The 41139-nt window shown below is 71.1% G+C and carries 43 protein-coding genes and 1 pseudogene; 17 read left to right on the forward strand and 27 right to left on the reverse strand.

Annotated features, from left to right (window positions below):
• Nucleotides 1–919: serine hydrolase domain-containing protein (locus VO99_RS31025; protein ID WP_198157068.1), on the forward strand; the 919-nt coding region annotated here is incomplete at its 5' end.
• Between the two features lie 6 nt (nucleotides 920–925).
• Here the strand turns inward: VO99_RS31025 and fliR are convergent.
• The 13 genes from fliR to fliF all read right to left on the reverse strand — a co-directional run bounded on the left by fliR (nucleotide 926) and on the right by fliF (nucleotide 12213).
• A complete protein-coding gene (gene fliR / locus VO99_RS25535; RefSeq protein WP_046115784.1) occupies nucleotides 926–1687 on the reverse strand; it encodes a flagellar biosynthetic protein FliR in 762 nt (253 codons plus the stop codon).
• Nucleotides 1687–1956, reverse strand: coding sequence for a flagellar biosynthesis protein FliQ (gene fliQ / locus VO99_RS25540; RefSeq protein ID WP_046115785.1), 270 nt, complete (start codon nucleotides 1954–1956; stop codon nucleotides 1687–1689). Before fliQ ends, fliR begins: the two co-directional genes overlap by 1 nt.
• A gap of 20 nt (nucleotides 1957–1976) precedes the next feature.
• Nucleotides 1977–2756, reverse strand: a complete 780-nt coding sequence (gene fliP / locus VO99_RS25545; RefSeq protein WP_083440929.1) for a flagellar type III secretion system pore protein FliP — start codon at nucleotides 2754–2756, stop codon at nucleotides 1977–1979.
• Nucleotides 2746–3135, reverse strand: coding sequence for a FliO/MopB family protein (locus tag VO99_RS25550; protein WP_046115786.1), 390 nt, complete (start codon nucleotides 3133–3135; stop codon nucleotides 2746–2748). Before VO99_RS25550 ends, fliP begins: the two co-directional genes overlap by 11 nt.
• An 18-nt stretch (nucleotides 3136–3153) precedes the next feature.
• The gene (gene fliN, locus VO99_RS25555) at nucleotides 3154–3606 is read right to left on the reverse strand and encodes a flagellar motor switch protein FliN (RefSeq protein ID WP_046115787.1); all 453 of its coding nucleotides are present in this window, start codon (nucleotides 3604–3606) and stop codon (nucleotides 3154–3156) included.
• Nucleotides 3596–4600: a flagellar motor switch protein FliM gene (gene fliM / locus VO99_RS25560; protein WP_046115788.1), complete on the reverse strand. Its 1005-nt coding sequence runs from the start codon at nucleotides 4598–4600 to the stop codon at nucleotides 3596–3598. The genes fliN and fliM overlap by 11 nt, the downstream gene beginning before the upstream one ends.
• 212 nt (nucleotides 4601–4812) lie before the next feature.
• A complete protein-coding gene (locus VO99_RS25565) occupies nucleotides 4813–5415 on the reverse strand; it encodes a flagellar basal body-associated FliL family protein (RefSeq protein ID WP_046115789.1) in 603 nt (200 codons plus the stop codon).
• A gap of 171 nt (nucleotides 5416–5586) precedes the next feature.
• Nucleotides 5587–6804, reverse strand: a complete 1218-nt coding sequence (locus VO99_RS25570; RefSeq protein ID WP_046115790.1) for a flagellar hook-length control protein FliK — start codon at nucleotides 6802–6804, stop codon at nucleotides 5587–5589.
• Between the two features lie 31 nt (nucleotides 6805–6835).
• A complete protein-coding gene (gene fliJ / locus VO99_RS25575) occupies nucleotides 6836–7288 on the reverse strand; it encodes a flagellar export protein FliJ (protein ID WP_052736626.1) in 453 nt (150 codons plus the stop codon).
• 5 nt (nucleotides 7289–7293) lie between these two features.
• Nucleotides 7294–8694, reverse strand: a complete 1401-nt coding sequence (fliI, locus tag VO99_RS25580; RefSeq protein WP_046115791.1) for a flagellar protein export ATPase FliI — start codon at nucleotides 8692–8694, stop codon at nucleotides 7294–7296.
• A gap of 2 nt (nucleotides 8695–8696) precedes the next feature.
• Complete coding sequence (locus tag VO99_RS25585) at nucleotides 8697–9476, reverse strand: FliH/SctL family protein (protein WP_046115792.1); 780 nt, start codon at nucleotides 9474–9476, stop codon at nucleotides 8697–8699.
• The gene (fliG, locus tag VO99_RS25590) at nucleotides 9460–10464 is read right to left on the reverse strand and encodes a flagellar motor switch protein FliG (protein WP_046115793.1); all 1005 of its coding nucleotides are present in this window, start codon (nucleotides 10462–10464) and stop codon (nucleotides 9460–9462) included. The genes VO99_RS25585 and fliG overlap by 17 nt, the downstream gene beginning before the upstream one ends.
• A gap of 30 nt (nucleotides 10465–10494) precedes the next feature.
• Nucleotides 10495–12213: a flagellar basal-body MS-ring/collar protein FliF gene (gene fliF / locus VO99_RS25595; RefSeq protein ID WP_052736627.1), complete on the reverse strand. Its 1719-nt coding sequence runs from the start codon at nucleotides 12211–12213 to the stop codon at nucleotides 10495–10497.
• Nucleotides 12214–12389: 176 nt separating this feature from the next.
• On the opposite strand from fliF, the gene fliE reads away from it, so the two are divergent.
• Nucleotides 12390–12713, forward strand: coding sequence for a flagellar hook-basal body complex protein FliE (gene fliE / locus VO99_RS25600; RefSeq protein WP_046115817.1), 324 nt, complete (start codon nucleotides 12390–12392; stop codon nucleotides 12711–12713).
• On the opposite strand, the gene VO99_RS25605 is transcribed toward fliE, so the two are convergent.
• The 5 genes from VO99_RS25605 to VO99_RS25625 are packed head-to-tail and all read right to left on the reverse strand — an operon-like array spanning nucleotide 12694 to nucleotide 14615.
• Complete coding sequence (locus VO99_RS25605) at nucleotides 12694–13104, reverse strand: cupin domain-containing protein (RefSeq protein WP_046115794.1); 411 nt, start codon at nucleotides 13102–13104, stop codon at nucleotides 12694–12696. The genes fliE and VO99_RS25605 overlap by 20 nt on opposite strands.
• 14 nt (nucleotides 13105–13118) lie before the next feature.
• Nucleotides 13119–13520 carry a DUF488 domain-containing protein gene (locus tag VO99_RS25610; RefSeq protein WP_046115795.1) on the reverse strand — a complete coding sequence of 134 codons (402 nt, stop codon included), beginning with the start codon at nucleotides 13518–13520 and terminating at the stop codon, nucleotides 13119–13121.
• A gap of 20 nt (nucleotides 13521–13540) precedes the next feature.
• The gene (gene gloA2 / locus VO99_RS25615) at nucleotides 13541–13957 is read right to left on the reverse strand and encodes an SMU1112c/YaeR family gloxylase I-like metalloprotein (RefSeq protein ID WP_046115796.1); all 417 of its coding nucleotides are present in this window, start codon (nucleotides 13955–13957) and stop codon (nucleotides 13541–13543) included.
• Between the two features lie 6 nt (nucleotides 13958–13963).
• Nucleotides 13964–14284, reverse strand: a complete 321-nt coding sequence (locus VO99_RS25620) for a hypothetical protein (protein ID WP_046115797.1) — start codon at nucleotides 14282–14284, stop codon at nucleotides 13964–13966.
• Nucleotides 14285–14339: 55 nt separating this feature from the next.
• Nucleotides 14340–14615 (reverse strand): DUF2164 domain-containing protein, encoded by a 276-nt coding sequence (locus VO99_RS25625; RefSeq protein ID WP_046115798.1) that lies wholly within the window; start codon nucleotides 14613–14615, stop codon nucleotides 14340–14342.
• Nucleotides 14616–15008: 393 nt separating this feature from the next.
• Here VO99_RS25625 and VO99_RS32030 point away from each other — a divergent pair, with 393 nt between their 5' ends.
• From VO99_RS32030 to VO99_RS25675, 11 genes are all read left to right on the forward strand, one after another.
• Entirely contained in the window at nucleotides 15009–15275 is a 267-nt protein-coding gene (locus VO99_RS32030; RefSeq protein ID WP_375136420.1) for a DUF2917 domain-containing protein, read from the forward strand.
• Between the two features lie 14 nt (nucleotides 15276–15289).
• Nucleotides 15290–16219 carry a LysR substrate-binding domain-containing protein gene (locus VO99_RS25630; protein ID WP_046115818.1) on the forward strand — a complete coding sequence of 310 codons (930 nt, stop codon included), beginning with the start codon at nucleotides 15290–15292 and terminating at the stop codon, nucleotides 16217–16219.
• Nucleotides 16220–16347: 128 nt separating this feature from the next.
• Complete coding sequence (gene flgG, locus VO99_RS25635; protein WP_046115799.1) at nucleotides 16348–17130, forward strand: flagellar basal-body rod protein FlgG; 783 nt, start codon at nucleotides 16348–16350, stop codon at nucleotides 17128–17130.
• The gene (locus VO99_RS25640) at nucleotides 17130–17831 is read left to right on the forward strand and encodes a flagellar basal body L-ring protein FlgH (protein WP_046115800.1); all 702 of its coding nucleotides are present in this window, start codon (nucleotides 17130–17132) and stop codon (nucleotides 17829–17831) included. The genes flgG and VO99_RS25640 overlap by 1 nt, the downstream gene beginning before the upstream one ends.
• A 47-nt stretch (nucleotides 17832–17878) precedes the next feature.
• Complete coding sequence (locus VO99_RS25645) at nucleotides 17879–19012, forward strand: flagellar basal body P-ring protein FlgI (protein WP_046115801.1); 1134 nt, start codon at nucleotides 17879–17881, stop codon at nucleotides 19010–19012.
• Nucleotides 19013–19027: 15 nt separating this feature from the next.
• The gene (gene flgJ / locus VO99_RS25650; protein WP_046115802.1) at nucleotides 19028–19930 is read left to right on the forward strand and encodes a flagellar assembly peptidoglycan hydrolase FlgJ; all 903 of its coding nucleotides are present in this window, start codon (nucleotides 19028–19030) and stop codon (nucleotides 19928–19930) included.
• 13 nt (nucleotides 19931–19943) lie between these two features.
• Complete coding sequence (flgK, locus tag VO99_RS25655) at nucleotides 19944–21917, forward strand: flagellar hook-associated protein FlgK (protein WP_232315550.1); 1974 nt, start codon at nucleotides 19944–19946, stop codon at nucleotides 21915–21917.
• 12 nt (nucleotides 21918–21929) lie between these two features.
• Nucleotides 21930–23117 carry a flagellar hook-associated protein FlgL gene (gene flgL, locus VO99_RS25660; protein ID WP_046115803.1) on the forward strand — a complete coding sequence of 396 codons (1188 nt, stop codon included), beginning with the start codon at nucleotides 21930–21932 and terminating at the stop codon, nucleotides 23115–23117.
• 21 nt (nucleotides 23118–23138) lie between these two features.
• Nucleotides 23139–24311, forward strand: coding sequence for an EAL and HDOD domain-containing protein (locus tag VO99_RS25665; RefSeq protein WP_046115820.1), 1173 nt, complete (start codon nucleotides 23139–23141; stop codon nucleotides 24309–24311).
• 25 nt (nucleotides 24312–24336) lie between these two features.
• A complete protein-coding gene (locus VO99_RS25670; RefSeq protein ID WP_046115804.1) occupies nucleotides 24337–27672 on the forward strand; it encodes a PAS domain-containing sensor histidine kinase in 3336 nt (1111 codons plus the stop codon).
• Nucleotides 27673–27708: 36 nt separating this feature from the next.
• Entirely contained in the window at nucleotides 27709–28314 is a 606-nt protein-coding gene (locus tag VO99_RS25675; RefSeq protein ID WP_157039786.1) for an ANTAR domain-containing response regulator, read from the forward strand.
• Between the two features lie 12 nt (nucleotides 28315–28326).
• Here VO99_RS25675 and VO99_RS29220 read toward each other — a convergent pair whose 3' ends face one another.
• Complete coding sequence (locus VO99_RS29220) at nucleotides 28327–29826, reverse strand: sensor histidine kinase (RefSeq protein WP_052736628.1); 1500 nt, start codon at nucleotides 29824–29826, stop codon at nucleotides 28327–28329.
• A gap of 240 nt (nucleotides 29827–30066) precedes the next feature.
• Between VO99_RS29220 and VO99_RS25685 the strand changes: the two genes are divergently transcribed.
• From VO99_RS25685 to VO99_RS25695, 3 genes are all read left to right on the forward strand, one after another.
• The gene (locus VO99_RS25685; RefSeq protein ID WP_232315551.1) at nucleotides 30067–30513 is read left to right on the forward strand and encodes an Hpt domain-containing protein; all 447 of its coding nucleotides are present in this window, start codon (nucleotides 30067–30069) and stop codon (nucleotides 30511–30513) included.
• A 76-nt stretch (nucleotides 30514–30589) separates the two neighbouring features.
• Nucleotides 30590–32836, forward strand: coding sequence for a putative bifunctional diguanylate cyclase/phosphodiesterase (locus tag VO99_RS25690; RefSeq protein WP_046115823.1), 2247 nt, complete (start codon nucleotides 30590–30592; stop codon nucleotides 32834–32836).
• Between the two features lie 34 nt (nucleotides 32837–32870).
• A complete protein-coding gene (locus tag VO99_RS25695; protein ID WP_046115806.1) occupies nucleotides 32871–34808 on the forward strand; it encodes a GGDEF domain-containing protein in 1938 nt (645 codons plus the stop codon).
• A gap of 25 nt (nucleotides 34809–34833) precedes the next feature.
• Here the strand turns inward: VO99_RS25695 and VO99_RS25700 are convergent, their stop codons facing one another.
• The 8 genes and pseudogenes from VO99_RS25700 to VO99_RS31030 all read right to left on the reverse strand — a co-directional run bounded on the left by VO99_RS25700 (nucleotide 34834) and on the right by VO99_RS31030 (nucleotide 40579).
• Nucleotides 34834–35388, reverse strand: coding sequence for a DUF3299 domain-containing protein (locus VO99_RS25700; protein ID WP_046115807.1), 555 nt, complete (start codon nucleotides 35386–35388; stop codon nucleotides 34834–34836).
• 1 nt (nucleotide 35389) lies between these two features.
• A complete protein-coding gene (locus VO99_RS25705) occupies nucleotides 35390–36649 on the reverse strand; it encodes an ABC transporter permease (protein WP_046115808.1) in 1260 nt (419 codons plus the stop codon).
• Nucleotides 36646–37356: an ABC transporter ATP-binding protein gene (locus tag VO99_RS25710; protein ID WP_046115809.1), complete on the reverse strand. Its 711-nt coding sequence runs from the start codon at nucleotides 37354–37356 to the stop codon at nucleotides 36646–36648. Before VO99_RS25710 ends, VO99_RS25705 begins: the two co-directional genes overlap by 4 nt.
• The gene (locus VO99_RS25715) at nucleotides 37353–37904 is read right to left on the reverse strand and encodes a ZrgA family zinc uptake protein (RefSeq protein WP_046115810.1); all 552 of its coding nucleotides are present in this window, start codon (nucleotides 37902–37904) and stop codon (nucleotides 37353–37355) included. The genes VO99_RS25710 and VO99_RS25715 overlap by 4 nt, the downstream gene beginning before the upstream one ends.
• The gene (locus VO99_RS32035; RefSeq protein WP_441294008.1) at nucleotides 37901–38713 is read right to left on the reverse strand and encodes a metal ABC transporter solute-binding protein, Zn/Mn family; all 813 of its coding nucleotides are present in this window, start codon (nucleotides 38711–38713) and stop codon (nucleotides 37901–37903) included. Before VO99_RS32035 ends, VO99_RS25715 begins: the two co-directional genes overlap by 4 nt.
• A 114-nt stretch (nucleotides 38714–38827) precedes the next feature.
• Nucleotides 38828–39685: pseudogene (locus VO99_RS32040) on the reverse strand (metal ABC transporter permease); the annotation flags it as partial.
• A gap of 11 nt (nucleotides 39686–39696) precedes the next feature.
• Nucleotides 39697–40455: a metal ABC transporter ATP-binding protein gene (locus tag VO99_RS25725; protein ID WP_046115811.1), complete on the reverse strand. Its 759-nt coding sequence runs from the start codon at nucleotides 40453–40455 to the stop codon at nucleotides 39697–39699.
• The gene (locus VO99_RS31030; protein ID WP_198157071.1) at nucleotides 40442–40579 is read right to left on the reverse strand and encodes a hypothetical protein; all 138 of its coding nucleotides are present in this window, start codon (nucleotides 40577–40579) and stop codon (nucleotides 40442–40444) included. Before VO99_RS31030 ends, VO99_RS25725 begins: the two co-directional genes overlap by 14 nt.
• A gap of 130 nt (nucleotides 40580–40709) precedes the next feature.
• Here VO99_RS31030 and VO99_RS25730 point away from each other — a divergent pair, with 130 nt between their 5' ends.
• Complete coding sequence (locus VO99_RS25730) at nucleotides 40710–41093, forward strand: Fur family transcriptional regulator (RefSeq protein ID WP_046115812.1); 384 nt, start codon at nucleotides 40710–40712, stop codon at nucleotides 41091–41093.
• The last annotated feature ends 46 nt before the right edge of the window (nucleotides 41094–41139 follow it).

Consider the following 41139-nt stretch of genomic DNA (forward strand, 5'->3'; position numbering starts at 1 on the left):
GATACAACCTATTGAAGCTTCACAGCTAGGCGGCGTCTCAGCCCATGCGGACCGTGCAGGCGATCTGCGGCCGAGCCTTCAGCAACTGGCCAGCCGTCACGGCATTTGTGCTGCCACGTTCGCCCTGATCCGGCACCGCGAACTGGTGTCGGTCGACACGGGGCAGGGCTGTGGTGCAGAGCGGGCGCTGAGTGCCGACGCGGTCTTCCAGGCCGCTTCCTTGAGCAAGCCGGTTTTTGCATATGCGGTGCTGACGCTGGTCCGGCAGGGCCGGCTGAGGCTGGATGACCCGATCTCCATGCATCTGCCTGACGGTGCGGTGCACCGGGCGGCACCCCATCGGCCCACCGGTTGGACGGACCATGTTCCTGCATGGCGCCTGAGCGGAATCACCGTGCGCATGGCGTTGAACCACACCTCCGGATTGCCGAACTGGGCCACGCCGGCGCTGAACGGCCTGCGCGTCGATGGCGCGTTGGCGGATGGCACCGCCTTGGCGCCGCTGCAGTTTGAACAGGCGCTCTCGGCATTCAGCCTGCAGACCACGGCCCGGGACTACGGCGCCTTCGTGGCCGCGCTGCTGAAGGATGACAGCATGCTGCAGCAGATCGTCGAGCGGCCCGTGCCCATGGCGCCCGGGCTCGGTGTTCGCTGGGGCCTGGGCTGGGGATTGGCGCAGGGGCCGGCTGGCGACCTGCTCTGGCATTGGGGCAACAACCCCGGCTATCGAAGCTTCGTGATGGCCTCGCCCGCCAGCGGCGACGCCCTGGTGCTGTTCGCCGCTCAGGACGGCGGATTGGTGCTGGCGAGGCCATTGGCGGAAGCCGTGTTCCCAGGCCTGCATCCGCTGTTCCGCCTGCCGCTGCTGCGCGACGGCTTGGACAGCCTGCTGTGCGAGATCGTCGATCTCTGTGGCTGAATCGACTTACTGAAACCGCTCCAGCATCCTCTCCAGCGCCATCGTGAACGGCGCCTCCATCATCGGCAGCGTGAGCACGATGCCGATCAGGCCCACGCCCAGCGTGATGGGGAACCCGATCGCGAAGATGTTGAGCTGGGCCGCCACGCGCGAGATGAGGCCCAGCACCAGGTTGACGAACAGCATCATGCCGACGATGGGCATGGCGATCCACAGGCCGATGGAGAAGACCTCGGTGCCCCACGCTTCGGGCCGCATCGCGCGGATGAAGGCAAACGGCTCCGGCCCGGCGGGGAACACCCGGAAGCTTTGCACCACCGCGTCGATGATGAGCAGGTGGCCGCCGATGACGATGAACATCCACGACACCATGATGCCGAAGAAGCGGCTCACCGCCGTGGCCTGGCCGCCGGTGGCGGGGTCGAAGAAGCCGGCCAGGTTCAGGCCCATCTGCAGGCCGATCAGCTCGCCCGCGAATTCCACCGCCGCAAAGACGATGCGCACCGCAAAGCCCAGCGTCAGGCCGATGACGACCTGCTGCGCCACCAGCATGAAGCCCACGCCCGAATCCAGCGGCACCTGCGGCATCTCGGGCAATGCGGCCTGTGCACAGAACGCGATCAGGAAGGCCAGCGCCACCCGCACCCGCGCCGGCACCGTGCGCTGGCCGATCACCGGCAGTGCCGAGAACAGCGCCAGCACGCGCAGGAAAGGCCACAGCAGCGGCGTGACCCACGCCAGCAGCTGCGCCTCGGTGAACTGGACCATCAGCCCACCGCGGTAGGAATCGACAGCAGCGTGCGCTGGAGAAATTCAACCAGCGTTGTCATCATCCACGGGCCGGCCACGGCCAGCACCGCCACCGCGGCCACGATCTTGGGCACGAAGGTGAGCGTGGCCTCGTTGATCTGCGTGGCCGCCTGGAACACGCTGACCAGCAGGCCCACCACCAGCACGGCCAGCAGCATCGGCGCCGAAACGATCAGCAGCATGTGCAAGGCCTGCTGGCCCACGGTGAAGACTTGTTGGGAATTCATGGTCGGTCTCGGTGGTCGGGTCAGGTGGCGAAGGAAGCCGCCAGCGAACCCAGCAGCAGGTTCCAGCCGTCGGCCAGCACGAACAGCATCAGCTTGAAGGGCAGGGCCACCAGCACCGGGCTCAGCATCATCATGCCCAGCGACATCAGCACGCTGGCCACCACCATGTCGATGATGAGGAAGGGCACGAAGATCAGGAAGCCGATCTGGAAGGCGCTCTTCAGCTCGCTGGTGACGAAGGCCGGCACCAGCACCTTCAGCGGCACGTCCTCGCCCTTCACGCCTTCGGGCAGTTTGGCCAGCTTGGAGAACAGCTGCACGTCGGACTGGCGCGTCTGCTTGAGCATGAACTCGCGCATCGGCACCTCGGCCCGCTGCAGCGCCTGCTCGAACGGGATCTGCCCGGCCGAGTAGGGCTGGTAGGCCTGCTCGTACACCTTGTCGAAGGTGGGGCCCATCACGAAGAAGGTGAGGAACAGCGACAGCCCGATGACCACCTGGTTGGGCGGCGCGGCCTGCGTGCCCAGCGCCTGGCGCAGCAGGCCCAGCACGATGACGATGCGGGTGAAGCCCGTCATCATCAGCAGCACCGCCGGCAGGAACGAAAGCGCGGTGAAGAACAGCAGCGTCTGGATGGGCACCGAATAGCTGGCGCCGCCCGCGCCCTGGCCCACCAGCAGCGGCAGGCTGCCCGGGGCCACCGGCGTGCCCGCCTGCTGGGCTAAAGCCAGTGCAGGCAGCGCCGAAAACACCGACAAGCCCAGGATGCGCAGCCCGCGCATCACGCGGTCAGAAGACATCGCCATGGCCTGGGCCATCCTTCGGTGCGCCCTTGGACAGGCCATGGGGCGACAGCCGTGCCATCAGCTGCGCGAAGGGCGCGGCCACCTGGCCGGCGGCCGGCGAGGCGGGCGCATCGGCCTGCGGCGCCATGGTGTACAGCGTGGTGATGCTCTGCGGCGTGGCGCCCAGCACCAGCCAGCGGCGTTCCTCGCCCTGGCCCACTTCCACGGTGACGATGCGCTGGTTCTGTGCGATGGAAATCGAAGCGATCGTGCGCATCGGCGCGGGGCCGAGGGCCGCCTGGCCCATCGGGCTGCGCTTGAGCAGCCACAAGGCCACCGGGATCAGCGCCAGCACGGCGATGAACCACAGCAGCGCGGAGAGGGACGTGTTCATTCGGTGTCTTGCAGGGGGTCAGTTGGCGCGGCTCAGCCGGCGCATGCGCTCGCTGGGCGTGACGATGTCGGTCAGGCGGATGCCGAACTTGTCGTTCACCACCACCACCTCGCCCTGGGCGATCAGGTAGCCGTTGACCAGCACGTCCATCGGCTCGCCGGCCAGCGCGTCCAGCTCCACCACCGAGCCCTGGGCCAGCTGCAGGATGTGCTTGATGGGAATGCGCGTGCGGCCCAGCTCCACGGTGAGCTGCACCGGGATGTCCAGGATCATGTTGATGTCGTTGCCGACACCGGTGAGCTGCGGCGTGGCCGACGAGAAGTTGGTGAACTGCGGCGCGGCCACCTGCTCGGCCGCGCCCGTCACCTCGGTGGCGGCGGGGCTGGGCGCGCTGGTGGATTCGGCCAGGGCGGCAGCCCACTCGGCGGCCATCGCGTCTTCTTCTGAGGTGTTGGGCGTGTCATTGGGCATTCTGATCTCCCAGCCAGCTCAGGTTGGAGCTGGAAATGAGTCGGTCGACCTTGATGGCGTACTTGCCGTTCGAGATGCCGTAGTGGCAATCGAGCACGGGCACGCCGTCCACCTTGGCCTGGATCTGTTGCTTGATGTCGAGCTCGATGAAGTCGCCGGGCTTGAAGCTCAGCAGCTGCTCGACGGTGGCGCCGGCATGGGCCAGCTCGGCCACCAGTTCCACCTCGGCGCTCTGGATCTGCTGCTTCAGCAGGTTGATCCAGCGCTTGTCGGGTTCGTTGGAGTCGCCCTGGATGGTGCTGTAGAGCACGTCGCGGATGGGCTCCAGCGTGGAGTAGGGGATGCAGAAGTGCACCGAGCCGGTGGTGTCGCCGATCTCCAGCGTGAAGCTGGTGGCCACCACGATCTCGCTGGGCGTGGCGATGTTGGCGAACTGCGGCTGCATCTCCGAGCGCTGGTAGTCCAGCTCCAGCGGATAGATGCCGACCCAGGCCTTGCGGTATTCCTCGATGATCACCTCGACCATGCGCAGGATCACGCGCTGCTCGGTCGGCGAGAAGTCGCGGCCTTCGATGCGGGTGTGGTACTTGCCGCCGCCGCCGAACAGGGCGTCGATCACGGCGAACACCAGGTTCGGGTCGCACACGATCAGGCCCGAGCCGCGCAGCGGCCGCACGCTGACGATGTTGAAGTTCGTCGGCACCACGATCTCGCGCAGGAAGGCGCTGTACTTCTGCACCTTGATGCCGCCGATGGACACTTCGGGGCTGCGGCGGATCAGGTTGAACAGGCCCACCCGCACGTTGCGTGCGAATCGCTCGTTGATGATCTCCATCGTGGGCATGCGCCCACGCACGATGCGCTCTTGACTAGACAAGTCATAGTCGCGCACGCCGCCCTGCGGCACATCTTCCTGCTCGAGCTTCTGGCTCTCGCCGGTGATGCCTTGCAGCAGTGCATCGACTTCGTCTTGCGAAAGGATCTGCTGGTTCATGCCAAGCGATCAGAGGAGGTAGGCGGTGTGCAGCGCCACGCGGTTGACCGGTGCCCACCCTCGCTGCCGCGCCGACAGCGTGGAGAAACGGGGTGCCGAAGCCACCACAAGCCCGCGGTGGCGGAAAGAACGCGAAACCCGCCGCCGGGCCGCCCCAAGGCGGGTTTCGGCCCCCGCGGGGGGCTGGCGCCGAAGGCGACTGGGGGCTGACATCACTGGATGATGAAGTTGGAGAAATGCACGGCCGAGATGGGCAGCACCTGCTGCGCCCGCTTCTTCTTTTTCTTCTTCGGCTTGTCCTCGTCAGCCGCCTCGTCGTCCTCTTCGTCGATCTCGTAGCCCAGCGCGCGCGAGGCTTCGCGGCGGATCTGCTCCGCGAGCTTTTCCTTGCCCTCGCGGTCCAGCAGCTGGGCCGCAGTCTTCTGCGCCAGCAGCAACAGGATGTTGTTGCGGATGGCCGGCATGTAGGCCTTCAGCGCATCGGGCAGCTTGGGGTCGTCCACTTCCAGCGTGATGCCAATCTGTGCATAACGCTCGGCGTCGCGGTCGGCCAGGTTCACGGTGAACGGGTCCAGCGGCACGAAGGTGGGGGCGTTCTTCGGGTCCAGGCTGTGCTGCACCTTCTTCTCGGCCTTGGGCGCGGGGGCGGCGGCCTCCTCGCCTTCCTCGGCCTCGGCATGCGGCTTCTTCAGCAGGAAGAACGCGGCGGCGCCGCCGCCCAGCACCAGCAGCAGCACGGACGCGATGATGATGATCAGCTTCTTGTTGCCCTTCTTGGGCGCGGGTGCGGCGTCGGTGGCGGCAGCGGCTGACATGCAGGCTCCTTGCAAACTCGGGCTGCGAAGGACGACGCCCTTCGCACAACTTGAGTGCAATTATTCGAGCCGGGGGGTAGGGCCGATGCCGTGAAAAGCGCCCGGTTTGGCGTGCAGACCGGACCGGGGCGAGCCCCGCGCCGAGCCCGCCGAAGCCGTGCCTGGCGCCGCTCAGGCCACCAGGTCGACCACGCCGCGGGCCGCGCGCAGCGGCTGGGCGGGCGGCAGCAGGGCCGCGTCGTCGGTGCCCGGCGTGCCATCGGCGCCGCGGCCGCCGCCGCCCTGGCGCGGGTGGCCGCCCTGGCCGTCACCGGCCTGGGCGAACACGCCGCCGCCGGCCAGCGTGAAGCCGCCGGCGCTCAGCGCGGCGGCCAGGTCGGGCAGGCTGGTTTCCAGCGCGGCACGGGTGGCAGCCAGGTCGGCGCCGAAGTTCACATGGGCCTGCGTGCCGTTCAGCTCGATCTGTACCGAGATCGGGCCCATCTCGGCCGGGTTGAGCTCCAGCCGCGCTTCCTGGATGCCGTCGCGCACCAGCAGGCTGAGCTGTGCGCCCAGCGCGGGTGCGAAGGCCGGTGAATCGAGCGCCGCGGCCAGGTGGGCGGTGAACGGCGAGGCCGGGCCGGCGGCTTCGGCCGGCGCGCTGGTTGCGGTGGGCGTGGTGCCCTCGGCGGCCGCCAGTGCACGGGCGGCATCGGCGGCCGGGGCGGTGGCCTCGCTGCGCTGTGCCGCGGGGGCGGCAGCGGCTTCGGCCTTGCCGGCGGCCTCGGCCAGCGCGCTGGCGAAGCGTCCTGCAGCCTCGGCCGCGCCGGCGGCGCCATGGCCTGCATCGGCCGTGCCGGCGGCGGCGCCGGCATCGGCCACGGTGTCCTTGCCTTCGGCCCGGGCGTCGGTCAGGCCTGGGCGGGCGGCGGCGGCAGCCGCCACGCCGGGTGCGGCGCCGCGGCGGCCGCCGGGGCCGCCGTTCTCGGCCTGGCCGTCGGTGCCGCGGCCCCGGGCCAGGCGCTCGGCACCGCCGGGCAGCAGGCTGGCCAGCCAGCCTGCGGGATCGTCGGTGGCGGCATCGGCCTGGGCGGCGCCGTCCTGCGACTCGCCCTCGGGTGCGGCGGCTTCGGTGTTGGCGGGTCCTGCCGGCGTGGCGGCCGGCCGTGCCTCGGCCGCACGCGGCGTGGCGGCCTCGCGGGCCAGCCGGTCCTGGGCTTCACGGGCGCTGGCTGCGCGCTGGGCCGCCATCGCCTTGGCCGACTGCGCCTGCTGCAGCTGCCGCGCGAAGCCGTCGGGCGCCTCGTCGGCCGCGGTGGGCGCACCGGCCTGGCCGTTGCCGGCCTGGGGCGCGCGCGGTGCGGGCTGCACGGTGGGCAGGGCGGTGGGCAGCGCGGCGGTGTTCAGCATGGCGGTGGGGCGGTGCAGGGGTGGAGGAATGTCAGACGGCCTCGGCCGGGCGCCAGGCGGCGCGGGCAGCGGCTTCGTCGGTCTGTTTCTGGTCGCGGCGCTCGGCGGCGCGCAGGGCTTCGGCCTGGCGGCGCTCGATCAGCTTGCGCACCGAGGCCACGCGGATCTCCTGCGCGGTGAGGGCCTCTCGGGCACGCTGCACCTGGGTCTCGGCATGCGTGGCCACGCGCGCCTGCTGGGCGATGGCTTCTTCCAGCCGCTGCGCGAAGTCCTGGTAGCAGCGCACGATGTCCATGGTGCCGGCGGTGCGGAACTGGCTGGCCCAGCGGCGGTGGTAGTCGTCGCGGTAGGCATGCAGCTGCTCGGCCTGCTGGCGCGCGGCCTGGGCACGGGCCTGGGCCTGCTGCAGCGCGCTGATGAGGTTGTCGCGCTCGGTGGTCTCGCGCTCCAGCAGCACGGCCAGGGCCTGGATGTTGTCGCTCATCTAGCTCAGCCTCCCAACTGCGCCAGCTGGCGGCGGCTGGCCTCCAGGCTGGCCTGCTCGTGCATGCCCTGCTGCAGCAGCGAGACCATGGCCGGATGGCAGCGCACCGCCAGGTCCAGCTCCTGGTCGTGGCCGGGGGCATAGGCGCCCAGCTGGATCAGGTCGCGTGCCTTGTTGTACTTGGCCAGCAGCTGGCGGCCGCGGCGGGCGGCGTCGATGTGGTCCTTGGAGGCCACGGCCGTCATCACGCGGGAGATGGACTTTTCCACGTCGATGGCCGGGTAGTGGCCGGCCTCGGCCAGCTCGCGCGACAGCACGATGTGGCCGTCCAGGATGCCGCGTGCCGCATCGGCAATCGGGTCCTGCTGGTCGTCGCCCTCGCTCAGCACGGTGTAGAAGGCGGTGATCGAGCCCACGCCGTTCAGGCCGTTGCCCGAGCGTTCCACCAGCTGCGGCAGCTTGGCGAAGCAGCTGGGCGGGTAACCCTTGGTGGCCGGCGGCTCGCCGATGGCCAGGGCGATCTCGCGCTGCGCCATCGCATAGCGGGTCAGGCTGTCCATCAGCAGCAGCACATGCTGGCCGCGGTCGCGGAAGTGCTCGGCAATGGCGGTGGCATAGGTGGCGCCCTGCATGCGCACCAGCGGCGGCGCATCGGCCGGCGCGGCCACCACCACCGAGCGGCGGATGCCTTCCTCGCCCAGGATGTCCTCGATGAATTCCTTGACTTCGCGGCCGCGCTCGCCGATCAGCCCCACCACGATCACGTCGGCCTGGGTGTAGCGGGCCATCATGCCCAGCAGCACCGACTTGCCCACGCCGGTGCCGGCAAACAGGCCGATGCGCTGGCCGCGGCCCACGGTCAGCATCGCGTTGATGGCGCGCACGCCGGTGTCCAGCGGCTGGCGCACCGGGTCGCGGTCCATTGCATTGATCGGGCGGCGCACCATCGGCTCGGTGTGCACCTCGCCCAGCGGGCCCTTGCGGTCCATGGGGTGGCCGTGCGAATCGACCACGCGGCCCAGCAGGCCGTCGCCCATCGGCAAATGCAGGCCGCGGTCCTCGCTGCGGCGCCAGGGGCGGTTTTCCACGCCCAGCTTGGGCGGCACGCGCGGCGCGGCACGCGGCACCACGCGGGCGCCGCTGGCCAGGCCGTGCAGCTCGCCGGTGGGCATGAGGAAGGCGCGGTCGCCGTTGAAGCCCACCACCTCGGCCAGCACCGGCGGCTGGCCTTCCATGCGCACCTCGCACACCGAGCCCACCGGCGCGCGCACGCCCGCGGCTTCCAGCACCAGGCCGGTGACACGCACCAGCGCGCCTTCGGAATCCAGCGGCAACGGTGCCGCGGCAAAGGCCTGCAGGTCGGCCTGGAAGCGCGACCACTTCTCGGCCCGGCTCATGGCGGGCATGTTCACGCCTTGTCCTCGTAGGGCATGTCCTGGCCCAGCACCGCCGCGGCCTGGGTCCAGCGGGTGTCGATGCGCGCATCGATGCGGCCGACGTCGGATTCGATCAGGCAACCGCCGCGCTGCATCTGGGCCGACGGCATCAGCCGCGCGCCGCGGGCTTCCAGCGCCTCGGCCGCACCGGCAGCCACCAGCGGCAGGTCGTCGGGGTGCACGAACACGCGGATGTGGCGGGCCGACAGCAGCACCGCATTCACCGCCTCCTCGGCCACGCGGGCCACCAGCTCGGGCCGTGCGGCCACCTCGGCACGCACCACCTGGCGGGCCAGCTGGGTGGCGGTGGCGGCCACGGTGACGGCCAGCTCGGCTTCCAGCGTGTCGATCTGCGCATTGAAGGCGGAAACCAGCTGGCCGATCTGCGCGGCCATCTGCTGGGCGAAGCTCTGCTTGAAGCCTTCCAGCGCCACCAGGCCGTCGCGGTAGCCGTCCTGGTAGCCGCCCTGGCGGGCCTCGGCCACCGCGGCCTGCACCTCCTCCAGCGTGGGGCCGGCGGGCGCGGCCGGCTCGGCCTCGGGCATCGGCTCCGGCTCGGGCGGCGGCGGTGCCGGCTCGGGCGCGCGGCGCAGGCTGGCGGGGATCTCGTTGAAATCGTCGCCGAAGCTGTCGGGCCGCCAGGCCGCGAAGCCCTGCAGCTCCTCGCGCGGGATGAAGCGTGCGTAGGCCGAGGCCGAGCGGTTGCCGCCGGCCGGCGGACGCGGCAGGTCGTCCTTAGACGAAATCGTCATCGCCCGCGCCTCCCAGCACGATCTGGCCTTCGTCCGCCAGGCGGCGCACGATCTTCAGCAGTTCCTTCTGCTCGGCTTCCACTTCCGACAGCCGCACCGGGCCGCGGCCTTCCAGGTCTTCGCGCAGCGTCTCGGCGGCGCGGCTGGACATGTTGCGGAAGATCTTCTCGCGCAGCTCGGCCGAGGCGCCCTTGAGCGCGATCACCAGCGATTCGCTCTGCACTTCCTTCAGCAGCGTCTGGATGCCCTTGTCGTCCACCTTGTCCAGGTCGTCGAAGGTGAACATGTTGTCCATGATCTTCTGCGCCAGGTCGCCGTCGGATTCGCGGATGTAGTCCAGCGCCGAGGTCTCCACCGCCGAGCCCAGCATGTTGATGATCTCGGCCGCGGCCTTGATGCCGCCCAGGTTGGCCTTGCGGGTGCGCTCACCGCCGGCCAGCACCTTGCTCAGCACCTCGTTTAGGTCCTTCATGGCCGAAGGCTGGATGCCGTCCAGCGTGGCGATGCGGATCAGCACCTCGTTGCGCTGGCGCTCGGTGAAGCACTTGAGCACCGAGCTGGCCTGGTCGAAGTCCAGGTGCACCAGGATGGCGGCCACGATCTGCGGATGCTCGTTGCGCAGCAGCTCGGCCACGCTCAGCGCGTCCATCCACTTCAGGCTCTCGATGCCGCTGGTGTCGCCGCCCTGCAGGATGCGGTCGATCAGCAGGTTGGCGCGGTCCTCGCCCAGCGCCTTGCGCAGCACCGCCTTCACGTACTCGTCGTTGTCGGGCACCAGCATCTGGTGGTCGCCGGCGGTCGCGGTGAACTTGCTCAGCACCGCCTCCAGGCGCTCGCGCGGCACTGTCTTCATCTTGGCGATGGTCTCGCCCAGCTTCTGCACTTCCTTCGGGGCCAGGTGCTTGAACACCTCGGCCGCCTCCTCCTCGCCCAGCGACATCAGGAGGATGGCCGCGTCTTCCGCGCCCTCGTCTTCTTCCTTGGCCATGACTGCTTTGTCCTAAGGTTGTCGTCTTCTTCAGGCCGGCTCGCCGGTCATCCAGCCGCGCACGATGTTGGCCACCACCAGCGGGTTGTCGCGCGCCAGCTGGCGGGCCAGTTCCAGCTTCTCCAGCGACTTGGGCGCCTCCAGGGCCACCACCGCGTCGCTGCCCGGCAGCGCCAGCGGATCGTCGGCCACCGCTTCCAGCTGCTGGCCGGCTTCCTCGGGCTGCGGCTCGGGCGGGCGGGCCGCCTTGAGCGCCGGGCGCACCAGGCCGAACACGATGATCAGCGCCACCAGGGCCAGCGACAGCGGCACCGCGCCGGTCTTCAGCAGCTCGCGCACCTCCTGCTGCTTCCACAGCGGGATGTCTTCCTCTTCCTTGGGCGGCTCCACGCGGAAGGGCGCGTTGATGAGCTTGACCGAGTCGCCGCGCTCCTTGTTGAAGCCGATGCTCTCCTGCACCAGCTGGGTGAGCTTGTCGAGTTCTTCCTGCGTCAGCGGCACCGTCTGGGTCTTGCCCTTGGCGTCGGTGCTGCTGCGATGGTTGACCACCACGGCGGCCGTCAGCCGCTTGACGGTGCCGCTGGCGCCGCGGGTCACGCGCACCGTCTTGTCCACCTCGTAGTTGGTGACGTTCTCGCGGCGCAGCTGGTTGTTGCCGCCGGCGCCGGTCTGCGCGCCCTGCATGGCCTGCGAGGCCCCGTTGATCGGCGCATTGGCCGCCACCGGCGGCTGGTTGGTGGCCGCGCCCGGCACGCCGCTGGGCAGGGCCGGCGTGCCGGCGGTGGATTCCAAGCTCTGCTGGCTGCGCACCGCGGCGGCGGCGTCGGGGCCCTGGTTGGGGCGGAACTGCTCGGAGGTGGATTCGCTCTGCGAGAAGTCCAGTTCGGCGGTGACGTTGGCGCGCAGGTTGTCGCGGCCCACCACCGGCTCCAGGATGTCGGTCACGCGCTTGAGGTAGATCGCCTCGATCTGCTGGATGCGCTTGAGCTGCTGCTCGTCCAGGCTCTGGCCGCTGCCGTCGGGGGCGTCGGACAGCAGCGCGCCGGTCTGGTCCAGCACGCTCACCGCCTTGGGATTGAGCTCGGGCACCGACGACGACACCAGGTGCACGATGCCGGCGATCTGCGAACGGTCCAGCGTGCGGCCGGGGTGCAGCGTCAGCAGGATGGAGGCCGAGGGCTTCTGCTGCTCGCGGAAGAAGCCGTTCTGGTTGGGCAGCGCCAGGTGCACGCGGGCGTTTTCCACCGAGCCCAGGGCCAGGATGGAGCGGGTGAGCTCGCCTTCCAGGCCGCGCTGGAAGGTCAGGCGTTCCTGGAACTGCGTCTGGCCGAAGCGGGCGTTGTCCATCAGCTCGAAGCCGACGACCGAGCCTTTGGGCAGGCCGGCGGTGGCCAGCTTCAGGCGGATGTCGTGCACCTTGTCGGCCGGCACCAGGATGGCGTTGCCGCCCTCGGTGAAGCGGTAGGGCACGTTCATGGTGGACAGCTGGGCCACCACGGCGCCGCCGTCCTTCTCGCTCAGGTTGGCGAACAGCACCTTGTAGTCGTCGGGCTTGTTCCACAGCAGCAGGGCCACCAGCACCGCCACCAGGCCGGCCGCTGCGGCGCCCAGCATCACCTTGGACTTCATCGGCATGGCCACCAGCCGGGCCAGCGGCGTGGCGGGCGCGGCCGCCACGGCCACGGCGGCGCCGTCGGGGGTGGTGGGGGCCAGGGCCTGGTTGGGGAGGGGGGCGAGGGCGGTGTCCATGCAAGGGCGGTTCGAGCGTGGCGCCATTGTTCGGCGCCACCCCGCCCGGCTATAGGGGGAACAGTGCAGCAAACCGGCGCCAAATCGCACCACCGTGAGGCAGCGTGACAACCTACATTGGCTGCCATGGCAAGGTTCCCCCACCTGTGCCCGCCCTGCCGCCCGAGACCCACACCATGGAACTCAAGCTCAAGCCCTTCGACTTCGCGCAAGCCGCCGCCCGTGCCGGGCTGCAGACGGACGGCCAGCCCCTGCGCGCGCCCAAGGTGGCCGAGGGCGGTGGCTTCCAGGCCGAGATGACCCGTGCACTGAAGGCGGTGAGCGCCCAGCAGGGCGAGGCCCGGCGCCTGCAGCAGGAAGTGCAGCTGGACAACCCCACGGTGAGCCTGGAGCAGACCATGGTGGCCATGCAGAAGGCGCAGATCGGCTTCCAGGCCGCGCTGACGGTGCGCGGCCGCCTGGTGCAGGCCTACTCCGAGATCATGAACATGTCGGTGTGACGTCGGACGGCGGCGGCACGTAGGGCGCCACCTTGTCCTGCTCGGCCGCGTCGTTGCGGGCCACCACGGCCCGCGCGGGTTCCGTCTCGCTCAGGTTCACCGCCTCATGCGGCACGCCGGGCGGAATGAACAGGAAGTCGCCGGCCCGGCTCACCACCTCGTGCTCCAGCGCCGGCCCCCAGCGGGTGAGCACGCTGCCCTCCAGCACGAAGATGCCCGTCTCGTAGCCCACGTGCACATGCGGCTGCGCCCGCGCGCCGGGCGGGATCACCACCAGGTGCATCGACAGCCCGGTGGCCCCCACCGTCTGGCCGGAGATGCCGATGAAGTAGGGCAGGCGCTGGGTGGTGAGCACCGGGTGGTCGGGGGTGATGGGGCGGACGGTGGCCATGCGGTACTCCTTGCTCAGGGCGTGCCCGGCGGCGCCACGTCGGCGCCCGCCTCCTGCAGCAGCAGCCGCAGCAGCGAGCGATGGCAGCGGGCTTCGTTCTCGCAATAACAGCCTACCGAAAAGCTGGCGCCGTGCGACATCGTGGCCAGCAGGCCGAGGGCGTGGCGGGCTTCGGGCCGGGCCATCTCGGCGCGATAGCGGCGGGCGAAGGCGGCCCACTCGGCCTCGGTGGTGGCGGCCAGGGCGGCCTTCACCGCTTCCGCGCTGGGGGCCAGCGTCGGGAACCACACGTCGTACCAGTCCTGCGCCGCGAACTGCGCCTTGGGCACGCCGCGCGGCGGCCGGCGCACCGTGCCGATGCGCGTGCCCTCGCCGGGTTGGCGCGCGCTGCCGAGGCGGACGATGTGCACGGGCATGGCGGCTGCTGCTTGCTTGTTCAGGCCTGCGGCGCTGCCTCGTACAGCTCCAGCGGCAGGCCGTCGGGGTCGGCGAAGAAGACGAAGCGGCGCTGGGTGTATTCGTCCACCCGCACCGGCTCCACCGCCACGCCCTGGGCTTCCAGCGCGGCCTTGCAGGCGGCCACGTCGTCCACCTCGAAGGCCAGGTGGCGCAGGCCTTGCGCCTCCGGGTACGAAGGCCGCGGTGGCGCGCCGGGGAAGGAGAACAGCTCCACCTGCGAGCCATCGGGCAGCGCCAGGTCCAGCTTGTACGACTGGCGGGCGGCGCGGTAGTGCTCGGCCACCACGGCCAGGCCCAGCACCTGGGTATAGAAGTGCCTGGAGCGTGCGTAGTCGGCGCAGATGATGGCTGCGTGGTGGATGCGGCGCAGCGACAGCGGGGTGGCGGTCGTCATGGCGGGTCAGGCCGGGTCGGGCCGGTTGGCCGGCGGCACCACGCCGGCCTTGCTGGCGGCGCCCACGTTGTCCTCGATGGCCATGTGCAGCCGGGCCACGGCCTCGGCCTCACCCTTGAGGGCATAGGTGTCGTGGCCGCAGGCGGGGCAGTGGGCGGTGAAGGCGGCCTCGATGCCATCGAGCCCGGCAATGTCCATCGGCGACATCTCGGTCAGCCGCGCCTGGCAGTTGTTGCAGGTGATGAACTTGGGCCGCAGGGCCATCTGCCGGTCGATGGCGGCGGCCTTGCGTTGCTCGGGGGTGCCGCGGAGGCGGGCTTGGCCCATGGGGGGTCCTGGTGGGTGGGAGGGTAGAGATGGTACGCATCGTGCGCGCCTGCGCTCACCGCCGCTTGCGCGCCGCCTGGTCGTACTTCCGCCAGTACCCGAACGCCTGCTCGTGCACCTCGATGTCCAGCTCGGCCACGCGCAGCTGCATGCGCTCCTGCACGTCGGCCACTGCCTGGTTGTAGATCGCGGGGCCGATCTCCTCCAGGAAGTAGCCCAGCAGCCCGCCGGCGGCGATGTTGCCGATGGGCTCGTCCATGTTCTCGCGGAAGTAGCGCTCGATGGAAGCGATGGCTTGCTGGCGCGCTTCCTTGTTCAGCTCGATGGGCATGGGGCGGGTCCGGCGGTGGGGGCAGGGGCGATGTTGCTCGGGTGGCGGCGGGTTGTCTAGACAGGTCACCGCGTATCGCGGTCGAGCGCGCCTGTAGGCGGTCCACACGCGGCGGCTATGGTCGACGGCTTGCCGCATGCTTGTGTCAGCCGACCGACATCTGCGCTCAGGGTCCGTGCACCGCAGACCGTATCCCTGGCCCCGCCAATGCCGTCCGGCCAGTGCGGTGCTCGCATTCCCCGCACGCATGCCCGCATTCCCAATCGTTGCTTGATCGCACCTCAAGGGTCGCGTGGAATGGCTTGCATGTTGCAGCTCCATGTTCCGCTTCGCGCATGCTTCGCCACCTTGGGGCGCTGGGCCTTCGGCTCTGCCAGGTGGTCTCACCCGGCAATGCCTTCATCGCTTGTGGTTGTCGAGCCGGGTAGGCCGGTGCGGCTGGTGTGCCCGGCCGACGTCACCGTCACGTGCGTCGCCGGCATCGCCTGGATCACCACGGCGCGTGACACACGCGACGTCGTTCTCGCGCAAGGTGACCGGCATCTGGCAGCGCACCGTGCACGCCTTTTCATCAACGGCATGCCGGGCTGTGTGCTGCGTGTGGAACGGCAGCGCCCGGCACCAGGAATGGTCCGCTGTGCTACAAGAAGTGCCCGTTGATCCGCCACCCCGGCATGTCGATCCCGCTGGCCCAGCTGTCGTACCTCGACCTTCTTCGCGGCTTCGTGGCAGTCGGCCGCCGCATGAGCATCACGGCGGCAGCGCAGGATCTGCACTTGACGCAGTCTGCCGTCAGTCGGCAGGTCATTGCACTGGAAGAACGGCTGGGCGTGCCGTTGCTGATCCGCGGCTATCGGTCGATCGGCCTGACGCCGGCCGGCGAGCAGTTGTTTCGTGAGGCCGACGCAGCCTTGCAGCAGTTGCAGGACGTGGTGGGCGACCTGCAGCCTGGGCAGGCGCACCGTCCGGTCCGCGTGACGGCCAGCGTGGGGGTGACCGGCCTGTGGTTGCTGCCGCGGCTCAAGGCCTTCCAGCAGCGGCATCCCGGTGTGGATCTGCGCATCTCTGCGGACAACCGGGTGCTTGATCTGCGCCACCAGGGCATCGACCTGGCCATTCGCTACAGCGCCCCGGCGGCGGCGGTGCCAGGCAGCACCCGCCTGTTCGGCCACCGCATCGCGCCCGTGGCGTCTCCGTCGCTTGGCTTGGGTCGGCTGCCGCCGGCGGAATGGATGGCGCGCTGCACGCTGCTGGACTTCGACGATGCCACCTATCCCTGGCTGCGATGGTCGCATTGGCTCTCCACTCATGGCGGCGAGCGGGTGCTCCGGCGGAGCACCCAATCGTTCAACCAGTACGACCAGGTCGTGCAAGCTGCGCTCGACGGGCAGGGCGTTGCGCTGGGGCGGCTGGAGTTGATGCAGGGCTTGCTGGACGACGGCCTGCTTGAGGCGTTGGCGCCTGCGGAGGCGGGAGGCGACGCGGCGCATGGCTACTGGCTGATACGGGTCGACGACCGGCCCCGTGCGGACGTGCGGAAGGTCGCTGGCTGGATCGAGGACGAGGCGCGGGCCACACAGGCCATGCAGCACACCGCGGACTGAACCGCGGCGCGGCGCGGGGTGGCCGGGGCCACACCCGCCCGAAACAACCCCCTTCTCCCCCTCTTTTCCCGCCGCCGCCGCCCTCAAGTCCGGCGGAAGATGGCCACCGAGACTCCCGGGAGCCCTGCATGATTCGATCCCTCTGGATCGCCAAGACCGGCATGGAAGCCCAGCAGATGCAGCTGGACAACGTGTCGCACAACCTGGCCAACGCCTCGACCAACGGCTACAAGCGCCAGCACGCCGTGTTCGAGGACCTGATGTACCAGAACCTGCGCCAGGTGGGCGCGGCCAATGGGGAAGGGGCCCAGCTGCCCACCGGCCTGCAGGTGGGCCTGGGGGTGCGCACCGTGGCCACCTCGCGCAACTTCGGCCAGGGCAACCTGCAGCAGACGCAGAACAACCTCGACCTGGCGGTCAAGGGCAACGGCTTCTTCCAGATCCAGCTGCCCGACGGCACCACCGGCTACACCCGCGACGGCGCCTTCAAGGTCGACGCCAACGGCACCGTGGTCACCAACAACGGCTTCGTGCTGCAGCCCGGCATCACCGTGCCGGCCAACGCCACCGCGCTCACCATCTCGCAGGACGGCACCGTCAGTGCCACCGTGCCGGGCCAGGTGGCGCCGCAGAACCTGGGCCAGCTGCAGCTGGCAAACTTCATCAACCCGCCGGGGCTGGAGCCGCTGGGCGGCAACCTCTATGCCGAGACCGCCGCGTCGGGTGCGCCCAATGCCGGCGCGCCGGGCACCGATGGCCTGGGCACGGTGCAGCAGGGCTTCGTGGAGACCAGCAACGTGAACGTGGTGGAAGAGCTGGTGGCCATGATCGCCACCCAGCGCGCCTACGAGCTCAATTCCAAGGCCATCAGCACCTCCGATCAGATGCTGGCCAAGTTGGGGCAGCTGTGATGTCGAACCGCCTTCGCGCCCTCGCCCTGCGCCTGCTGCTGCTGCCGGCCGCGGCCGTGCTGTTCACCGGCTGCGCCGCGATCAACGACTACCGCGTGCCGCCCGTGGACATCAACGCGCCGCCGCCGGTGCTGCCCGCATCGCCGCCGCAGCCCATGGCCACCAACGGCGCGATCTTCCAGCAGGCCGGTTACCGGCCGCTGTTCGAGGACCACCGCGCCCGCCTGGCCGGCGACGTGCTCACGGTGCAGATCGTGGAGAAGGTGAGCGCCAGCCAGAGCTCCAACAGCAGCCTGGACAAGAGCGGCTCGGTGGAAGCCGGCGTCACCGCCATTCCGCTGCTGTCGAACAAGGCGCTGGCGCGTGCCAGCGCGGCGGGCAGCGGCTCCAACACCTTCGCCGGCAAGGGCTCCACCGACGCCAGCAACGACTTCTCCGGCACCATCACCGCCATCGTCAGCGGCGTGCTGCCCAACGGCCACCTGCTGATCACCGGCGAGAAGCAGATCGGCGTCAATGCCAACGTGGACGTGCTGCGCTTCTCGGGCCAGGTGGACCCGCGCGCCATCCGCGCGGGCAACACCGTGCAGAGCACCCAGATCGCCAACGTGCGCGTGGAGCACCGTGGCAAGGGCCAGCAGGCCGATGCCCAGGTGATGGGCTGGCTGGGCCGTGTCTTCCTCAGCGTGCTGCCCATCTGATGCCTGCCATGAACCTGAGCTTCCCCCGCAGCCACCGGAGCCGCCCGATGGACCCCAACCACCGTGCAGTACGAGTGATCATCGCCGTGGCCGTGGTGGCCGCCAGCGCCGCGCTGTGGTGGCCAGCCTCGGCCCATGCCGCGCGCATCAAGGAAGTGGCCGCGGTGCAGGGCGTGCGGGCCAACCAGCTGGTGGGCTACGGCCTGGTGGTGGGCCTGGACGGCACCGGCGACCAGACAACTCAGACGCCCTTCACCACGCAAAGCCTGAACGCCATGCTGCAGCAGATGGGCGTGACGGTGCCGCCCGGCACCGCCATGCAGCTGAAGAACGTGGCCGCGGTGATGGTCACGGCCAGCCTGCCGCCGTTCGCGCAGCCGGGCCAGGCCATCGACGTCAACGTGTCGTCGATGGGCAATGCCAAGAGCCTGCGCGGCGGCACGCTGATCGCCACGCCGCTCAAGGGTGCGGACGGCCAGATCTACGCGCTGGCGCAGGGCAACCTGATCGTGGGTGGCGCCGGTGCCTCGGCCGGCGGCTCCAAGGTGCAGATCAACCACCTGTCGGCCGGCCGCGTGCCCGAAGGCGCGACGGTGGAACGTGCCGTGGCCACGCCGCTGTCGCAGACCGGCGACTTCATCCAGCTCGACCTCAACAGCGCCGACTTCGCCACCGCGCGCGAGGTGGCCAAGGCCATCAACAAGGCCAAGGGCGAGGGCATCGCCCAGGCACTCGACGGCCGCGTGGTGCGCGTGCGCACGCCGCAGGACGCCAATGCCCGCGTGGGCTTCCTGGCCGACATCGAGAACCTCTCGCTCGACCTGGCCAAGCCGGCCGCCAAGGTGGTGCTCAATGCCCGCACCGGCTCCATCGTGATGAACGAGGCGGTGACGCTGTCGGCCTGCGCGGTGGCGCACGGCAGCCTCTCGGTCACGATCAACACCACCCCGGTGGTGAGCCAGCCCAATGCCTTTGCCGGCGGCGAGACCGTGGCCGCGCAGAAGAGCGACATCGCCATCACCCAGCAGGGCGGCGCGCTGGTGCAGATGCCCGCCGGCACCAAGCTGGCCGACGTGGTGAAGGCGCTGAATGCGCTGGGCGCCACGCCGCAAGACCTGCTGGCCATCCTGCAGGCGATGAAGTCGGCCGGCGCGCTGAATGCCGAACTCGAAGTGATCTGACGAAAGCCGCGCCCGATGATCCCGACCACCTCCGGTCTCAGCACCGATCCTGCATCGCTGGCCACGCTGCGCAGCCAGGCCGCCAGCGACCCCAAGGCGGCCACGCGCGAGGTGGCCAAGCAGTTCGAGTCGCTGTTCATGCAGGAGCTGCTGAAGAACATGCGCAGCTCCACCATGGCCACCGGCATGCTGGACAACAGCGGCACGCAGATGGGCACCGAGATGCTCGACTCGCAGTACGCCAAGCAGCTCAGCGGCCTGAAGGGCGGCCTGGCCGACGTGATCGCGCGGCAGATCGAGCGCCAGATGGGCGTGCAGTCCAGCGACAGCACCGTCAACGCCGGCCTGGGCCCCACGCGGGCCGCGGCCGTGGCCGCCTATGGCACCGCGCCGGTGGTGGCCGCCGGGTCGCCCACGGTGCAGCGCACACCGCTGCGCCCGCCGGCCAGCGCGCAGGAATTCGTCGACCGCGTGAGCGCCGATGCCAGGAAGGCCGAGGCCACCACCGGCATCCCCTCGGCCTTCATGATCTCGCAGGCCGCGCTGGAAACCGGCTGGGGCAAGAAGGAGATCAAGATGGCCGACGGCTCCAACTCCTTCAACCTGTTCGGCATCAAGGCCGGCGGCAGCTGGAAGGGCCCCACCACCGAGATCACCACCACCGAGTTCATCAACGGCAAGATGACCAAGGTGAAGGCCAGCTTCCGTGCCTATTCCAGCTATGAGGAAGCCTTCAACGACTATGCCCGCCTGATGAAGGACAGCCCGCGCTACCAGAACGTGGTGGCCGCCGGCAGCTCGGCACACGGCTTCGCCAACGGCCTGCAGAAGGCCGGCTACGCCACCGACCCGCAGTACGCCGAGAAGCTCGGCCGGGTGATCAACACCACGCTGCGCCTGCAGCGGGTGAACACCTGAAGGAGGCCGCGCCATGGGCAGTGCGCTGATGTCGATCGGCACGCGGGCGATGACCGCGAATTACGCCAAGCTTCAAACCATCAGCAACAACATCTCCAACGCCAACGTCGCCGGTTATTCCCGGCAGGACGTGCTGCTGGAGACGAGCAAGGGCCAGTTCAGCGGCGCCGGTTTCTTCGGCAAGGGCGTGAACGTGGTGACGGTCACGCGCTCGGCCGACAAGTTCCTGACGGCCGAATCCGCCACCACCAAGGCCACCGCCTCGATGGATGCCGCGCGCCTTGGCGCGCTGCAGGCGCTGGAGAACGTGTTCCCCACCGGGGAGGACGGCGTGGGCTATGCGGCCAGCCAGTTCCTCAACGGCATGGTGGACATGGCCAGCAATCCGCAGGACCTGTCGGCCCGGCAGGTGGTGCTGTCGCGTGCCAGCGAGCTGGCGGCGCGCTTCGCCAATGCCGGCGTGCAGCTGGACACGCTGCAGGCCGGTGTCAATGCCGACCTGAAGACCTCGGTTGACTCGGTCAACCAGATCGCGGCCAACATCGCCGGCATCAACCAGGAGATCGCCAAGGTCAACGGCGTGGGCCATTCGGCCAACGACCTGCTGGACCAGCGCGACCAGCTCATCTCGCAGCTCAGCCAGTTCGTGCAGGTGACCACGCTGCCGGCAGAGGACGGCACGCTCGGCGTGTTCATGGCCGGCGGCCAGCGCCTGGTGCTGGGCAACCAGGCCACGCCGCTGGCGGTGGCGCCCGATCCGATGGATTCGTCGCGCTCGGCGGTGGGCATCATGGAAGCCGGCGGCGGCCTGCGGCTGCTGTCGCAGGACACGTTCACCGGTGGCGAGATCGCCGGCCTGCTCAAGTTCCAGAACCAGGACCTGGTGGACGCACGCACCGGCCTGGGCCAGATGGCCGCGGCCATCTCGGCGCGGGTGAACCAGCAGCAGAGCCTGGGCCTGGACCTGCGCAATCCGCCGGGCAGCGGCGCACCGCTGTTCTCGGTGGGCCCGCCCACCGCGGGCAATGCCAGCACCAATGCGAAGGATGCTTCCGGCAACTTCCTGGCCGGCGTGTCGCTCACCGTGGCCGATGCCACGCAGCTGGAGGCCAGCGAATACGACCTGGCCGCCGACCCCGCCAATGCCGGGCAATACCTGCTCACCCGCCGCTCCGACGGCCTGGTGCGCAGCATCGCCAACGGCGCCACGGTGGACGGCATGACCGTCAACGTCACCGGCACGCCGGGCGGCAACGACCGCTTCCTGCTGCAGCCGGTCACCCGCACCGTCAACGGCATGAAGACGGTGCTGAGCGACCCCAAGGGCCTGGCCGCCGCCTCGCCGGTGGCCGCCACGGCCAACGTCAACAACACCGGCACCGCCAAGGTGGACTCGCTGACGGTGGTCAGCGCCGGCATCGACCCCGCGCGCACCGCCACCTTCACCTTCGGCGCGGCCAACGGCAGCGGGCGCGACTACTCGTGGTCGTTGTTCGATCCCGCCACCAACACCACCACCACCGGCACCGGCACCTGGCAGGCCGGCCAGCCCATCGCGCTCAACGGCTTCGAGCTGCAGCTCAAGGGCGTGCCGGCCAGCGGCGACAGCATCGTGGTGGCGCCCACCGAGTTCCCGGCCACCAACAACGGCAATGCGCTGGCCCTGGCCGCGCTGCGCGACGAGAAGATGGTGGGCCGGCGTACCGATGCCTATGGCAACGTGGGTGGCGGCGTCACCGCCACCGATGCCTATGCCGGCGTGATGTCGGGCGTGGGCGTGGCAGTGCAGGGCGCCAAGTCGGCCGCGCAGATCTCGGCCGGCGTGGCCGACACCATGGCCCAGCAGCTGGCGTCGAAGACCGGCGTCAACCTCGACGAGGAAGCCGCCCAGCTGATGCAGTTCCAGCAAAGCTACCAGGCCGCCGCCAAGGTGCTGCAGGTGGCGCAACAGGTGTTCGACACGCTGCTGCGTGCTGCGGGTGCCTGAAGGAGATAGCCCATGAGAGTCACCACCGCCTATTCGTATTCGGCCAGCATGGCCAACCTGCAGAAGCGCCAGACCGAGCTGAACGAGGCCAACGGCCGCATGACCTCGGGCAAACGCGTGGAGAAGGCCAGCGACGATCCCACCAATGCCGCGCGCGCCGAACGTGCGCTGGCCGTGGTGGCCCGCTCCGATGCCAACCAGCGTGCGCTGGAGGCCAGCCGCAATGCGATGACGCTCACCGAAAACGCGCTGGGCGATGCCACCGAGCTGCTGCAGCAGGCCCGCGAGGCCATGGTGGCCGCCGGCAACGGCAGCTACAGCGATGCCGAGCGCGCCGCCCAGGCCAAGAAGCTCACCGAGCTGCGGCAGCAGCTGTTCACCGTGGCCAACCGCAGCGACGGCGCGGGCGGCTTCCTGTTCTCGGGGCAGGGCGCCAGCCAGCCGCCGTTCGTCGACACGGCCACCGGCGTGCAGTTCCGCGGCGCGGCCGGCCAGGTGGACGTGGCCAGCGACGAGGCCCTGCCGCTGACCATCGACGGCGCCGACGCCTGGCTGCATGCGCCCACCGGCAACGGCGTGTTCGAGACCCGCGCCACCAGCAGCACCACCGCCTGGATCGATGCCGGCCGCGTCAGCGATCCCTCGCAGCTCACCGGCGGCAGCTACAACGTGCAGTTCACACAGGCCGGCGGCGTCACCAGCTACGAGGTGCGCAACGCCGGCGGCACGCTGCTGGCCAGCGCGCCGTACAAGGAGGGCAAGGCCATCGAGGTGGAAGGCATGTCCTTCAACATCGGCGGCGCGCCTGCGGTGGGCGACCGATTCGACATCGTGCCCTCCACCCGCACGCAGGACGTGTTCGGCGTGCTTGACCGCACCATCGCCGAGCTCACCACGCCGCACCGCACCGGCGCGCAGATCACGCAGAGCGCGCAGACCGCGCTGCGCGACCTGGACGCCGTGGGCGGCGCGCTGCAGGACCTGCGCGCCGCGGTGGGTGAATCGCTGAACCGCGCCGATGCGGTGGAAGGCCGGGTGAGCGCGCTGCGGCTGTATGGCGAGACCGCACGCTCCAATGCGGAAGACCTCGACCTGGCGCAGGCGATCTCGGACTTCAAGAACAAGGAGACCGGCTACAGTGCCTCGCTCCAGACGTACTCGTCGGTGCAGCGGCTGTCGCTGTTCCAGTACATCTCCTAACCAAGTCGCGCCAAGCAGATGATGGACCACGCTGTCCTGGGCCAGGTGGCCCTGGGTTACTCGCCACTGATCGACGCGCAACGCGCCGTGGCCGCCACGCGCCTGACCGTGTTTCCGCAGCGCCCCGATGCGCGGGTGGACGCCGCCGACCTGCTGCAGGCCGTGGCTGAGGTCTGGCCGGCCGGCGGCGGTCGCGTGCTGCTCAACATCGCCAGCGAACCGCTGCTGGCCGCCGTGCTGGCCGCCCGCCCGGCCGCCAACGTGGTGGTGGAAGTGCCCGCCTTCATGGCCGCCGACGATGCCCATGCGGAGCTGCTGCAGGCCGCGCAGCGCGCCGGCACCGCCATGCTCATCAAGGGCCGGCCGGTGCGCGAGCTGGCACCGGCGGTGCTGGCCTGCTTCCAGCAGGCCATCGTGGAAGGCGAGGAACAGCATGAGCCCGGCCTGCGCATGGCGCAGCGGCCGCTGGTGGCTGGCGTGCGCACCCAGGCCATGGTCAACGCGGCGCTGAAGGCCGGCGCCGCCGGCACGCTGGGCTGGCCGTTCGACGATGCGCCCGAGACCGCCGATGCCAAGGCCGGCACCCAGCCCGACCTGGCCACCATCGTGGAGCTGATCCGCCGCGTGGACCAGCAGGAACCGGTGGAGCGGCTGGAGGCCTCGCTCAAGCTCGACCCGGCGCTGGCCTTCAAGCTGATGCGCTACATCAACTCGCCGGCCTTCGGCCTGCGGGTGGAGATCGGCTCCTTCCGCCACGCCATCATGATGCTGGGCTACCAGCGGCTCAAGCGTTGGCTGGCGCTGCTGCTGGTGTCGGCCAGCAAGGACCACGACATGCGGCCGGTGATGTTCGCCGCCGTGCGCCGCGGCCTGCTGATGGAAGAGCTGGCCCGCCGCCAGGGCGACGACGAGATGCGCAGCGAGATCTTCATCTGCGGCGTGTTCTCGCTGCTCGACCGCATGATGAAGCAGCCCTTCGATGCGCTGATGCGCACCATCCCCGTGCCGGAGGGCGTGTCGCAGGCCCTGGCCCACGGCACCGGCCCCTACCAGCCCTACCTGGAAGTGGCGCTGGCGGTGGAGCAGGAATCGCTGTTCGACCTGCGCGATGCGGCCGAGCGGCTGATGGTCAGCGTGGAGGTGGCCAACCGCGCCACGCTGGTGGCGCTGGCCGCCGCCCAGCAGCTGGACTGACGCCCGCCGACAGCCGGCGCGCCGCATGGCCTCCGCAGTGCCCGACCACGCCGGCCAGCGCCCCGCGGAGGGCGGGCTGCCGGACAGCCTGGCCCAGGGCCCGAGCGGCCCGCTGCTGGGCAGCCTCTGGCACTCCCCGTTCCCCGTCACGCTGCAGGATGTGGATGGCCGCCTGGTGGCCGTCAACGATGCCTACGTGGCCTTCGCCGGCCGCGCCCGCGCCGAGCTGATCGGCCGCGACCCGGCGGAACTGATGCCACCCGAGGACCGCCTGCCCCACCTGGCGGAGCGGCGCATCGTCGATGGCGCCGGCCATGAGCGCTGGTACCGCGCCGCCGACAGCACCGTGGCCGATGCGCAGGGCCGCAAGCTGCACCTCAGCGTGCTGCAGGACGCCACCGCCGAGCACCATGCGCGGGAGCAGGTGGACCGCTCGCTGCGCGAGCTGGAGCAGTGGTTCGCGCTCAGCCCGGTGGGCATGCTCATGTTCGATGGCCATGGCCTCCTGGTGCGCAGCAATCCGGCCTTCGAGGCCCTGGTGGGCCGGGTGCCGGTGGCGCTGCCCGATGCCGATGCGGCACTGTGCGCCCTGCTCGGCTGGGTGGACGGCCGGCCCGATGCCGCGTTGCAGCCGCAGGCCAGCGCCATCGAGCGCTGGGCCAGCCTGGTGGACGGCCAGGGGCGGCGCCGGCAGTTGCGCTCCCGGGTGCGGGCCATCGAACCTTCGCCCGGCCACCGGCGCTACCTGGCGGTGATCGAGGACCGCAGCGCGGAAGACGAGCGCGACCTGGCGCAGCTCGAGATCGGCGCGCTGATGAACACCGCCGGCGTCGGCGTGGCCACCTTCGAGCCTTCGCGCGGCTGGCTGCCCAGCGCCGCCGCCCGCGGCAGCGCGCGCGGCCGACCGGTGCAGGCCGGGGCCGAGGCCAGCCGCGCACGCGGCCAGGCGGCGCTGCAGGGCATCTCGCGCGAGCTGGTGGAGCCGGCCTCGCTGCCCGACTACGAACGCCTGCAGCATGCCCTGAAGCGCGGCGAGTCGGCCGAGGTGCGTTATGCGGTGCGCCATCCTGAGCTGGGCCTGCGCTGGCTGCTCACGCGGGTGCAGCCCGGCCAGCTGGGCTCCGGCCGCACCACCACCTCGGTGGTGACGCTGGACGTGACCGAGCAGGAACAGGCCCAGCGCCGCAACGAGCAGCTGCTGCGCGAGCTGACCACCATCCTCGACGGCACCAGCGCCGGCATCGCCTACCTGCGCGGGCGCGTGCTGGTGCGCTGCAACCAGCGCTTCGAGCGCATGCTGGGCCTGGCCGGCGGCCGGGCCGCGGGCCTCACGCTGGCCGAGCTGTTCGGCGGGCCGGAGCGGCAGCCGCCGCTGCTGCAGGGGCTGGAGGAGGCCTTGGCCGAAGGCCAGGCCTTCGAGACCGAGATGCAGCTGCTGCACCCGCTCAGCCGCGTGCCCACCTGGTATGCCCTGTCGGTGCGGCGCGCCGACGCAGCGCGCGGCGCCGAGGCCGATGCCGCCGATCCCGGCGAGCTGGTGGCGGTGCTCAACGACGTCTCGCGCCTGAAGCAGCAGCAGGCCGAACTGCAGACGCTGCTCAACGAGCGCGAGCTGATGTTCAGCCTGTCCGAGGTGGGCATCATCTGGCTGCGCGGCGACCGCATCGAGCGCGCCAACGAGGCCTTCTCCATGCTCAGCGGCTACGCCCCGCACGAGCTGGCCGCGCTCGAGCATGCCGCACTGTTCGAGGACCTGAGCGCCTGGCAGCAGTACCGCCTGCAGGACGAGCCGCTGCTGCAGGCCCAGGGCCGCCATGTGCTGGAGCGCCGGCTGCGCCGCAAGGACGGCACGCTGCTGTGGGTGCAGGCCAGCCTGCGGCAGGTGGATGCGCTCGATCCTGCGGCCGGCCTGGTGTGCAGCTTCGTCAACGTGGATGAACGACACCGCGTGCGCAAGCTGCTGGTGCGGCAGGCCGACCGCACCCGCGCCATCCTGGATTCGGTGCTGGTGGGCATCGTCACCGTGGGGGCGTCGGGCATCGAATGGATGAACCGGTCGGCCCGCCGCATGTTCGGCGGCGAGCTGGCGGATTTCCAGGGCCAGCCCATCGCCGTGGTGGCCACCGAGGACGAGGCCCATCCCTTCCGCCGCACCCACTACCTGCATGCGCTGCAGGACGGCCAGGCCGAGAGCTTCGAATGCCTGCTGTGCGCACGTGACGGCCGCGAATTCCTGGTGGTGGGCAACGTGGTGGCCACCGGGGCGGATGGCGCCGGCGGGCGGCAGCTCACCTTCGCGCTGCTGGACATCGAGCGCCGGCGCGAGGCCGAGCAGCGCATCGCCCGCACCCAGGCGCGGCTGCAGCGCATCATCGAGACGGCGCCGCTGGCCATCGCGCTGCACGATGCCGGCACGCTGCGGGTGCTGCAGCTCAACCAGATGGCGGCCAGCTTCATCGGCCGGCCGCTGGACGCCGCGGTGGGCGAGCCGATCGACGCGCTGTTCACGCCCGACACCGCCAGCCAGGTGCGCGCCGACATGGCCGAGGCGCTGCTGCGCAATGAGGTGACGCGGCGCGAATACCGGCTGCGCAGCGGCACCGACGGCGCCATGCGCATCTGGGACGCCCGCTACGTGACCATCGCCGCCACGCCCGATGCCGAGCCCGAGCAGCTGCTGCTGGTGGCTTCCGACGTGACCGAGCAGCGCGCGGCCGAGGAGGCCCGGCTGGAAGCCGCCATCGCCCAGCGCGACATGCTGGTCAAGGAAGTGCACCACCGCATCAAGAACAACCTGCAGGGCGTGGCGGGACTGATGCAGCAGGCCGCGCTGCGCCGGCCCGAGGTGGCGCCGGTGATCTCCGAGGCCATCGGCCAGGTGCAGGCCATCGCCCATGTGTACGGCCTGCAGGTGGGCGCCGGCGGGCCGCTGCGGGTCAGGAGCGTGCTGGAGTCCATCACCGGCTCGGTGCAGCGCATGTTCGGCCGGTCCATCGTCTTCGGCACCCAGGGCAGCGCGCCCGAGGCCTGGGCGCTGCCGGAAGCCGAGAGCATTCCGCTGGCGCTCACCGTCAACGAGCTGCTGACCAATGCCGTCAAACATGGCGCGCAGGGCGAGGTGCGCTGCACGCTGGTGGCCGGGCCGGGGCAGGTGTGCATCGAGGTGGTCAACCGTGGCCGGCTGCCGGCGGGCTTCGAGCTGTCGCGGGTGCCCGGTGGCGTGTCGGGCCTGGGCCTGGTGCGTGCGCTGCTGCCGCGCCGCCATGCCACGCTGCGGCTGCAGCCCGGCGCGGATGCCGACGGCCTGACGGTGGTGGCCACGGTGGTGCTGGTGCCGCCGGGCGTGCAGTGGCTTGGGTGACAATGAACCGCGATGGCACCCGGGGCGAGTACTGACATGTCCAAAGGCAAGATCCTGGTGGTCGATGACGACCGGCTGGTGCTGGCCACCGTGTCGCATGGCCTGTCCCAGGCCGGGTACGAGGTCATCGACGCCGACAACGGCGACGACGCCATCCTGCTGGCGCGCGAGCACCGGCCCGACCTGGCGCTGCTGGACATCCGCATGGAAGGCAAGAGCGGCTTCGACGTGGCCGCCTACCTGCGCGACTACTGCCAGGTGCCGTTCATGTTCCTGTCCGCCTTCTCCGACGAGCAGACAGCGCACCAGGTGGCCGAGCTGGGCGCGGTGGCCTACCTGGTCAAGCCGCTGGACATCGGGCAGATCCTGCCCACGGTGGACACCGCCTTCGCCCGCCTGCGCGGCGCCGCCGGCCTGCCGCTGCCCACGATGGCGGCCGGTGCGGTGCGCCCGGCTGAAGCCGGTGCCGACGTGGTGGCCCTGGCCACCGGCGTGCTGATGCACCGCTATTCGCTCACCCGCGTGCAGGCGCTGGAGCGGCTGCAGCGCCAGGCCCAGGCCGAGCGCCGCTCGCCGCAGGCACATGCCGAGCGGCTGGTGGAAGCGGTGGAGCTGCTGGCGGGCGCCGGCAGCGGGTTGTGAAGCCGCCGGCGCTCAGCCGGCCAGCGTGAAGTAGAAGCAGGCGCCCTGGCCGGGTTCGGACTCGGCCCACACGTCGCCGCCATGGCGGCGCACGATGCGGCGCACCGAGGCCAGGCCCACGCCGGTGCCCGGGAAGTCGTTGGCGCTGTGCAGGCGCTGGAACACGCTGAACAGCCGGTCGGCGAAGCGCATGTCGAAGCCGGCGCCGTTGTCGCGCACGACGAAGGCCTCGCGGCCGCTCTGCACGTCGGTGGCGAACTCGATGACGGTGTGCTCCCGCTGGCCGCTGTACTTCCAGGCATTGCCCAGCAGGTTCTCCAGCACCAGGCGCAGCAGCGTGGGGTCGCCATGTGCCTGCAGGCCGGGCTGGATGCGCACCTCGGCCCGGCGCTGCGGCTGCTGGCGGCGCAGGTCGTCCACCACGTAGGTGGCCAGCTGGGTGAGGTTCACCGGCTGGCGCGCCAGCGGCTGGCTGCTCAGCTGGGCCAGGCCCAGCAGCGCGTCGATCATCGCGTTCATGCGGGCGGCCGCGCCCAGCACGCGGTCCAGGTGGTCGTTGCCCACGCGGTCCAGCAGCCGGCCGTAGTCCTCCTTGACGATGCGGGTGAAGCCTTCCACCACCCGCACCGGCGCCCGCAGGTCGTGCGAGACGGTGTAGCTGAAGGCCGCGGGGTCGGTGTCCGCCGGCTCGCTGGCGCCCAGGCCCAGCGGCAGCAGCATCAGCAGCCGGCCTTCGTCCTGCGGGCCCGCGGGCAGCAGCTGCACCTGCCAGTCCTCGTGCACCGCGGCCTGGCCCGGCTGCAGCGCCTGCACCGTGGTGGCCAGGTCGCGCGGCAGGGCGGCCAGCAGGCCCTCCCAGGTGCTGCCGGGCGGGCCGCCGAAGCGCAGCGCCGCCTCGTTGCAGCGCTGCACCTGCAGGCCGTCGGCCGCCGGCCGGCAGATCCATACCGGGCCGGGCAGCGCCGGCAGCAGCGCCTGCAGCGCGGCCTGGTCCTCCTGCGTGGCCAGCATGTCGTCCAGCAGGCGCGCGGTGCCGGTGTGGCCGGCGAAGAGTCCGTCGGTGCCGAAGCGCGGCTGGCCGCGCAACCACCAGCGGCTGCCGTCGGGCCGTGCCACCGCATCGTCCAGCGGGCCGTGCTGCGCCAGCTTGGCCTGCACCAGGCCGGGCTGCTGCGGGCTGTCGAAGCGCTGCCACAGGCATTCGGCGGCGGGCGGCTGCCAGTCGGCGGCAGGCGCGTCGCAGGGCGGCCGCCATTGCACCAGGCGGTGCTCGGTGTCGGTCTCCCATTGCCACACGTCCAGCGTCTGGCGCATCAGCTGGAGCTCGGTGCGGGCGTCGCGCAGCGCGCGCTCGCCCTGGCGGCGGGCCAGCAGCCAGCCGGCTGCCGCGGCGGCGGCCAGGCCCACCGGGCTGGCGGCCCACAGCAGCCACAGCGGCGCGGCGGCCTGGGCGGCTTCGGCGGCCTGGGCGGCAGCCCAGCCGGGGCACAGCGTGGTGGCGGCCAGGGCCATCGCGCGGGGCGCGGGCGGCAGGCCTCCGCGCCCATGTGGCGCTGCAGACGTTACGGCGCCGTGAGGAGTGCCACCAACCATGTGAGGGATTGTATGCACCGCACCGTGGCAAGATTCCGCCCCGGACAAGCGCGGTTGTGCTTGACGCAGCCGGCAGGGAAACACACCATGAGGTGGCACCCGGCCTGTTGCGTACCTTCCAGGAACCGGCCTGCAACGGTCGAATGAAGCATCGTGCCCATGTCTCTGTTCAAACGGGTTGCCCTGGCTCCAGCCGCCGACATTGGCGGCACCGGCGCAGGCGGTACGCCACCTGCGGACCTGCCCGCCGAATTGCTGGCCATGCTGGACGCCGCTTCGCTGGACCGGCTGCGCGAGCTGGATCCCGGCGGCCGCATGGGCCTGGTGCCGCGGGTGCTGCGCACCTTCGACAGCTCCATGGCCAAGCTGCTGGCGCAGCTGGACGAGGCCCAGGGCGCCGCCGACCTGCAGGTGGTGCGCCATGTGGCCCACACGCTGAAGTCGTCGGCCGCCAGCGTGGGGGCGCTTCAGTTGTCGGCCACCTGTGCCGATATCGAGCGGCGGGTACGCGAGTCGGACACCACCGGCCTGCCGGCCCGCCTCGATGCTATGGTTGCAGAATGCAAGCGGTTGCGCACCGGTTTGAAGTTGATTGCCAGCGCCTAGATGACACTGCGCCTCCCTTTCCTCGTCGTCGGATCACCATGCCCCGGGCGACGAAGCTTGCTGGGCGATGCGTGACATGAATCCCTTGCATGCCTTTGCCGACCAGCCCGGCGGCACCGAGCCCAAGGTGCTGCTGGTCGACGATGACGAGGTCAACCTGATGCTCACGGCGGTGGCGCTGCGCGAGCGCGGCTTCGCCATCACCGAGGCCGGCAGCGGCGAGCAGGCGCTGGGCATGCTGTCCCACTGGGTGCCGGACATCATCGTGCTGGATGCGCTGATGCCGGGCATGGACGGCTTCCGCACCTGCACCGAGCTGCGCACGCTGCCCGGCTTCGAGAACATGCCGGTGCTGATGCTGACCGGCCTGGACGACGACGCCTCCATCACCCGCGCCTACCAGGCCGGCGCCACCGACTTCTTCGTCAAGAGCACGCAGTGGAGCCTGCTGGCCGGCCGGCTGTTCTACCTGCTGCGTGCCTCGCGCACCCGGGTGGAGCTGGAACGCAGCAAGACCCGCCTGGCCCGCGCCCAGGACCTGGCCCGCATGGGCAGCTTCGACTGGCGCCGCGCCCACACCGCGGCCAACGGCGGGCTGGTGATCTCGCCCGAGGGCCTGCGCGTGTTCGGCCGCAGCCCGAGCGAGCGGCTGGGCCTGCGGCCGCTGCTGCGCATGGTGCCGGCGGCCGAGCGCCGCGGCCTGCTGCGCATGCTGCACGAGGTGCTGGCGCACAGCTCGGTGCTGGCCACCGACGTGCCGGTCAACCTGCTGGACGGGCGCCAACGCATCATCCACGTGGAGGCGGAGCCCGAGTTCAACGAGCACGGCCAGAGCGCGGGCTACACCGGCATCGTGCAGGACGTGACCGACCGGCGCATCGCCGAGGACAAGATCCGCCACCTGGCCAACTTCGATGCGCTGACCGGCCTGCCCAACCGCCGCCAGCTGATCTGGCGAACCGAGCGCGCGCTGGAACATGCACGCCGGCTGAACCACCAGGCCGCGCTGCTGCTGATCGACCTCGACCGCTTCAAGATCATCAACGACACCCTGGGCCATGCGGCCGGCGACGAGCTGCTGATGGAAGTGGCGCGCCGGCTTCGGGCCTGCGTGCGCCACTCCGACCAGGTGATGGAAGGCGCGCTGGAAGCCGTGGGCTCGCGCTCGCACCGCACGCTGGAAGCGGTGGGCCGGCTCGGTGGCGACGAATTCGTCGCCCTGCTGCCCGAGGTGGCCGACGAGCGGGATGCCGAGCGCGTGGCCGGCCGCGTGCTGGAAGCCATGCGCGAGCCGATCTTCGTGGCCGGGCAGGAATGCTTCGTCACCGCGTCGGTGGGCATTGCGCTGTTTCCGCGCGACGGCGCGGCGGTGGCCGACCTGCTGCGCAATTCCGACGTGGCCATGTATGCGGTCAAGAACCAGGGCCGCAATGCGGCTTCCGTGTACAGCCCGCAGCTGGCCGGCCGCGGCCGCGAGAAGCTGGAGCTGGAAAGCGCATTGCACAAGGCCATCGAGCGCGACGAGCTGGTGCTGCACTACCAGCCCAAGGTGGACGTGCGTGCCGCGCGCATGGTAGGTGCCGAGGCGCTGATGCGCTGGCGCCGCGGCAACACGCTGGTGCCGCCGATCGAGTTCATTCCGCTGGCCGAGGAAAGCGGGCTCATCGTGCCCTTGTCCGAATGGGCCATCCGCGAGGCGGCGCGCCAGGCCAAGGCCTGGTCCGTGAGCTTCGGCTTCGCCGATTCCATCGCGGTGAACCTGCCCAGCCGGCTGTTCGAGCGTTCCGACCTGGTGGAGCACATCCACCAGTCGGTCGGCACCTATGGCGTGCCGCACCGGGCCATCCAGCTGGAGATCACCGAAAACAGCCTGATGAAGGACCTGCAGAACGTCATCCCGTCGCTGCACCGGCTCAACGAGATCGGCGTCGAGATCTCCATCGACGACTTCGGCACCGGCTATTCGTCGCTGGCCTACCTGACCACGCTGCCGATCTCCGAGCTGAAGATCGACCGCAGCTTCGTGCGCGACCTGGGCATCACGCCGCAGAGCTCGGCGGTGGTCACGGCCATCATCGCGCTGGCGCGCTCGCTGGGCCTGCGGGTGATCGCCGAGGGCGTGGAGAACCTGCGCCAGATGGAAGTGCTGCACCGGCTGGGCTGCGGCGTGATGCAGGGCTTCCTGTTCAGCAAGCCCATCGAGCCCGACAGCATCGAGAAGTGGCTGCAGCAGACGGTGCTGCCGCGCAAGGCGCCGTGGATCGCCCCGGCCAGCCATGAAGCCGGCGACCTGCCCCGCGTGATCGGCGGCAGCCGACTCTGACCCCACGCCTCCTGCCTCCGATCCTTTCCACACGATGACCGCCGCCCTCACGCCGGCGCAGATTGCCAAGGGCGCGCTGCGGCGCCTGGCGCTGACGCAGCAGGAACCCACCCCCGAGAACTACGCCCGCGCCTGGGCCGAGGAGCTGGGCCAGCCGGCCGCCGCGCTGCCCGAGCGCGCGCGGCCGCTGCTGGACAAGCTGGCCGCCCGCGCCAGCGACGATGCCGACAACCGGACCGAGCTGGTGCGCAGCCTGATGGCGGGCCAGTGGGACGACCTGGCCCGTGCGCTGGACCGCAGCGCCGCGCTGGGCGGCTCGTCGGCGCAGGCCTGGGCGGGGCTGATCGAACGCATCGTGCGCGGGCTGGAGCGCAGCGGCCGCCACTGGACCGCCGCGCGCAAGAAGGACAGCCTGAAGCGGGTGCTGGACGGCAGCCGCAGCGACCTGCCGCGACTGCAGCAGCGGCTGCGGCAGCTGGTCACCGGCTGGGACAGCGATGCGCCGGTGGAGGAGGTGGAAGGCGCTGCGACACCCGAGGCGCTGGCACCCGACGGCACGATGCCGCCGGCGGGCGCGGAAGGCCTGCCCGACGGGGCCGTGGACGCCGCAGCCGAACGTTCCGAGCCTGCCGAGCCTGCCGAGCGCGCCGATCCGTCCCAGCCCGCCGATGCCGCGGATCCTGCCGCGCCCGCGCAGGCAGCCGAAGCCCCGGCCGACCTGCCTCAACCGGCCACGCCCGCGACCTGGCCCGAGATCACCACCTGCCTGCAGGACACCGTGGTGGCTGCACTGCCCACCAGCACGCCCAGCGCCGCCGAGCTGGCGGGCGAACTGGGCCGGCTGGCCGACCGCATCGCGGCCGAGGGCGCCACGCCGGCGCTGGCGCAGTCGGTGCACCAGGTGTGCGACCGCGCGCGCCGCCTCTTCGCCCATCGCCACTACCTGCTGGAGCAGCTGGGCGCGCTGTGCCTGGAGCTGACCGCCGGCCTCACCGAGCTGGCCGAGGAAGGCAGCTGGGCGCAGGGCCAGGCGGAGGCCCTGCGGGCGCGGCTGCAGGCCGACGATGCCGAGGCCGGCGGCGACCATGCGGCCGAGGGCGCGGCCTTCAGCGTGCGTGGCGTGCGGGCCGCTGGCGAGCTGCTGGCCCGCACCCGGCAGCAGCAGCATGCGCTGCGGTCGGAACGCGACCGCGCCCGGCTGGCGCTGAAGTCGCTGATCCAGAGCCTGCTGCAGCAGGTGGGCGAGCTGGGCGACGAGACCGGCCGCTTCAGCGACAACCTGGGCCGCTATGCCGAGAGCATCACCGAGGCCAGCTCGCTGGACGACCTCGCCGGCGTGGTGGATGCGATGGTCAAGGAAAGCCGCGCGGTGCAGCAGCGCGTGGGCCAGGCGCAGCGTTCGCTGGGCGAGGAACATGCGCGCGCCAGCGAGCTGGAAAGCCGCGTGCGCGACCTGGAAGGCGAGCTGCGCCGCCTGTCCGACGAGGTGGCCACCGACGCGCTGACGCAGGTGGCCAACCGCCGCGGCCTGATGCAGGCGTTCGACAGCGAGCGCGCCCGGCTGGAGCGCGACGGCCGGCCGCTGGCGGTGGGCCTGATCGACATCGACAACTTCAAGAAGCTCAACGACAGCCTGGGCCATGCGGCCGGCGACGAAGCGCTGAAATCACTGGCGCGCCGGGTGCAGGAGGCGCTGCGGCCGGTGGACCACCTGGCCCGCTTCGGCGGCGAGGAATTCGTGGTGCTGCTACCCGACACCCCGGTGGCCGAGGCGCAGCAGGTGCTCACGCGGCTGCAGCGCCAGCTCACGGCCAGCCTGTTCATGCACGACGGTCAGGACGTGTTCGTCACCTTCTCCGCCGGCGTCACCGGCTACCGGCCGGGCGAGCGCCTGGAAGCCGCGCTGGAGCGGGCCGACGAGGCGCTGTACGAGGCCAAGCACCAGGGAAAGAACCGCACCTGCATCCACTGATGCGGTGCGATGCAGGGCCGCGGGCTCAGCGTGCCTTGTCGGCGTCCGACGGCATGTACTTGTCCACCGCCACCGCGTCGATGCGGTAGCCGCTGGTGCCCATGGCCGAGGCATTGCGCGTCACGCGCAGGGTGCCGCGCACCCACACCGTGTCCATCGCCTTGAACTTGCCGGCCGGGGTGCGCGGCAGCACATGCACGATCTGGTTGGCCGGCGGCGGCGGCGTGTGGATGCAGGCGCCGAAGTACGGCACCAGCAGGAACTCGCTCACCTGGCCGTTGGCTTCTTCCAGCGGCACCAGGTAGCCGGGCAGGCGCACCTGGGTGTTGTCCATGCTGGCGTTGGCGGGTGCGTTGTCCCAGGCCTCGCGCAGCTTGGCCAGCATGTCCTTGGCGCGGGGATCGTCGTCCTGCAGGCTGGCCGGCGGTGCGTCCTTGAACAGGTCGTTCGGGTTCCAGTCCTTGGGCACCAGCGCGTCCCAGGTGATGGTCTTGTAGCCGCCGGCAGCCGGCGGCGCGGCTTGGACGACGGTGGCGCCGAGCAGGGCGGCGGCGGACAGCAGGGTACGGCGGGTCAGCATCTCAGATCCTTGGTGACAGGCCATCGGCCAGCGACAACCGGTAGGCACGCAGCGCGGGCAGCAGGCTGGCCAGCCAGCCGGTGGCCACCACGGCGCCGAACAGCGCCCATTGTTCGGCAGACGGCAAGCCCCAGCCTATCACCAGCCCATGACGGGCCTGCAGCCAGGGCCCCAGCGCGGCGGTGAGGCCCAGCGCCAGCAGCAGGCCGAGCAGCGCGCCGGCCAGCGTGACCATCGCGCCTTCCAGCGCCAGCAGCGCCATCACCTGGCGGGGGCCGGCGCCCACTGCACGCAGCACCGCCAGCTCGCGCCGGCGCTCGTTCAGGCCGGCCAGCACCACCGACACCAGCCCGCCCAGGCTGACGATGCCGACCATCACCGACATGGCGAGCAAGGCCTTCTCGCCGACGCCCACCACCTCCCACAGCTCGTCCAGCGCCACGCCGGGCAGGATGGCCATCAGCGGCTCGCTGCGCTGGTCGGCCACCCAGCGCTGCACCGAGAACACCGCGGCGCGGCTCTTCAGGCCCACCAGCGCGGCGGTCACCGCCTTGGGCTGCAGCTCCATCGTGCGCAGTCGTTCGGGCGTCATGCCCAGCCCGGGGATCTGCATGCCGCCCATCCAGTCGATGTGCAGCGCCTCCATCGATTGCAGGCTGATGTGCACCGTGCGGTCCACCGGGGTGCCGGTGCGCGCCAGGATGCCGGTGACGACGAAGGGCTTGTCGGCATGCTCGGCCACCAGGTCGCCGCTGCCGTGCGCCAGCGTGAGGCGCTGGCCCAGGCTGTAGCCCAGCTGCTCGGCCACGTCGGCGCCCAGCACGGCCTCGAACACGGCGGCGAAGGCCCGGCCCTCGGCCAGGCGCAGCGCCTGCCGGTCGCCGTAGCGGAAACGCTCGAAGTACTCGGCGCTGGTGCCCAGCACCGGAAAGCCGCGGTGCGAATCGCCCAGCGACAGCGGCACCACCCAGGCCACCGCCCGGTGCCCGGCCAGTGCCTGCACGCTGGCCCAGCCCATGTTGTTGGTGGCCGCGCCGATGCGGAACACCGAATACAGCAGCAGCTGCGTGGAGCCGGTGCGCGCACCCACGATGAGGTCGGTGCCCGATACCGCAGCGGTGAAGTTGGCGCGCAGGTCGGTGCGCAGCCGCTCGATGCCCATCAGCAACAGCGTGGCCAGGGCGATGGAGGCCACGGTGAGCATCAGCGTGAAGCGGCGGTTCCAGGCGCTGCGCGCGGCCAGCGTGAGCAGCGGCTTCATGCGCGGGCCTCCATCGGCGGGGCGGCGCGGTTGAGCGCGGGCAGCGAGGCGCGTTCGTCGAAGCGCGCGGCCAGCCGCTGGTCGTGGCTGACGAAGACGATGGCACTGCCGGCATCGGCGCAGGCCTGCAGCAGCACGTCCACGAAACGCTCGCGCAGGTCCTCGTCCAGCGCGGAGGTGGGCTCGTCGGCGATCACCAGCGCCGGCCGGCCGATCAGCGCCCGTGCCGCGGCCACCCGCTGCTGCTGGCCCACCGACAGCGCGGTGGGCTCGCGATGCCACAGCGGCTCGGGCAGGGCCATGCGCTGCAGCAGCGCCCGCGCGGCGGCGGGTGCATCACCGGCGGCTCGGCGGCGCGCCGACGAGAAGCGGCAGGGCAGCAGCACGTTGTCCAGCACGCTCAGGTAGGGCAGCAGGTTGAACTGCTGGAACACGTAGCCCACGTGGTCGGCGCGCCGCTGGTCCCGCCGACCGGCCGACAGCGCCGACCACGGCTGGCCCAGCAGCGTGACCTGGCCTGCCTGCGGCTGCAGCACGCCGGCCAGGATGGACAGCAGCGTGCTCTTGCCGCAGCCGCTGGGGCCGTGCAGGAAGAGCGTGCGCCCGGCCTGCAGCTGGAACTCGTCGATGGCCAGGGTGTCCTGCGTTGCCCCGGGCCAGCGGAAGCGCAGGCCCCGGCACTGCAGCAGCGCGTCAGCCGTGGTCATCGCGACAGGCTGATGCGCCGCGTCTTGCCGCCCAGCGTGCGCTTGAGCTGGCCGTTGGGGCCGGCCACCTGCACATCCACGGTGCGCACGCGCTTGAAGGCGTCGGCCAGGCCCAGCTCGATGTAGGTGGCCTGGGTGGCGTCGGTGCAGCGGTAGGTGACGCTGCCTTCCATCTCCGCATGTTCGCCTTCCCGGTGGGTGCCGCCGCCCAGGCCCAGCGCCGCGGATTCCAGCATCACCTCCGCCAGCGTGCAGCCGGCCTTCGGGTCGATGCGCACCCAGCCGTCGGCCGCGCGCAGCCGGGCCACCGCGGCATCGGCAGCCTGGCGTTCGGTGGCGTTGCGCGGCGCGCGCTCGAAGCCCAGCAGGTTGTCCAGCGGCGTGTCCAGGCTCAGCGTGAGCTGGGTGCGCTCGATGGCGATGTCCACGCTGGCGCGGCCGTGTTCATGGGCGGCATGGTGGTGCGCCTGGGCCAGCGCGAGGCCGGGCAGCACGGCGGCGGCCAGCAGCGCGGCCAGGGGCAGGGAACGGCGACGGGCAGTTGTCATGGTCGAAGGGCCGGCGGCGTCAGCCAGGCGGCGATCAGGGTGGACAGGTTGTGTTCCAGCAGCCGCAGGTAGGTGTCCGCGGGGCCGCCGGGCGGCGAGAGGGCATCGGCGTACAGGGTGCCGCCCAGCACCGCGCCGGTGTCCTGTGCGATGCGCTGCGCCAGGCGCGGGCTGCCAGTGTTCTCCAGGAACAGCGTGCGCGTCTGCTCGGCCTTCATCTGGCGCATCAGCTTGGCCAGGTCGGCGGCCGACGGCTCGGCGGCGGTGGTCCAGCCCTGGGCGCCCGTCAGGCGCAGGCCGTAGGCGGCGGCCAGGTAGCCGAAGGCGTCGTGCGAGGTGATGGCCCGGCGCTGCGGCGCGGGCACCTCCGCCAGGCGGGCGCGCAGCCGCTGGTCCAGCGCCTGCAGCCGCAACGTGTACGCGGCGGCCCGGCGGTCGATGGCGGCGGCCTGCGCCGGCACCAGCCGGCCCAGCGCCACGCGCAGGTTCTCGATGTACTGCCGCGCGTGGGCCGGGTCGTGCCAGGCATGCGGGTCAGGCCAGCCGAACATCTGCCGCGGCTGGATGCCCTGGCTGGCCACCAGCACCGGGCCCCGGTAGCCGGACGCGATCACCAGCCGGTCCAGCCAGCCTTCGAAGCGCAGGCCATTCACCACCACCAGCTGGGCGCCGGCCAGCTGCCGCACCGCGGCGGGCGTGGGTTCGTACACATGGGCGTCGCCGCCGGGGCCGACCAGGCTGCTCACCTCCACCGCATCGCCGCCCACCTCGCGGGCCATGTCGGCCAGGATGGAGAAGCTGGCCACCACGCGGGGCAGGGGCGGGTTTTCGGCGCGGCTGTCCGTGGGGGCGGCGGCCAGCAGGGCGGCCAGCGACAGCGCCGCCGCGCCGGCCAGCGTGGAGGCGGCCGCCGCCGGCCCGCCGGCCGGGCGCCAGGCGGCGCGCAGGCTGCCGTGCCGGCCCGCCAGCAGCGACAGCGCATAGCACCCACCGGCCACCAGCACGATGGCCGGCCCGGAAGGCAGCCCGGCGTGGTACGACACCAGCAGCCCCGCCCATGCGCTGAAGGCCGCGATCAGCGAGGCCAGCAGCGCCAGCGCACCCAGGCCGCGCACCCAGAAGCGCGCTGCGGTGGCCGGCAGCATCAGCAGGCCCACCGCCATCAGCGTGCCCAGCGCCTGGAAGCCCGCCACCAGGTTGGCGACCACCAGTGCCAGGAACAGGTAGTGAACGCCGGCCGCGCGGCGCGAGACGGTGCGCAGGAACAGTGCGTCGCAGGCATCGAACACGATCGGCCGCCACAGCAGCGCCAGCAGCAGCGCCGACACGCTGGCCACGCCGGCCACCAGCGTCAACGAGGCATCGTCCACGGCCAGCACGCTGCCGAACAGCACGTGCATCAGGTCGACGTTGCCGCCGCCCTGGGCGGAGATCATCAGCACGCCGGCCGCCAGCGCGATCAGGTAGAAGGCCGCGAAGCTGGCGTCCTCCCGCTGCGGCGTGTAGCGCGCCACGGCGCCGGCCAGCAGGGCCACCAGCAGCGCCGCCGCGAAGGCGCCCACGCTCATCGCTCCGAGCGACAGGCCGGCCAGCAGGTAGCCGGCCGCCGCACCGGGCAGCAGCGCATGGGCCATGGCATCGCCCACCAGGCTCATGCGGCGCAGCACCAGCAGCGTGCCCAGCGGCCCGCAGGTGAGCGCCAGCGCCAGGCAGGCCACCAGCGCACGCCGCATGAAGCCGAATTCGGCGAACGGCTGCCACAGCAGGGCAGGCAGGTCGATCAGCAAGGTGTTCATGCGGCCAGCGGCAACCCGGTGGCGCGGCCGGCCAGCTGCCGCTCTGCGGCCCGCCAGGCTGCCGGGGACAGGGCATCGTCCGGGCTGCCCTGCAGTACCAGGCTGCACGCCAGCAGCAGGGCGGTGTCGAAGTGCGAGCGCACCACCGCCTGCTCATGCAGCACCGCGATCACGGTGCGGCCCTGGCTGCGCCATTCACGCAGCAGCGCCAGCAGGTCGCAGGTGGTGTCCTCGTCCAGCGCGGCAAAGGGCTCGTCCAGCAGCAGCAGCCGCGCCTCCTGCAGGCACAGCCGCGCAAACAGCAGGCGCTGGAACTGCCCGGTGGACAGCTCGGCGATCAGTCGCCGGCCCAGTGCGTGCAATCCCACCCGCTGCAGCGCCTGCTCCACCGCATCGGCATGCCGGCGGTCCAGCCCGCGCCAGGCGCCCAGGCGCGGCCACAGGCCCATGGCGGCGAATTCAGCCACGCGGATCGGGAAGCTCCGGTCCACCTGGGAACGCTGTGGCAGGTAGCCGACCTGCCCATGCAGGTCCGGCGCCAGCACCACGCCGCCGCTGCACGGCTGCAGCCCGGCCATGGCGGCCATCAGGCTGCTCTTGCCCGCGCCGTTGGGGCCGACGATCGCATGCAGCGCCGCCCGCGCGAACCCAGCGCTGACCGGCGCCACCGCTTCCTGGCCGCCGTAGCGCACCGCCACGCCTTGCAGCTGCAGGGCAAGGTCCGAGGCGCCCGCCGTCGGTTCAGCGCGCGACATCGCTCAAGGCCCAGGCCACCATCCACCACATCGGCGCCAGCACCGCGGCGGCCGCCACCAGGCGCGGCCATGCCGCCCAACCGAGCAGGTTGCGACGGGTGTCGGCCGGCCGTGCCTCGGTCACCGCCCGTCCGGGTGCGTCGCACGGTGCGGAAGAACGTGCCGCGCAGGCAGCGGCAGCAGAGGTGGCGACGGCAGAAAGCATGCCTAATGATAACGAATTCTCTTTATCGGCGTGAGAGAATCCCCGGCCCATGGAACGCTCCACCCGCCAACGCTCCGCCATCCGCTCGGTGATCGAAGCCGCCACCCGGCCGCTGTCGCCCCAGGAAGTGCTGGACGGCGCTCGCGGCGAGGTGGCGGGCCTGGGCATCGCCACCGTCTACCGCAACCTCAAGCTGCTGGTGGAAGAGGGCAGTGTGCAGCCGGTGGAACTGCCAGGCGCCAGCCCCCGCTACGAATCCACCCGGCTGGCGCACCACCACCACTTCCAGTGCCGGGCCTGCCAGCGGGTGTTCGACGTGCATGGCTGCCCGGGCGACCTGGGCCGGCTGGCGCCTGCCGGTTTCAGCGTGGATGCGCATGAATTGACGCTCTACGGCTTGTGCTCCGATTGCAAGGGCACGGCCGCCGTCTAGGGATGGGCGCCTAGCTGTGAACCGTCAAGAGGTTCTTTCTTGATTT

The organism is Aquincola tertiaricarbonis, assembly GCF_000969605.1.
GTDB lineage: Bacteria > Pseudomonadota > Gammaproteobacteria > Burkholderiales > Burkholderiaceae_C > Aquincola > Aquincola tertiaricarbonis.

Excerpts from the sequence above, each read along its gene's own strand:
- fliR (WP_046115784.1), bottom strand. The coding sequence starts at position 1,687 with ATGGTCCAGTTCACCGAGGCGCAGCTGCTGGCGTGGGTCACGCCGCTG.
- fliQ (WP_046115785.1), bottom strand. The coding sequence starts at position 1,956 with ATGAATTCCCAACAAGTCTTCACCGTGGGCCAGCAGGCCTTGCACATG.
- fliP (WP_083440929.1), bottom strand. The coding sequence starts at position 2,756 with ATGTCTTCTGACCGCGTGATGCGCGGGCTGCGCATCCTGGGCTTGTCG.
- VO99_RS25550 (WP_046115786.1), bottom strand. The coding sequence starts at position 3,135 with ATGAACACGTCCCTCTCCGCGCTGCTGTGGTTCATCGCCGTGCTGGCG.
- fliN (WP_046115787.1), bottom strand. The coding sequence starts at position 3,606 with ATGCCCAATGACACGCCCAACACCTCAGAAGAAGACGCGATGGCCGCC.
- fliM (WP_046115788.1), bottom strand. The coding sequence starts at position 4,600 with ATGAACCAGCAGATCCTTTCGCAAGACGAAGTCGATGCACTGCTGCAA.
- VO99_RS25565 (WP_046115789.1), bottom strand. The coding sequence starts at position 5,415 with ATGTCAGCCGCTGCCGCCACCGACGCCGCACCCGCGCCCAAGAAGGGC.
- VO99_RS25570 (WP_046115790.1), bottom strand. The coding sequence starts at position 6,804 with ATGCTGAACACCGCCGCGCTGCCCACCGCCCTGCCCACCGTGCAGCCC.
- fliJ (WP_052736626.1), bottom strand. The coding sequence starts at position 7,288 with ATGAGCGACAACATCCAGGCCCTGGCCGTGCTGCTGGAGCGCGAGACC.
- fliI (WP_046115791.1), bottom strand. The coding sequence starts at position 8,694 with ATGCCCGCCATGAGCCGGGCCGAGAAGTGGTCGCGCTTCCAGGCCGAC.
- VO99_RS25585 (WP_046115792.1), bottom strand. The coding sequence starts at position 9,476 with ATGACGATTTCGTCTAAGGACGACCTGCCGCGTCCGCCGGCCGGCGGC.
- fliG (WP_046115793.1), bottom strand. The coding sequence starts at position 10,464 with ATGGCCAAGGAAGAAGACGAGGGCGCGGAAGACGCGGCCATCCTCCTG.
- fliF (WP_052736627.1), bottom strand. The coding sequence starts at position 12,213 with ATGGACACCGCCCTCGCCCCCCTCCCCAACCAGGCCCTGGCCCCCACC.
- fliE (WP_046115817.1), top strand. The coding sequence starts at position 12,390 with ATGGAACTCAAGCTCAAGCCCTTCGACTTCGCGCAAGCCGCCGCCCGT.
- VO99_RS25605 (WP_046115794.1), bottom strand. The coding sequence starts at position 13,104 with ATGGCCACCGTCCGCCCCATCACCCCCGACCACCCGGTGCTCACCACC.
- VO99_RS25610 (WP_046115795.1), bottom strand. The coding sequence starts at position 13,520 with ATGCCCGTGCACATCGTCCGCCTCGGCAGCGCGCGCCAACCCGGCGAG.
- gloA2 (WP_046115796.1), bottom strand. The coding sequence starts at position 13,957 with ATGACGACCGCCACCCCGCTGTCGCTGCGCCGCATCCACCACGCAGCC.
- VO99_RS25620 (WP_046115797.1), bottom strand. The coding sequence starts at position 14,284 with ATGGGCCAAGCCCGCCTCCGCGGCACCCCCGAGCAACGCAAGGCCGCC.
- VO99_RS25625 (WP_046115798.1), bottom strand. The coding sequence starts at position 14,615 with ATGCCCATCGAGCTGAACAAGGAAGCGCGCCAGCAAGCCATCGCTTCC.
- VO99_RS32030 (WP_375136420.1), top strand. The coding sequence starts at position 15,009 with ATGCCTTCATCGCTTGTGGTTGTCGAGCCGGGTAGGCCGGTGCGGCTG.
- VO99_RS25630 (WP_046115818.1), top strand. The coding sequence starts at position 15,290 with ATGTCGATCCCGCTGGCCCAGCTGTCGTACCTCGACCTTCTTCGCGGC.
- flgG (WP_046115799.1), top strand. The coding sequence starts at position 16,348 with ATGATTCGATCCCTCTGGATCGCCAAGACCGGCATGGAAGCCCAGCAG.
- VO99_RS25640 (WP_046115800.1), top strand. The coding sequence starts at position 17,130 with ATGTCGAACCGCCTTCGCGCCCTCGCCCTGCGCCTGCTGCTGCTGCCG.
- VO99_RS25645 (WP_046115801.1), top strand. The coding sequence starts at position 17,879 with ATGGACCCCAACCACCGTGCAGTACGAGTGATCATCGCCGTGGCCGTG.
- flgJ (WP_046115802.1), top strand. The coding sequence starts at position 19,028 with ATGATCCCGACCACCTCCGGTCTCAGCACCGATCCTGCATCGCTGGCC.
- flgK (WP_232315550.1), top strand. The coding sequence starts at position 19,944 with ATGGGCAGTGCGCTGATGTCGATCGGCACGCGGGCGATGACCGCGAAT.
- flgL (WP_046115803.1), top strand. The coding sequence starts at position 21,930 with ATGAGAGTCACCACCGCCTATTCGTATTCGGCCAGCATGGCCAACCTG.
- VO99_RS25665 (WP_046115820.1), top strand. The coding sequence starts at position 23,139 with ATGGACCACGCTGTCCTGGGCCAGGTGGCCCTGGGTTACTCGCCACTG.
- VO99_RS25670 (WP_046115804.1), top strand. The coding sequence starts at position 24,337 with ATGGCCTCCGCAGTGCCCGACCACGCCGGCCAGCGCCCCGCGGAGGGC.
- VO99_RS25675 (WP_157039786.1), top strand. The coding sequence starts at position 27,709 with ATGTCCAAAGGCAAGATCCTGGTGGTCGATGACGACCGGCTGGTGCTG.
- VO99_RS29220 (WP_052736628.1), bottom strand. The coding sequence starts at position 29,826 with ATGGCCCTGGCCGCCACCACGCTGTGCCCCGGCTGGGCTGCCGCCCAG.
- VO99_RS25685 (WP_232315551.1), top strand. The coding sequence starts at position 30,067 with ATGTCTCTGTTCAAACGGGTTGCCCTGGCTCCAGCCGCCGACATTGGC.
- VO99_RS25690 (WP_046115823.1), top strand. The coding sequence starts at position 30,590 with ATGAATCCCTTGCATGCCTTTGCCGACCAGCCCGGCGGCACCGAGCCC.
- VO99_RS25695 (WP_046115806.1), top strand. The coding sequence starts at position 32,871 with ATGACCGCCGCCCTCACGCCGGCGCAGATTGCCAAGGGCGCGCTGCGG.
- VO99_RS25700 (WP_046115807.1), bottom strand. The coding sequence starts at position 35,388 with ATGCTGACCCGCCGTACCCTGCTGTCCGCCGCCGCCCTGCTCGGCGCC.
- VO99_RS25705 (WP_046115808.1), bottom strand. The coding sequence starts at position 36,649 with ATGAAGCCGCTGCTCACGCTGGCCGCGCGCAGCGCCTGGAACCGCCGC.
- VO99_RS25710 (WP_046115809.1), bottom strand. The coding sequence starts at position 37,356 with ATGACCACGGCTGACGCGCTGCTGCAGTGCCGGGGCCTGCGCTTCCGC.
- VO99_RS25715 (WP_046115810.1), bottom strand. The coding sequence starts at position 37,904 with ATGACAACTGCCCGTCGCCGTTCCCTGCCCCTGGCCGCGCTGCTGGCC.
- VO99_RS25725 (WP_046115811.1), bottom strand. The coding sequence starts at position 40,455 with ATGTCGCGCGCTGAACCGACGGCGGGCGCCTCGGACCTTGCCCTGCAG.
- VO99_RS25730 (WP_046115812.1), top strand. The coding sequence starts at position 40,710 with ATGGAACGCTCCACCCGCCAACGCTCCGCCATCCGCTCGGTGATCGAA.